This is a genomic window from Bacillus cereus group sp. MG16 (assembly GCF_040459875.1).
Taxonomy (GTDB): Bacteria; Bacillota; Bacilli; order Bacillales; family Bacillaceae_G; genus Bacillus_A; species Bacillus_A paranthracis.
The window spans coordinates 1,358,893-1,415,381 of the sequence record NZ_JARVHE010000001.1; the positions used below are offsets into that span (position 1 = coordinate 1,358,893).

The window sequence follows — 56,489 nt, forward strand, 5'->3', positions numbered from 1 at the left end:
AATAAAGAAAAGGATACTATGTTCATTGTAAGAACGAGTATCCTTTTTAGGTTTCACATATATGACGGATAAAAGGTTTATGTGTATCTTTTACGATGAAAAATTAAGATTGTTTTATTATGAGTGTACTTAATTTGTTTTTTGAATTCTACCATCGATAGTTGGCTGAATAGGTTCTTTTAATTGTTTTACGTAATCGACTAGCGCTTCAAAGTCGTTTGGACCAGTTTCTGCATTTTTACCATTTTTAAATGATACAAATCCATCACCGCCAGAAGCTAAAAAGGCATTTGCCACTACGCTATACGTTTTAGATGGAGATAATTCTTCACCGTTTGTTAAACGTATATTTGTAACTTTTTCACCGTTTGGTTTATTTGCATCCCACGTATATTGAATACCTGAAATTTGAAGCATTCTCGTCGTTCCTTTTTGCCATTGTTGATTTAAAATGTCGCGAATATCTTGACCTGTTAAATCTACTTTAATTAATTGGTTTCCAAAAGGCTGAATGCCGTATAATTCGCCCCATGTAATATCGCCAGCATCTAAGTCATTACGAATGCCGCCCGGATTCATAAGTGCGATTTGAGTTTGCATCGTTTGGCGCTGGGCATCGGCAACTAAATTTCCAAGAGTGGACTCACCAGCATCATTTTGTTTACGGTCGATAGGTGCTGTAGATTTTCCGACAACTTCATTTACAAGCGGTGCAATTTTTTCTTTATATTGATCTAGTTTTTTCTTTACTTGTTTATCAGGTTCTACACCTTCATGGTATGTTGTAACAACTTCAGCTTTTTTCTTTACAATATCTTTTGTTTTACGATCAATTGTTACATCTACATCTGAGAAAGCCATTCCGTAAGAGTTCGCTTGGACGATTAGTTTATTATTTACAGTACCATTTACATACGTGTGACTATGCCCACCAAAAATAACATCAACTTCCGGATCTGTTTCATTTGCAATTCGAGTAAGGTCTCCATTTGTCACACCAGACTCATCTGTTGTTCCACCGACATGAGCAAGGACGACAATGGATTTAACGCCAAGACGCTTTAATTGCTGCGTTGATTTATTAATTGCTTCTACTTCGTCAGTGATTTCTACATTTTTAAGCATAGTAGGCATCACGACATTTGGTGTATCAGTTGTAACTACACCAATGAATCCTACAGGCACACCATTTACCATTTTTACAGTAAATGGCGGTAAAAATAAGCGGCCAGTGGATTTATTATAGAAGTTTGCAGCGACATAAGGGAAATTTGCACCTTTGAAATTCCCTGTTTTTTCGTGATAGCCACCGTAAATGAGACGTTTCATTTCATCAATACCTTCATCAAATTCGTGGTTTCCGATTGTACCAACATCAAATTTTAAGTCATTTAAAAATTCAATCGTTGGTTCGTCTTGTAACAATGCTGAAACTGGTGGACTAGCTCCGACAATATCGCCAGCGTGTACGAGAAGTGTATTCGGGTTTTGCTTTTTACGTTCTTTTAAATAAGTAGCTAAGTAATCAGCGCCACCAGCTTTTTTGTTATTAATTTTTTTAACCGTATCTAGTTGTCCATGGAAATCATTAATACCAAGCATTTGTACGTCTATGTAGCGGTTTTGTTCAGCTGGAGTCTGGGATGGGGGAGCAGCAAATACGGTTGAAAAAGTAATGGTGCTTAAAACGGCAACAGCAGGAATGATTTTTTTCCACATAATCTAATTCTCCTTTTTTTATAATCTGACATCATACGACATAATTTTAATAGATTCATAGGATTATATCTATACAAAAAATAGTTTTTTCGAAAAATTAACATATTTACAAAAAGTGAATAATAGAGTAAAGGACCTTTTTTATTGTCGAGTTCATTGTGTATCTACTATAATGGAGAAAAAAGTAAAAGGTGAGTAGTATGAAGAAAAAGAAACAAAGACAAATGCAAAGACAAGCGCAAGTGAATCAACAAAAGAAAGAGTCGCTTACATTAGGTGATCAATTAAATGATTCACTCATGCAGCAATTAAAGAATAAGAAGAAAGAGTTGCAAGTGAGAGAAGAGGAAAAAGTGACAGCTGAACAGGAAAGAAAGCGCCAAGAACAAAAAGAACGTGAAAAGAATAAATCATTTGAAGAACTGTTAAGTGAAAGTAACCTTACTTGGAAAGACTTTAAATAATAACGAAAATGATCAGTGAATAACGCTGATCATTTTTTTGACGAGCTTGTAAGAAAAGGGGAGTTAGAATGAGAAAAATTGTAGTTGTTCCGCATGAAAATCATTGGGGTAAAAAATTTCAAATGGAGGCTGAAAGATTAAAAGCGGCGATGCCAGAAAAGGTGAAGGTCCATCATATTGGAAGTACGTCGGTGCCAGGACTGGCAGCGAAACCAATTATAGATATGATCATGGAAGTAGAGAGTATCGACAGAGTAGATAGGTGGAATGAACGTTTTGAAGAGCTTGGCTATATCGTAAAAGGGGAGAATGGTATTTCAAGACGTCGTTATTTTATTCATGGAACGGAGGAAAAACGCTCGTATCACTTACACGTGTTTGAAAAAGGAAACCCTGAGATAGTAAGGCATTTAGCATTTCGTGATTATATGATGGCTCATTGTGAAGAAGCTGAGGCATATGCAACTTTAAAGAAAGAATTAGCTGAAAAGTATACATATGAAGGTGCGTTATATTCGGAAGGGAAAACTGAGTTTGTACGTAATGTTGATGAAAAAGCAAAGAAATGGATGGGAAATAATGTGAATGAATGAGTTCGCATTATTTTAGAAAGTATATAAGTTTATTATGTAAACTGTACATATGTTTTGACTTTTTGGTTGAATCTTGTTCAAATAAAGTGGTGGCTTATAAAAAAATGTAATGATGAAAGGGAGACGACTGTGCACATTCCAACAACTACACTTCATAATGGCGTAAAAATGCCGATGATTGGTTTAGGCGTTTATAAAGCGAAAGAAGGCGACGAAGTAAAACAAGCAGTAAAAACAGCGCTAGAAGTTGGATACCGTTCGATTGATACAGCAGCTGTATATGAAAATGAAAGCGGTGTCGGAGAAGCAGTTCGTGAATCAGGGATTCCGAGAGAAGACATCTTTATTACAACAAAAGTTTGGAACGATGATCAAGGATACGAGGAAACATTTGAGGCGTTTGAGAAAAGCTTAAAAAAATTACAAATGGACTATGTAGATTTATATTTAATACATTGGCCAATAAGAGGGAAGTATGTTGATACGTACCGAGCATTAGAAAAATTGTATGAAGAAGGTAAAGTGCGCGCGATTGGTGTTTCTAACTTCCATAAACATCATTTAGAACTGCTATTACCAAATTGCAAAATAAAGCCGATGGTAAACCAAGTGGAACTTCATCCAATGTTAACACAATTTGAATTGCGTGATTTCTGTCAAGGTGAGCAAATTCAAATGGAAGCATGGAGTCCATTAATGAGGGGCGGAGAAGTATTTCAGCACCCGATTATTCAGGCCATTGCTACTAAATATGAAAAAACACCTGCGCAAGTTATATTAAGGTGGGATATTCAAAGCGGGATTGTGACGATTCCTAAGTCTGTTACACCATCTCGCATTCAGGAGAATTTTTCTATCTTTGACTTTTCATTAACAGAAGAAGAGATGACTCAAATTAATACGTTAAATCGTAATTTACATGTAGGAACGAATCCTGATAAATATGATACGTTATAAAAAGACGCTACCAGTATGGTAGCGTCTTTTTATCGGTGTAATGCGTACGTATCACATTTCACAATTTGCTGAAGCTGGATATATTCTGCTGTTGTTAACTGTGTTTGTTTACTAGCTTGTACATTTTCTTGCAATTGCCCAATAGAGCTTGCACCAGGTATAACAGCTGCAACAGTTTCGTTATGTAAGCAATATTGAATAGCTGTTCCAGTTAAGGAGTTTTCTCCAATTATTTCTTTTACATTCGCAAGCGTCGCATATAATTCATCGTAAGAATAAGAAAGGTAATCTTTTTCTTTTACTCTTTCTATCTTTCTTGTATTGTTATCAGTTAATATTCCTTTCGCAAGTGGTCCGCGAGCAATAACGCTAATTTGATGTTCATTAAGAAGCTGGAACCATTCTTCAGGGCGACGATTCAAAAGGCTATATTCCATTAGAACACTAACGATATTTGAACGCTGTGCATATTCACGGATGACATTTGGACGTATAGAAGAAATACCGTAATGGCGAATGATACCTTCTTTTTTCAATTCTTCAAAGGCTTCAATTACTTCATCTATAGGATCTTCAATCGTCCCGCCGTGAAGTTGATAAAGATCAATATAATCAGTTTGAAGTCTACGTAAACTTTCTTTCACTTCAGCCTTTATGTAATTTTTAGAAGGATCCCAAGACCAGCCGTTTTTTTCTTCTGTCCATCGATTCCCAACCTTCGTTGTAAGGATAATTTGGTCTCGTTTTCCTTTTAAGGCTTTTCCAACAAATTCTTCGTTTAATCCATAATCATATAAATCCGCTGTATCAAAAAAATTGATTCCTAAATCGATTGCTTCATGAATAATACGCAGGGCTTCTTTTTCAGATGTACCGAGGGACATACAGCCAAGTCCCATTTCTGTCACAAATAAATCTGAGTTTCCTAATTGACGTTTTTTCATAGTTCAACCTCCTTCTCCTTATTCTTATTGTACGCAAGGGAAAAGAGGTTGACAAACGTTTACTTTTTAGTTGCTGTAATCCACTCTTGTACAGTTGTATACTCTTTGCCATATTGTTTTAGCTTATGGCGAATTTGCCATGCTTTTCCGACTAAAGTGACGCGATTTGGTAAAATATAAACTTTCATTTCTATCACGCTCCTTTCAATGTGGTAAAATGTATGAGGAAAGAATAGGAAATAGAACAGGGAGATGAAGTAGTATGAGTAATCTTGCAGAGAGAACAGTAAAAACTGAGCCGATTTTTGATGGTAGAGTTATAAAAGTTCGTGTTGATGATGTAGTATTACCAAATGGGGCAATGAGTAAACGTGAAATTGTAAATCACCCTGGTGCAGTTGCTATTATTGCTATTACTGATGAGGGGAAAATTGTGCTTGTTGAGCAGTATCGTAAAGCGCTTGAAAAGGCGATTATAGAAATTCCGGCTGGCAAGTTAGAACCAGGTGAAAAACCTGAGGTGACAGCAGTTCGTGAATTAGAAGAGGAAACAGGTTATGTATGTGAAAATATGGAGCTTATTACTTCTTTCTATACATCTCCAGGATTTGCAGATGAAATTTTATATGTATATAAAGCGACAGGTTTGACGAAAAAAGAAAATAAAGCTGCGTTAGATGAAGATGAGTTTGTGGAATTAATGGAAGTATCATTAGAAGAAGCAACTACTCTTATGAAAGATCTTCGTATTCACGATGCGAAGACGATGTTTGCAGTACAATATTTACAACTACAAAAATAAACACTCGCCAAAGGCGAGTGTTTTTAATTAATTTTTGCATATACGCGTGCATCACGTAAGCTACCATCTGGTGCTATGAAATCATTTTCCATTGTACCTTCTAGAATAAATTCTAAACGTTCTGCTAAGTTACATGCATTTGTATTTGTTGCATCAATACGAATTTCAATTCTTCGAGCGCTTAGCTTATCAAAGGCAAATTGAATGGCACCTTTCACAGCTTCGGTCATATAGCCTTGTTTTGTATAAGCGCTATGTAGCCAGAAGTGAAGTGAAAACTTTGGAATATCCCAGTTTTCAGGCTTGAGCGTTATAGCTCCGATGAATGTACCAGATACTTTATCGTATAAGTGAAAATCAAGTGTTTCACGAAGTAAAAACTGTCCGTGAGCGTTACGAACGATTTCTTCAGCACTTTCTTCTGTTTCAGCGTTAATTGGCATCCACGGTACTAAGTCTTCTAGAGAAGCTTGTATTGCTTCATACACTTCTGCACCATCACCTGGAAATGGCTTACGAACCTGTAAGCGTTCAGTTTGAAATAATGTTGGAAAATCTAATAATAATGGTTTCAAGAGAAATCCCTCCTATTCTCTACTTTTTAGTTTAGCAAAGTAGAGCGGAATTTCAATGTTAATTCGTCATACTTTTTTCTTTCTTTCATACATTTTTAGTAAGAGTGTGAACGGAGGGAAGAAAAATGTGGAGAAAAACTTGGCAAGACCGTGTAATGTCTCACATACAGGAAAACTCTTCATTATATATATTTAACGCTGTTTTGTTATTGATGGGAGTAATATTTGGAGCGATTCTTGTAAATAGTTTACAATTAAATCAAAAACAAGATTTATCATTTTATTTGCAACGTTTTTTTGGACAAGTTTCTAAAGGAGAATTTGCTATTGCAGGCGAAATGTTTCGAGAAAGTTACTTTTCACAATTAAAATACATTGGATTTATTTGGATTTTAGGGATTTCAATTATTGGATTGCCACTCATTTTTATTTTATTATTTGCAAAAGGAGTAGTTGTCGGATTTACAGTAGGTTTCTTAGTAAGTCAGCATGGATGGAATGGATTATTATTAGCATTCGTTTCTGTATTGCCACAAAATCTCATTATCATCCCAGTATTTCTCGTTATGACAACAATTGCCGCAAGTTTTTCCTTACGCATGATTAGGCATCAATTTATCCGAAAAATAACTGAGCCGCTATTACCATTATTGATCCGTTATACATGCTTCTTTCTTGTAATTGGAGCGGTGTTAGCTCTTGCTTCTAGTGTAGAGGCTTATGCATCACCAGTTTTAATGAAAGAAGTCGTTGAGGCTATTAATAAACAATAAATACTTTATGAGAATAATTATCAATTTGTTTTTATTGTTTTTCTTTTGACAGAAGCCCTTCTTCTGATATAATGGTGTAAGAGTGGCGAGGAGGGAGTAGTACCGAATGGAAGAAAGAATTGAACGAATTAAGAAGCAATTACATGCAGCGAGCTACAAATTAACACCGCAACGTGAAGCAACAGTTCGTGTGCTGCTAGAAAATGAAGAAGATCATTTAAGCGCAGAAGATGTTTACCTCCTTGTAAAAGAAAAGTCGCCAGAGATCGGATTAGCAACCGTCTATCGAACTTTAGAACTATTATCTGAGTTAAAAGTTGTCGATAAGATTAACTTCGGAGACGGTGTTTCACGCTATGACTTACGCCAAGAAGGTGCGCAGCGTTTCCACCATCATTTGATTTGTACACAATGTGGTGCTGTACAAGAAATACAAGAAGATTTACTTGGTGAAGTGGAAAGGAAAGTAGAACATGACTGGAGCTTTAAGGTGAAGGATCATCGTTTAACATTCCATGGGATTTGTAAAAATTGTCAAGAAAATGAAACGGATGAAAAATAACCTTTTCCTATTTAACTAGGAAGAGGTTTTTTATTTGAATAAGGTATAAATTGGTGAAAGCTTGGCATATGTTGTAATAACTTATATTTTGGAGGAATTTACAATGCGCCGAGCTTTAAAATTAACTTTTGATGGGATAAAAGTATTTTTATTATTTACAAGTTGTACGATTTTGTTTTATTTCGCTATACTATGGATAAATGAAGAATATGAAAGCTATCATCGTTATGAAAAGCCAAAAGAAGAGACTGTAGAAAAAGTATCAGGGAATGAAGAGCCGGCAAAGGATGCTTTCGTAAATAGAATGATGTTTTTCTATGAAAATGGGGAGTAGTGTAGATTGGAAGATCAATTAAAAGATTTTATTCATTATATGGTTGTTGAAAAAGGACTAGCGAAAAATACAGTAGTATCTTATGAACGTGATTTAAAAAGTTATGTAAAGTATTTGCAAAATGTAGAACAAGCGAAAAGCTTTCACGAAGTGACACGCTTGCACATTGTTAACTTTCTGCAGCACTTAAAAGAAAACGGAAAATCTTCGAAAACATTAGCACGTCATATTGCATCGATTCGTTCGTTTCACCAATTTTTACTTCGTGAACGAGCGGTAGAGCACGATCCATCCGTACATATTGAAACGCCGCAAGGAGAACGGAAATTACCGAAAGTATTGTCAGTTGATGAAGTAGAGGCGTTACTGCAGACACCAAAAATGACGAGCGCTTTTGGGGTTCGTGATAAAGCGATGCTAGAGTTATTGTATGCAACAGGACTTCGTGTTTCAGAATTAATTGCATTAAATTTAGAAGATGTACATTTAACGATGGGATTTGTTCGATGCATAGGGAAAGGGAATAAAGAAAGAATTATTCCACTAGGAAGTTTAGCGACGGAAGCGATTCAAAAGTATATTGAAAAGGGAAGAAGAGAATTGATGGGGAAAAAAGTAGTAGATGCACTCTTTTTAAACCATCATGGCAATCGATTATCAAGACAAGGATTTTGGAAAATTTTAAAACGATTAGCGAAAGAAGCAAATATTGAAAAAGAGCTTACACCTCATACATTGCGTCATTCTTTTGCTACGCATTTATTAGAAAATGGAGCAGACTTACGTGCTGTGCAAGAAATGCTTGGACATGCAGATATTTCAACGACACAAATTTATACGCATGTTTCAAAAACTAGATTAAAAGATGTATATAAACAGTTTCATCCGAGAGCATAGGTACTATGCTCTTTTTTCATAGATTCAAAAGGCTATAGCACTTCACAGAAACTTCACAAACATTTCGTACATTGTTTTCAGCAGAAGACTAGAATATTACAATGTATTTCCTCTATACTAAATAAAGTATGAAGGAGGAAATGATGATGAAAAAACTTATTATGACTTTATTTATCGCGATGCTAGCATTGGCTGGCTGTAATACAAACAAAGAAGAACCGAAAAAAGAACAGAAACTAGAAGCTGTAAAAGTAGCAGTTCAAACAAATCCGAAAGAAATTAAACCTGGTGAAAAAACAGAAGTACAAGCACTTGTTACACAAGGAAAAGAAAAGGTAACAGATGCTGATGATGTAAAGTTTGAAATTTGGAAAGCTGGCGACGAAAAGCACGAGATGCTAGAAGGTAAGCATAAAGGAAAAGGTGTTTATGCTGTAGAGAAAACGTTCGAGACGGATGGCGTATACCATATTATCGCTCACACAAATGCGCGTGAAATGCATGTTATGCCAGAAGTAAAAGTGGCTGTAGGAAATGCGAAAGTAGAAGATGCGAAAAAAGAAAATAGTGATCATGGTGCAGGACATGGCGATCATAAAAGCGATACAATGATTCACCTTATGGCTGGTGACATAAAAGCAAATGCTGAATCAACAATGAAAGTTCATTTAAAACAAAAAGAAGAAGCTTTAACTGGTGCTGAAGTACAACTTGAGATTTGGAAAGATGGTGTGGAAAAACACGAATTCATTCCAGCAAAAGAAGGAAATAAAGGGGAGTATGAAACGAAACATACTTTCAAAGAAAAGGGTTCTTACAAAGTGAAAGTTCATGTTAAAAAAGGCGAATTGCATGAACATAAAGAAGAAACAGTAGAAGTAAAATAAAAAGGTAGCTCTTTAGAGCTGCTTTTTTTATTTTTATTCTGAAAATGATAAGTGGGAAAGAACAAAACCGCCACTGATTAAAATTTCACTTTATATGAAGAAATAAATCATAAAATGATTAGCACTTCTGTGCATAATGGATTACAATAGAAGTGTGAAGAAAATGAGAAATTCTACGAAAATGTATTAAAAAGAAAGCGTAAACATGTTATGATATCAGTATCAGATGTCTGACATCTGACTTAGAAAAAACTAGAAATGTTTTTGAGTCGTTTCAAGGTAAACGAAATAGGTTAGAGAATGATTTAAAGAAGTACTGTTTGATAATGAGAACGAAAGATAATTCTTATGGAGAACAGTTTCACTTTATAGCGTTTTGAACATACTACAAGAAGTAGAACTGAACTTATAGGAGGTCGCAGTTATGAATAAATATAAACGTATATTCCTAGTCGTAATGGACTCTGTTGGAATCGGTGAAGCACCAGATGCTGAACAATTTGGTGATTTAGGATCTGACACAATTGGTCACATTGCTGAACATATGAATGGGTTACAAATGCCTAACATGGTGAAATTAGGTCTTGGTAACATTCGTGAAATGAAAGGCATCTCTAAAGTAGAAAAACCACTTGGATATTATACAAAAATGCAAGAAAAATCTACTGGTAAAGATACAATGACAGGCCACTGGGAAATCATGGGTCTTTACATTGATACACCATTCCAAGTGTTCCCAGAAGGATTCCCAAAAGAATTACTTGATGAATTAGAAGAAAAAACAGGCCGTAAAATCATCGGTAATAAACCAGCTTCTGGAACTGAAATTCTTGATGAACTTGGTCAAGAACAAATGGAAACAGGCTCTTTAATTGTTTATACTTCTGCTGATAGCGTACTACAAATCGCAGCACACGAAGAAGTAGTGCCGCTTGATGAGTTATATAAAATTTGTAAAATTGCACGTGAATTAACGTTAGATGAGAAGTACATGGTAGGCCGTGTTATTGCTCGTCCATTCGTTGGTGAGCCTGGAAACTTTACACGTACACCGAACCGTCATGACTATGCATTAAAACCATTCGGCCGTACAGTAATGAATGAATTAAAAGATAGTGATTATGATGTGATTGCTATCGGTAAAATCTCTGACATCTATGATGGTGAAGGGGTAACTGAATCACTTCGTACGAAGTCTAACATGGATGGGATGGATAAGCTTGTAGATACATTAAATATGGAATTTACAGGTCTTAGCTTCTTAAACTTAGTTGATTTTGATGCATTATTCGGTCACCGTCGTGATCCACAAGGATACGGAGAAGCTCTGCAAGAATATGATGCACGTCTTCCAGAAGTATTCGAAAAACTAAAAGAAGATGATCTATTATTAATTACAGCAGACCACGGTAATGACCCAGTGCATAATGGTACTGATCATACACGTGAATATGTACCGTTATTAGCATATAGCCCAAGCATGAAAGAAGGCGGAAAAGAGTTACCACTTCGTCAAACATTTGCTGATATTGGTGCAACTGTAGCAGAAAACTTCGGTGTGAAAATGCCAGAATACGGAACAAGCTTCTTAAACGAGCTAAAGAAATAGGGGGATAAACAAATGAATCGTGAACTTATTACAAAATCAGCTTCATACTTAAAAGAGAAATTTCAAGAGACACCACAAGTAGGACTAATCCTTGGATCTGGACTAGGTGTATTAGCAGATGAAATCGAGAACGCAGTAACAGTACCTTACAGTGAAATCCCTGAATTCCCAGTTTCAACTGTAGAAGGCCATGCAGGTCAACTAGTATTCGGTACACTTCAAGGTGTAACGGTAGTAGCAATGCAAGGACGTTTCCACTTCTATGAAGGATATGATATGCAAAAAGTAACATTCCCAGTTCGTGTTATGAAAGAACTAGGGGTAGAAACAGTTGTTGTAACAAATGCAGCTGGTGGTGTAAATACATCATTCGAACCAGGCGATCTTATGTTAATTTCAGATCACATTAACTTCATGGGTACAAATCCATTAATCGGACCAAATGATTCTGAAATGGGTGTACGTTTCCCTGATATGTCTACATCATATACAGTAGAGCTTCGCGAAATGGCGAAACAAGTTGCAGCAGACTTAAATATTAAAGTACAAGAAGGGGTATACGTTGGAATGACAGGTCCTGTATATGAAACACCTGCTGAAATTCGTATGCTTCGTACACTTGGTGGAGATGCAGTTGGTATGTCAACAGTACCTGAAGTAATTGTAGCGCGTCACGCTGGTATGAAAGTACTTGGTATTTCTTGTATTTCAAATATGGCAGCTGGTATTTTAGATCAGCCACTTCACCACGATGAAGTAATCGAAACGACAGAACGTGTTAAAGCTAACTTCTTAGCATTAGTAAAAGCAATCGTAAAACAAATGAAGGGGTGACCTCACAATGAGAATGGTGGACCTAATTGCAAAAAAACGTGATGGACATGCATTAACGACAGAAGAAATTAACTTTATTGTTGAAGGATATACAAATGGTGATATTCCTGATTATCAAGTAAGTTCACTTGCAATGGCAATTTTCTTCCAAGATATGAACGATCAAGAACGTGCAGATTTAACGATGGCAATGGTAAATAGCGGTGATACAATCGACTTATCAGCTATTGAAGGAGTAAAAGTAGATAAGCACTCGACAGGTGGCGTTGGTGATACAACAACACTTGTATTAGGTCCATTAGTAGCCGCTTTAGGTGTACCGGTTGCAAAAATGTCTGGACGTGGTCTAGGACATACTGGTGGTACAATTGATAAGTTAGAAGCAGTTCCAGGATTCCATGTTGAAATCGAAAATGATGAATTCATGCGTCTTGTAAATGAAAATAAAATCGCAGTTATTGGTCAAAGTGGAAACTTAACACCTGCGGATAAAAAATTGTATGCACTTCGTGATGTAACTGCAACAGTAAACTCAATTCCGCTTATTGCAAGCTCAATTATGAGTAAAAAAATTGCTGCTGGTGCAGATGCAATTGTTCTTGATGTAAAAACTGGAGCAGGTGCATTTATGAAAACAGATGAAGATGCAAAACGTTTAGCAGAAGCAATGGTGCGCATTGGTAATAACGTTGGTCGTAATACGATGGCTGTTATTTCTGATATGAGTCAACCACTTGGTGAGGCTATTGGTAACGCACTTGAAGTACAAGAAGCAATTGATACATTACAAGGTAAAGGACCGAAAGATTTAGAAGAGTTATGTTTAACGCTTGGAAGTCAAATGGTATACCTTGCTGGACAAGCTTCATCTCTAGAAGATGCACGTGAGAAATTAATTGAAGTAATGAACAACGGTAAGGCGCTAGAATCATTTAAAACGTTCTTATCAGCGCAAGGCGGCGATGCATCTGTTGTTGATGATCCTTCTAAATTACCACAAGCACAATTTAAAATTGAAGTGGAAGCGAAGGAAGACGGTTATGTATCAGAAATCGTTGCAGATGAAATCGGAACAGCAGCAATGCTTTTAGGAGCAGGACGTGCGACGAAGGAATCTGAAATTGATTTAGCAGTTGGCTTAATGCTTCGTAAAAAAGTAGGGGACAGCATGAAAAAAGGTGAATCCCTTGTTACCATTTACGCAAACCGTGAAAATGTAGAAGACGTAAAAGCAAAAATTTATGAGAACATGAAGATCTCTAAAGAGCATGTAGATGCACCAACATTAGTGCACGGCATCGTTACTGAATAATAAAGAAGGGCCAGGGAGTATTTCTCCTTGGCTTTTTTTACTATTTTTTGTTTATAATAATAATGGGTGAAAATATGATTAGAATTTGTGCAATAACAAAAACAGATGAAGTATTATATGATGTTTCGTTAGAGGAAACAAAGAAAGACCATATTGTATGGTATTGGCTAGATTTATATAAGCCAACGAAAGAAGAGTATACATACATTTTGCAAGATCATTTTAAGTTCCATCCCCTTGCAATTGAAGACTGCATAGAATATGTACAGAGGCCAAAAGTTGATTTTTATGATGGATATAACTTTTTAGTTCTTCATGCATTTGGTGAGGATGGATTAGAACCGCACGAGATTGATTTATTTATTAGTGACCGTTATATTGTTTCTTTCCACTTTTCTCATAACAATGCAATTGAAAGAGTATGGAAAACGCTTGGAGAAAAGAAGCGTATTAAAAATAGTCCCCTGCACGTAGCGCATACAATTATCGATCAAATTGTAGATGACTATTTTGCGCCTGTATATTACATTGAGGATCATTTAAATGCAATTGATGATAATTTAACGGGTGAAACGGCAGGAAGTGTACTAGAAGAAGTATTTGATATACGTGCAGATTTATCGAAGTTAAGACGTACAATTATTCCGATGCGTGATTTATTGTACCGTATTTTAAATTCGACTCGTTTTTACGGTATAAGTGATCATGAAATTTATTTTAAAGATATACATGATCATTTGCTTAAATTGACCGAAATGATTGAAGCAAGCCGGGAGTTAACAGCAGATATTCGAGATAGCTATTTTTCATTAAACTCGCATCATATGAATAACATTATGAAAACATTAACTGTATTCTCGACTATTTTCATGCCATTAACATTTATTGCGGGAGTATATGGAATGAACTTTACGCATATGCCAGAGCTCGGTGGACAATATAGTTATTTTATTTGTTTACTTATTATGGCACTAATTGGCGGCGGCATGATGGCTTGGTTTTATAAAAAAGGATGGTTTAAGTAAAAAACACCGAGGGAAAATTCCTCGGTGTTTTTACTTAACCAATAGCATGTAATACGAACATGGCTAAGAATAAGCATGTAATGATATACATAGACGGTGCGACTTCTTTACGCTTTCCAAGAGCAACTTTTAAGATAGGATAAGCAATAAATCCGAACGCAATGCCATCAGCGATACTATATGTGAGCGGGATCATGACGATAATTAAGAACGCTGGAAATCCTTCTGAAAAATCGTTCAGAGGAATTTGTTGAATGCTTGTAATCATCAGGCCGCCAATAATAATTAAGATTGGTGCAATGGCACTATCAGGAATTAGTTTGACAAACGGAAGTGCAAACAGTGATGCAAAGAATAACAACCCTGTAACGATAGACGTCAGACCTGTCTTTCCGCCTGCAGTAATACCTGCGGCACTCTCTACTGTTGATACGGTAGGGCTTGTGCCAAATAGACCACATGTCATTGCTGAAATTGCATTGGCTTGGTAAGCACGTGGGAATTTACGGTCATCTTCTAATAAACCGTGCAGAAGTCCCATGTTCTCAAAAATAAGCACCATGCTTAAGGAGAATGTTGCAATCCAAAATGGTAAGGAAGAAAGTTTGCCAAATGACATAGCCCCAAACACATCGCCGTAATTAGCGAATGAGAATGAACTATTTCCGATTTGACTTGTATCAACAAGGCCAAACAGCCATGCAATACCAGTTCCTATTGCAATCGTCCATAAAAAGTTTCCACGTACGTTACGAATAAATAATACGAGTGCAACGATAAGAGTAAGCACGGTCGCAAGAACGACAGGGCTACTTAATTTACCCATTGCAACAGCAGTATTTGGATTCGAAACGACTAAACCACCTTTTTGCAATCCGATAAATGCTAAAAATAATCCGATGCCGACAGTGATAGCTTCCTTTAGTGACTTTGGAATCGATACTGAAAGCACGCGAGCGATTGGTGTAAACGCAGCAATTGCAAAAATAATACCAGAGATGAAGACAGCTGCTAATGCTTCCTGCCAAGTTAATCCGAGCGTATGCACAGCAGTGTACGTGAAGAATGCATTTACACCCATACCAGGGACAAGAATAGCAGGTGCATTTGCCCAAAATGCCATGAGCAAACATCCGACAAATGAACTGAAAACAGTTGCTAAAATTCCAGCTTCAAGAGGAATGCCAGCATCGGATAAAATGGATGCATTTACAATCATAATATATACGATCGTAAAAAATGACGTAACTCCAGCTAAAACTTCTTGTTTTGGTGATGTTTCGTGTAAACCTAATTTAAATGTTCTTTCAAGTATTCCTTTCATGTTAAACCTTCTTTTTCATATCCCTCTCCCACCCGTGATATCTCTTTTGTAAGAGCTCACCGTCCTTTATTATATCAGAACATCATGTTTTTACAACAAGGAAAATGATAACGTTTACTTATAAATGAAATTATTTATAAATACGTAAAAATCGCCCGTATTGTAGAAATGATCTCTAATTCTCCCGATTGAATGGGAGGAGACGCTTGTGCATGTAAAGTAGCATAGGACGCGACTTCCATTGGTAATTGAGCAGATTCTTCAACGAATGAGAGTGGAACAGGATTAATGTTTAAATTGTATGTACTCGCAATAGCACGAGCTTTTTCTACAGCTTGTTGCAGAGCTTGAATGAGAGCTTGCTCATAATATTTATTTGGGTGAGATATTCGAAACCGTAAACCTTTTGCTACGTTTGCTCCATTTGAAACGGCTATATCATATACTTCCCCTGCTTTTTGTACATTTAAAACGGTAATTTCATACAAATGTTCCACCCGATATCCTTCTAGTAATGCTTTATCATTTACATACTCGTATTGAGGAGTGATCGTATAAGAAATCGTTTCTATATCTTTATCAGCGATACCAAGCTGTTTAAGTGCATCCAGCAATTGTTTTGATTGTACTGCATTTTCTTCTTGCGCTTGTTTCACATTTTTACTATCAGTTCGAATGCCAAGTGTTAGTATAACGACATTTGGTTTCGCTTTGACAACACCCTCACCTTGTACAGTAATAGTCGCTTCTTTACCAGTATTCGCTGTGCGTACATTGTATAAATAAGGATTCATTCCACCTTGCATCTTCCATCACCATCCTTTTTATATGTATATGTGTGAACAAAAAAGAAATTTGTATGAAAAAGTTACATAAATGGGAATGTTAAAGAAAGAAAGCATATACAACGAGGGTATTTATAGATTATAATATGTGTAAATATGATAAAAAAGGGACGAGGCTAGTGAACGAAAAAAGAGAAACACTGATTTTAGAGTTATCCGGATCATTTCGAAAGATGATACGTTTATTACAAAATGATATTAATACACGTTTTGCAGAACATATGCCATATAATGAATTTTCTGTATTACGCGCGTTATTTTTAAACAGTCCACAGATGGCTTCGCAAATTGCGAGTGAAGTAAACGTAACCTCCAGTCATATTACAGCTGTTACAGATCGTCTTGTACGAAAAGGATTAGTAGAAAGAAAACGTTCTAATTCAGATCGTCGTATCGTGTACTTAGAAATTACAGAACACGGAAGAGAAGTAACTGAAAAACTAGAAGCTGTACGAAAAGAATATTATAAAGAGAGATTTAAAGGTTGGAGCGACCAAGAAATAGAAATGGTGTTAGAGCTATTTGGCCGCGTATTATAATAAATGAGGATAGGGAGCGACAGCTTTCCTATCCTTTTTCTTTTGAATAAAAACATTTTGAAACTCCAATACTTTAATTAAAAAGAATCGGAGTGAAAAATAATGAAACGTATTTGTACGCTTTTCATTATGATTGGAAGTTTTTTCTGCTTTCATCAATTCGCGGATGCCGCAACGCCTCTTCAAGTCGTTCAAAAAGAATTACAACATATTTCAAATAAGCAACCTGTTTTATATTCAAAACTATGGATTCGCTCTATGCAGAATGCTATTTTATTTCATCACAGTGATAACATTCGGCATGAAGATACGATAAGCAATGTAACGAAGTCTTCTCTTGTAAAAGTAAAACAACTTCCACTTCAAAAAGCATCACAGTACATCCCGAGATTATCACAATATATTTCTAAGTTTGAGACTGAGAATGTGCAAGTGTATTATGTTGCAGCGCGTTATGAAGTAAAAAAAGAAAATCCGTATCAATTAAATGGAATGAATTATTTTATGCAAGTGTTTATTCAACAAGGTGGAGAATGGAGAATTGCTGAAAGTATAGTTGCTCCAACAGATCAAATTGTCGCAAATGGTGACGGGTTTGGAACGAAACAAGAAAAAGAGTATGGGAAAAGAAGAGAAAATGTGAAATAACCTCCTCATTGAGAGGAGGCTATTTTATTTAAAATTCCAAGAGACTTTCCATTTTAATATTTTAGGTAGGAAGAAATACGTAATGAAACTAGTTACTAAAAATCCGATGTAAAAGCTGGACAATGAGTGCGCTCGACTTAGTATTAAACCTCCAACGATCCCACCAAAGAAAATAGCGCATGCCATTACTAACTTTTGTAACTTTGGATATAATAGATAGTTACCATTTCGCTCATTGATTGAACGGGCATATAAATATATACCGAGTGGTAATAAAAGAATAATATGTGCAATAGGTCCAATCAATGTTTTTGCCGGTGGAATCTTTGTAAAGTTTGGTTCGTTATGACGTACTCCATTTTGATCAGTATAAGCGCTCTGTGGATCATAATTAAAGTAAATACGAAAATCTTCTGCTGGGCTAGAGATACGTATGTTTTCCATCACATCATGTATAAGGCTGTTGTCTTCATGAAATTCAGTGTTTGAGTGAACAGCAATGACTCCGGAGATAAGTGATGGAAGTAAAGCTGGAAAGATTAATATAGTTGTAGTGAGAAATCCTTGCGATATAATATTCCCTGTAATTGTACCTACACATAAGGTAATTGTATAAATAGCGATTAATACAATTAACATGTATATAAAATAACTATGAAAGGGAGAGAATACTTGATATTTATTATGAAAAGTTAACTTTTTCATAATAGCAAATAGCCCCCAGTTTAAAATGACAACTGCGACGATATTACAGATTCCAAATAACCACTTTGTTATATAAAGGTGCGAACGTTTAAAGGGCATAGACCATAACAAGTCGCTAGCGTTATTTTGTCTTTCCCATCCAATTAACGTACAAGCTAGAACGATAAGTACACTACCTAACAGCAGAACAGAATCTAGAAGTGTTAAATCAAAATGGTAATGATATACATAGTTCCACTTTTTATTGTCATTTAGAAATTGTTGCTCTTGAATAGAAGTCATATAGTATTGATATGACAAAGTATAGAAGCTGACGAGCCAAAATAACCATACAACATATTTACTTTGTTGATACGTTCTTAGCCACAGTGCTTTTTGAAACATAGGATCTCTCCTTTAAAAAACTTTATAATTTGTTAGGCGTGATAATATAACATAAGTAATGATTCCGGTTAGAAACAAACCGATATAGTAACTAGGTAAGAAATTAAAATGGTTTATTTTATAGCCGCCTAGTAATGCAAAGTAAATGGTTGAGCCCCATATCCATATCGGTAAACTCTTTTGGAACATAAATATCTTCTGAGTGTTTTCATTTGGTGATCTTGTATATAAATATGTTCCAAGTAGTAAGTAAACTAATGTATAAAAAATCGGGACCAACATTGATTTTGCTGAATAATATATATGAGATGCTGGATCTCTTAAAGCAGTTGGATTGTTCTCGATCTTACGGGATTCCGGATCATAGTAATAATTGATAGAAAAATGACTAATTGGTGCAGCTGTATTTGTTTTTTGATTGATTTCAAAAAGTTGTCGATATAAGTTTTCATTTTTAATATTTGCAGCGTATAAATGGTTAGTTGTAAAAGTGTATAGTAATGTAATAAATGTAACCCCTGCTAGTAACCATGGAACACAAAAAATAATCTGCGAAACGATGCTTCCAGTAAAAGTACCGATGCATAATGCAGCTGTGTATACTGCTACATAAGAAACAATCGCATAAAGAAAGTATCGATGAAATGGACTAAAAGATTGATAATCAAAATGAATCGTTGTTCTATAAATAACATACATAAGGATCCAATTGATAAGTAACGAGACTAAAATACAAAATGAACCAAAAGCCCATTTAGATAAGAAAACATCTTTTCTTTTAAACGGCATCGTCATAAGTAGTGTATTAGATTGGTTGCTACGTTCCCATCCTATCAATAAGCAGGCTAAAGCAATGATAAGAACAGTTAACCAAAAACTATTACCTTCTCCTGAAGAAAAGATATAAAAATAATAATACTGTTTACCTTTTTCTTGTAATTCGTAATATTTATCGAGTTCCATCTGAGCACTTCTATAGTATCCTAAAGATAAAAGATAAAGCGAACTAAAGAAGAATAGTAACACAGCGTATTTCCCGCGCTTCCAATTCCACATCCATAACGCCTTATGAAACATACCCATCCTCCTCCAGTGTCGTAACGAAGACATCTTCAAGCGACATTGTTAATTCTTCAATGAGTATAGGTTGTTCTTTATAAAACTTCTCCAGTGTTGTAGCCACATTTCCTTCAATTAAGATTGTATATACTTTTCCTGTTTGATTTAATATTTTAATATTGCTTAAGTTTTCTAGTTTTTGAGGTAATGAACGTTCGTAAGCAACTTGTATTTTGGCAAATCGTGATTTTGCATCGTCTAGTGATGTAATAGAAGCTATAGTATGGCCTTTTAATATAATAATTGTATCTGCAATTTGTTCCACTTCATCTAAATGGTGAGTTGAGATGAAAATGGTAATCTCTTTTTCTGCAACTTCTCCAACGAGAAACTGTAAAATTTTCCTTTTCACGATAGGATCAAGTCCATTTGTCGGTTCATCTAAAATGATATATTCTGCTTTTGTAGAAACAGCTAAAATGATGGCGAGCAGTGCTTTCATTCCTTTTGAGTAACTACGAATTCTTTTGTTTGGTAAGTTAAAACGTTCTAACAGTTCATAGAAATATGCTTCATCAAATGCGGTATAAACCTCTTTGTAAAACTTTACAATTTCTTTTACCGTATATCCGTTCAATATGTTAGTAGAATCCGGAACATATACGATTTTTTGCTTTATTTCAGGACACTGATGAACGTTTGTATCTTCATATGTAACAGTCCCTTCATCAGGGTCTAAAATGCCGACCATCGTTCGTAATAAAGTTGTTTTCCCCGCACCGTTTCTTCCGAGTAATCCGATGATACTCCCTCTTTGCAATGTGAAAGAAACATCGTCTAAAATCGTTTGATTATCAATTGTTTTCTTCAGGCTTGTCACTTTCAGCATCCGCATTTCCTCCAATCTCTTTATAGTATGAATCTATCCAATCATGAATTTTATCTTTCGTAACACCAAGATAAGAGGCTTCTAATAGTAATTGATGAAATTGCTTTTCAACCATAGCGATTTTCCTTTCGTCTAATGTTGGGGTAATCGATTGGGATACAAATGTTCCTTTTCCTCGTAATGTTTCAATAATCCCTTGTCGCTCTAACTCTTGATACGCTTTACTCACTGTATTTGGATTTATAACGAGTAAAGAAGCGAGTTCCCGTACAGAAGGTAGTTTGTCACTTGGAGCTAACATGTTCTTTAATACGAGTTCTTTTATATTTTGAACAATTTGTTCCCATATCGGAGTGTTGCTTCTTGGATCAAGTTGAATATGCAAGAGCAATGTCTCCTTTCTAACTTGTATTGAGTGTACTATTGTGAGTAATACACTTAATACAATAAAGGTGATGAATGTGTTTGTCAACTGAAAATGTTAGAAAAATATGGTATTAAAAAACAGTGAATTGGAAAAAATAGGTTTGATATAGAATGGAGGGTTAGTCATGAAGCGAGTTTTTGGAATACTTGTTTGTTTCATGTTATTGCTTTCTGGTACTTCAGTTAGTTTCGCACAATCTGAGAAGACGAAGCAGGATAAAACAGAAGAAACAACGCCGAAGTTAGCAGAACAAGCGTCGTCAGCAATCGTAATTGAACAAGATACAGGTAAAGTTTTGTTTGATAAAAATCCAAATGAGAAATTACCGCCTGCTAGTATGACGAAGATTATGACAATGCTATTAATTATGGAACAAGTTGAAAAAGGAAAACTAAAACTGACCGATAAAGTGAGAGCAAGTGAGCATGCAGCTTCAATGGGTGGATCACAAATCTTTTTAGAGCCTGGAGAAGAGATGACCGTAAATGAAATGCTAAAGGGTATTGCAATTGCATCTGGAAATGATGCGTCTGTTGCAGTAGCAGAGCATATCGCTGGTTCAGAAGAAGGTTTTGTAAATATGATGAACAAAAAAGCGAAAGATTTAGGACTGAAAAATACTCATTTTCAAAATCCGACAGGTCTTCCGGCTAAAGATCATTATTCCACAGCAAATGATATGGCTATAATGGCGAAAGAATTGATGAAGTACCCACTTATTCGCAAATACACAGGAAAATACGAAGACTATTTACGTGAAGATACGGATAAGAAGTTTTGGCTCGTTAATACGAATAAGTTAGTGCGTTTTTATCCTGGAGTAGATGGTGTAAAAACGGGCTTTACGACAGAAGCAAAATATTGTTTAACAGCATCGGCTGAGAAGAATGGGATGCGTGTTATTTCAGTTGTTATGGGAGCACCTACATCGAAAGAACGGAACAATCAAGTAACGAAGCTTCTTGACTACGCATTTGGTCAATATATGACAAAGAAATTGTATACACGAGGCGAAAAAATTAAGACTGTCCAAGTAGGAAAAGGGAAAAAAGAAAAAGTAGATTTAGTTGCGTCAGATAATGTATCTCTTCTTATGAAGAAGGGCGAAAATATGGACAAGGTAAAGCAAGAAGTAATTGCTGAAAAGAAAGTGAAAGCGCCGATTAAAAAGGGCGATGCGCTTGGTACACTTGTTATAAAAAAAGATCAAGATGTTTTATTAAAACAAACAATTGTAGCAAAAGAAGATGTTGCTGCAGCGAGCTGGTGGGAGTTATTTAAAAGAAGTTTTGGGATGTTTTCAACATCAAAATAGCGGCAAACATTTTGCCGCTTTTCTATTCGTATGTAAGTAAATAATTGCTGAATGGTTTCACTTTATGGCGAAATAGTTCTTCTTTTGTCAGTAGGAAGGATTCTTATGTTGTATCACGAAAATCTTTATGTATGTAAATGAGTAAAGTTTGAGCATAAGGAGGAAATCGTGTGAGTCTTTCCATGCAATTAGAAGTAAAACGTGACGTCCTATGTGTGAGGCTAGCGGGTGAATTAGATCATCATACTGCTGAAGAGTTGCGAACGAAAGTAACAGATATGATTGAGACACATGGTGTTCATCATATTGTTTTGAGCCTAGAGAACTTATCGTTTATGGATAGTTCTGGTTTAGGTGTTATATTAGGCCGATATAAGCATGTAAAGGGATTAGGTGGAGAAATGGTTGTTTGTGCAATTTCACCGCCTGTTAAACGTTTATTTGAAATGTCGGGCTTATTTAAAATTGTTCGCTTAGAAGAAAGTGAAGCGCATGCGCTCGCGACGTTGGGGGTGGCATAAATGAGAAATGAAATGAACCTTCAATTTTCAGCATTAAGTCAAAATGAATCGTTCGCTCGCGTTACAGTAGCTGCTTTCATTGCACAACTAGATCCTACGATGGAAGAACTTACAGAGATTAAAACAGTTGTGTCAGAAGCGGTTACGAATGCAATTATTCATGGGTACGAAGGAAATGCAGAAGGTGTTGTTTATATTTCTGTAATTTTGGAAGAAGCAATGGTGAAACTCACGATTCGAGATGAAGGGATTGGCATCTTTAATTTAGATGAAGCGAGACAACCCCTTTTTACAACTAAACCTGAATTAGAGCGTTCCGGAATGGGATTTACTATCATGGAAAATTTTATGGATGAAGTAGAAGTTATTTCAAACGAATCTTTCGGGACAACAATCCATTTGACAAAATACTTATCAAATAGTAACGCTCTATGCAATTAAGGAGAATAGCCTATGGACATAGAGGTCAAAAATGAGAAGAAGAAACCTCAGTTAAAGGACCACGAGCTAAAAGCGTTAATTCAAAAAAGTCAAGATGGAGATCAACAAGCAAGAGATACAATTGTTCAAAGTAATATGCGTCTCGTATGGTCGGTTGTGCAGCGTTTTCTTAATCGCGGATACGAACCAGACGATTTGTTTCAAATTGGATGTATTGGACTCTTAAAATCGGTAGATAAATTTGATTTATCTTTCGACGTGAAATTTTCAACATATGCAGTTCCCATGATTATTGGCGAAATACAACGATTTTTACGTGATGATGGATCAGTGAAAGTAAGTAGGTCTTTAAAAGAAACAGGAAACAAAATTCGAAAGATGAGAGATGAGCTTTCGAAAGAATTCGGAAGGGCTCCAACGATTAATGAAGTAGCTGAAGCGTTAGAACTAACGCCAGAGGAAGTGGTTCTGGCGCAAGAAGCGAGTCGTGCCCCTTCATCCATACATGAAACGGTGTATGAAAACGACGGAGATCCAATTACTATTTTAGATCAAATTGCAGATCAATCTGAAACGAAATGGTTTGATAAAATTGCTTTAAAAGAAGCGATTAGAGAATTAGATGAGAGAGAGCGTTTAATTGTATATTTACGCTATTATAAAGACCAAACTCAATCAGAAGTAGCAGAGCGAATAGGTATTTCTCAAGTGCAAGTTTCAAGACTTGAAAAGAAAATATTAAAACAGATGAAAGATCGAATAGATGAATAGTTATCTATTCGATCTTTTTTTATGACTTTAATAGGAGGAAATTGTAAACTTTCTTAAAAATTAACAGAATTTATTGATAATTTAGTAAATTTAAAATATAATCCAATTATGAACTTGTCACAAAGGGGGAAGGAAATATGGAAACGAGGCAACAATGGGGAACGAGGGCTGGATTCATTTTTGCAGCGGTCGGCTCTGCCGTTGGATTAGGAAACATATGGCGTTTTCCTTATACGGCGTATGAAAATGGAGGAGGCGCATTCTTTTTACCGTACTTATTCGCATTATTAACGACTGGGATTTCATTATTGGCGTTTGAATTTGCTCTTGGGCATCGTCACCGTGGTTCAGCGCCACTTACGTTCTTTCGTATTCATCCGCGTGCTGAATTCATCGGATGGTGGCAAATGTGTGTAACGTTTATCGTTTCAACATATTATGCAGTAATTATTGCTTGGTCTATTTCTTATACGTATTTTGCAATTACTGGCGCATGGGGGAAAGACACGGAATCATTTTTATTTAAAGAGTATTTACATGTTGCAGATAAACCGGGACAGTTTGGAGGGCTCGTACCGGAAGTATTAATTCCACTAGCTCTCGTTTGGATTATTGTGCTTGGTGTTGCTTTTAAAGGAGTTAAAAAAGGAATCGAAGTTGTGAACCGTATTTTCATCCCTTTACTAGTTGTTATGTTCCTTATTATCGTAGTTCGTGCAGTGACGATGGAAGGTGCAATGCAAGGATTAGATGCATTCTTTAAACCAGATTGGAGTCGTATTTTTGACGGAAAAGTATGGCTTGCTGCTTACGGTCAAATCTTCTTTAGCTTATCTTTAGCATTTGGAATTATGATTACGTATTCTAGTTATTTACCGAAAAACTCAGATACAACAAATAACGCTTTTATTACTGGGTTTGCAAACTCAGGATTTGAATTATTAGCAGGGATTGGGGTCTTTGCGGCTCTTGGATTTATGGCAAATAATATGGGAGTACCAGTTGATAAAGTAGCAAGTGCTGGTGTAGGGCTAGCTTTCGTAGTATTCCCGCAAATTATTAATGAATTACCGATGTCACCTTTATTTGGCGTATTATTTTTCTTATCATTAACGGTTGCCGGAATTACATCCCTCATCTCGCTTGCGGAAGTATGTTTTGCTGCCGTATCTGAAAAGTTTAGCTTAAGCCGCCAGAAAACAATTGGAATTATGGGGACGCTTCTCGTACTCGTTTCTCTCGTTTTTGCGACACGTGGCGGGCTTATGTTCCTAGATGTTGTCGATTACTTCGCTAATAACTTCGGATTAATTACAATTGCTCTAGCGGAAGTAGTTACGATAGGACTCATTTTACGTCGTTTACCAGTTTATCAAAACCACGCAAACTTCGTATCTGATATTAAGTTAGGGACGTTTTGGAGGGTGAGTTTACTCGTTATTACTCCGCTTATGTTAGGGTACATGTTAATTGATGGTACAATCCAAAATATTAAAAAGAACTATGGAGGTTACTCAACGGAGTTTGTCGTAACATATGGTTGGTCAATTGCAGCAGCGTTCCTTATCATTGCGCTAATCATTAGTTTAAAGAAATGGAATGCACAAATACATTCAGATTCTGCTAAGCTTGAAAAAGAATGGAAAGATCGAGGTGTTTCATAATGAGTGGATCAGCGATTATGATGATGGTTATTGGAATAGTAGTCATTTGGGGAGGGCTCGCATTAAGCATTGCAAATTTATTTAAGAAAAAAGCATAAAAAAACATCTGTACCGAAATGGTACAGATGTTTTTTTATGAAAAAATTGTATTAGAAAAAAATTGAATAACCATACTACAACTACGAGGAAGAGTGAAGAGGTGAATGGAAATTGGAACAAACAATTTATATTAAAATGCGTAATCGATTAAAAGTTTCTCCTACGTATGAAGTAAAGCTGGGAGATGTTGCTCAACTTGCCGGAGATGCTGCAGTAGTTCAGTCGTTACAGGATGAGGTAATTTATAAAATTACAGCGCGTGATAAAACGCATGTTGTAATTGATGTTATGAAAATAATTGAGATTATTAGGCGAAAAACCGCTCATATACAAATTAATTTACTCGGTTCTGGACAAACTCTTGTTGAAATTATATATGAAAAAAAGAAAGTACATCCGATTTTTTTCGGACTTGTATGGTTGTTACTTTTCATTGGAGCAGCCCTTGCCATCATATATTTTCATGAAGATGTAAGCATGCAACAAGTGCACCAACGGTTATATTACATGATTACGGGAGAATTTAAGGCGCAACCACTTTTATTTCAAATTCCTTATTCATTAGGTCTTGGGCTAGGCATGGTTTTATTTTTTAATCATGTATTTCAAAAGCGTATTAATGAAGAGCCGAGTCCGTTAGAAGTGGAGATGTTCCAATACCAGCAATCACTTGACCAATATGTAATTGTTCATGAAAACAAGGATAATATGAAACAACTTACCGATGATTGAGTCTGGATTCGTTATTTTAATTGCTTTAGCAGGAGGAATTGCTGTAGGTAGCGGATATGTTGCGTTTTTAGCTGTACTTGGTATAATCCCTCGTCTAGCTCAATTAACGAGAAGTGGAAAGCACATTCAATATTTTGAGTGGGCAGTTATTGCAGGTACATTAACAGGAGCTTGGTGTAGTTTGAAAAACATTACATTTCAAACATCGCAATATTGGCTTGTTATATTAGGGATATTTTGTGGCACATTCATTGGAATGCTCGCTGCCGCATTAACGGAAGTGTTAAATGTTCTACCTATTTTAGCGAAACGAGTAGGGGTAGAGGGGAAGATTGTTGTTTTACTCGTTGCTCTTGTACTTGGAAAAGTAATAGGCTCGTTGTTTCACTGGATTTATTTCGTAAAGTAGGAGGCAATATATAAATGACAGGGCGAAAACTAAAGGACGATTACGTAAATAAAGTGAAGGAATACCATCCGAAGCCAAATTATTTTATAAATTGTGTTAAGGCATTTTTTGTAGGTGGACTCATTTGTACAATCGGAGAAGTATTGATGAAATTTTATATACATTATTTTCATTTTAGTGAACAAGAGGCAGGAAATCCAACAGTCGCAACTCTTGTACTATTATCGGCGATTTTAACAGGTTGTGGTGTATATGATAAAATCGGTCAATTTGCTGGAGCAGGTTCGGCCGTACCTGTTACGGGATTTGCGAATTCTATGGCAAGTGCTGCGCTAGAGCATAAGAGTGAAGGAATTGTACTTGGGGTTGCTACAAACATGTTTAAGCTAGCGGGAAGTGTAATCGTTTTTGGTGTTGTCGGGGCGTACATTATTGGGTTAATAAGATATACTTTTAAAATTTTTATGTCTTAAAGGAGGGGCTAGTATGAGGTTGACAGGAAAACAAACGTGGGTATTTCAAAATGATATTTATGTGAATGCAACCGGTACTGCCGTCGGTCCAAAAGAAGCTGAAGGCCCTCTTGGAAAGGAATTTGATATTTCATATGATGATTTACATTGCGGAGAGGAAAACTGGGAGCTTGCGGAACGAAGATTAATGTCAGATTCTATTCAACAAGTCATGCAAAAAGCAAATGTAGAAACATCACAAATTGATTTCTTTTTAGCGGGTGACTTATTAAATCAAACAGTAACAGCAAATTACGTTGCGCGTAAGTGGGGAATTCCCTTTTTAGGCATGTTTAGTGCTTGTGCGACCTCGATGGAGACTTTAGCGGTCGGATCAGCCTTTATAGATGGTGGATTCGCAAATCGTGTTTTAGCGACGGTAAGTAGTCATAATGCAACAGCTGAAAGACAGTTTCGTTATCCAACAGAGTATGGGGGACAAAAACCAGGAACAGCAAATTCCACTGTTACAGGTGCGGGATCCATATTAATTAGTAAAGAAAAAAGTGCCATTAAAATTACGTCGGCTACGATTGGAAAAGTACAAGATTTAGGAATTGCGAACCCTTTAGATATGGGATCGGCGATGGCGCCGGCTGCGGCTCATACAATTCAGCAGCATTTTGAAGATTTGAAGAGAAGTGCTAATGATTATGATGTGATTGTTACCGGTGATTTATCTGCTATTGGGACACCAATCGCGAAACAACTGTTACTGGAAGAAGGTTATGATATTGGGCATATATATAATGATTGCGGATTAATGATTTATGATTCGGGTCAAGAAGAAGTATTTGCAGGTGGTAGTGGTTGTGCTTGTTCAGCTGTTGTCACATATGGTCATTTATTAAGCGAGATGCAAAAAGGGAATTTACAACGAATTTTTGTCGTTGCTACTGGCGCGTTATTAAGCCCGATGATGATGCAGCAGAAAGAAACAATTCCAACAATTGCACATGGTGTCGTATTTGAGAGAGTGAAGGGAGAGTGAATTGTGGATTTTATATATGCATTTCTTGTAGGAGGCGCTATTTGTCTAGTTGGACAAGTATTGTTAGATTTTGCAAAGTTAACACCAGCTCATTTAATGGCTACCTTTGTAGTGATAGGAGCAGTTTTAGATGGATTTGGATTGTACGATAAGCTTATAAAGTTTGCTGGTGCTGGGGCGACAGTTCCTATTACAAGTTTTGGACATTCCCTATTACACGGGGCAATGCATGCGGCAGAAAAACATGGATATATAGGGATTGGTATGGGTATGTTTAGTTTAACATCTGCAGGTATTTCTGCAGCAATATTATTTTCATTTTTTATAGCACTTATATGTAAACCGAAAGGATAAATCAAATGAGACGAAGGGTTGTTTTGGTCACAGATGGAGATGAATATGCAAAGCGAACAATTGAGCTTTTAACGAAGGAATTTGGGGGAAGGTGTATTTCAGCATCACAAAGCAATCCAACCAAATTGACAGGGAAGAAAGTTGTTGAGCTTATTATGCAAACGCCATATGACCCTGTATTTGTCATGTTTGATGACAGTGGATTTATTGGAGAAGGATCTGGTGAAAAAGCTTTAAAATATGTAGCCACGCATAAACAAATTGATGTACTTGGGATTTTAGCGGTAGCGTCTAATACACATCATTGGGAATGGGCACGTGTAGATGTAAGCGTGGATCGAAACGGGAATTTAACGGAATATGGCGTTGATAAGTTTGGACTCCCAGATGGTGAAATTGGCAGAATTAGTGGAGATACAATTTATTGTCTAGATGATTTGAATGTTCCTGTCATTGTTGGAATTGGTGATATTGGTAAGATGTGTGGAAATGATGAATGGGAGAGAGGCTCACCAATTACGAAAAAAGCAATTCAGTTAATTTTGGAAAGGAGTGGGTTTTATGACGAAGCCTAAAAAAATAGATATCCCTATTTCAACTTTCATAAGTGACAATGAAAATTATTTAAAACAAACGGTTGGATTAGGCGTTACATTTGATGTTGGTATTCGTAAATTTCAAATTTTGAATAAAGAAATTGCTGTGTTATTCGTAAATGGACTTTGTGATACGAATTATATTATTCCTATTTTAGAAGAAGCTGTGGATACGAATGAAATAAGGGATGTTGAAGAAGATACAGTAAAGCTTTTAGAGAATCGTTTAATTCATCAGCAAGTAAGTAAAGTGAAAACGATGGATGAAGTAATGGTTCAAGCGTTATCAGGGCTTATTATTATATTTGTGGAAGGCGAAACAGAAGCGTTTGCGATAGATGTTCGTAGCTACCCAGGACGAACACCGACAGAGCCAGATACTGAAAAAGTAGTACGCGGTGCGAGAGATGGTTTTGTTGAAAATATCGTTGTAAATACAGCGTTAATTCGTAGAAGAATTCGAGATCCACGTCTTCGAAATGAAATTATTCGAGTAGGGGATCGATCGCAAACGGATATTTGTATTACATATGTACAAGATGTGGCAAATCCAGATTTAGTAAAGATTATAAAACAAGAATTAAATAATATCGATGTCGATGGCATTACGATGGCGGATAAAACAGTGGAAGAATTTGTTGTAAAGCAAAGCTATAATCCATTCCCGCTTATTCGATATACAGAAAGACCGGATGTAGCAGCAAATCATTTATTAGAAGGACATGTTCTAGTACTAGTTGATACATCACCGAGTGCTATGATTACGCCAACAACATATTTTCATCATTTACAGCATGCAGAAGAGTTTAGACAAAATCCAGCTATCGGAACATTTTTACGTTGGGTACGCTTTTTAGGTGTTTTATTCTCCTTGTTTTTACTACCGTTTTGGTTAGTGTTTGTATTTGATCCAACTCTTTTACCAGAAAATCTTGCTTTTATTGGACCGACTAAGATGACACATTTACCAATTTTATTACAGGTGATAATGGCAGAAGTAGGACTTGAATTTTTAAGGATGGCAGCCATTCATACTCCAACGCCGCTATCGTCAGCAGCAGGATTAATTTCTGCCATATTAATTGGTCAAATAGCAATCGATGTAGGTTTGTTTGTACCAGAAGTTATTTTGTATGTAGCAGTTTCTATGATCGGTGCTTATGCAACACCGAGCTATGAATTAGGGCTAGGGAATAAGGTTGGAAAATTATTTGTTATTATTTTAACAGGTCTCTTCCATGAGATGGGCTTTGTAATTGGTATGACGATATTGATTTTATTTTTAACGTCTATAAAAAGTTTGCAAACCCCTTATTTATGGCCGTTTTTACCATTTGATTGGGGCGCATTAACAAAAATTCTACTCCGTCCGACGATGTCTAGTTTAAAAGTACGACCAAGTATTGTAAGACCTCAAAATGTAAAAAGACAAAAATAAACGGGATTATACACCCGTTTATTTTTTTAGCAAAAATTTATTGTTTTTTAACAAAAATCAAACATTTTTTGTGTACACTTAGAGTAGATATTGTGTATGGAAGGGGAAGAGGACATGATTAAATTATTTGTAAGTGATTTAGACGACACGCTCGTTTACAATGTAAATCATATGCAAAAAGAAGATGAACGTGCAATTTGTTGGTTAGCTGAAAAAGGGACAAATATTTGTTTTGCCTCAGGCCGCTTTACTCATCGAATTGATGAAGTCGTAAATAGGTTTGAATTCCCATATTACACAACTGGCTTAAATGGAGCGACAATGTTACTTCCGGATGGGAATTTATTTTATGAATCGAGTTTTGAAAATACGGTTGCCCAGGAAATATATCGATATATACATAAAAAAGGACTAGCGGATATTGTTTGTGCAAATGAGCAGCGATATACAAAAAGGAAGAATGAACATCACCATAATTTTGAAGCGTATATGGGCGTGCATATCGCTGAAATTGAAGCGTTAGAAGAGGAATTTGGTAAAACTGTACATCCTGCGAAATTGTTTGTTTTTGGGGAAGAAGAGACAATTGAAGCATTAGATCAAGAATTACGAGATACATTTCAGAACGAAGCGGAAGTTTTTATGTCTGGTAAACGCTATGTTGACATTATGCCAAGGGGAGTAAGTAAAGGGAGTGCTTTAAGACGACTAATGGAACATTTGCAAATTGAAGCAAATGAAGTTGCATGCATTGGAGATTCTTTCAATGATATTTCTATGTTTGAAGTAACCCCGCATTCATTTACTCTGCACCATGCTCATCCATATGTGAAGGAGAAAGCGAATCATATTGTTCGTTCGGTTGAAGAAGCTATTATGAAATTGCCGTTACTTGTATAAAAAAGAAGCTCGCTACTAGCGAGCTTCTTTTTACTTGAATAACGATTTAACAAAATCAATGATACTTGAGAAGAAATCTTTCACTTTATCTAGGAAACTTTGCCCTTCTTCAGATCCTAAAAAGGCAGAAACGTGTTCTTTTGCTTTATTTAACTGACTGCCAACTTGATTCCAATCAATGTTAAGATTTTTCATTTTATCAAATAGAGCAACTAAGTTATCTAACTGTTCATCCGTTAATGTAATACCAAGTTGATCCGCAATTTTTTTAATTAATGAACGTAAATCTTCAGTCGTTTTTGGCTGCTCTTTGGCAATTTCTTCTTTAATTTTCGCAACAAGTTGAACTGCTTTTTCTTCACCAATTTTATCGCCGAGCTGGGATGTTTGCACCATTTCTTCATTGGCTACTTTTTTTACTTCCTCAGGAATTGCTTTGTTTGATGTTGTTTCATAGGCTTTCATTAAACCAGTTAAAGCAGCAGTTCCAGAAACTTTAAATGGTGCAGTAATTTGAATTTCTGCATCTTTCACACCTGCTGTAATAAGTGCGTTTGTGTACATTGCATCTGTTATTGAATTAATGTTTTTTGAACGTACAATGAGACCAGAACCTGGCTTTGTGTATGTGATCATAGAAGAGGAAATTGCTCTCGTACCAATTTGCGCTTTTGGAACAATCCCTTCTAGAAATTTATGTTCTTCCGCATTAGACACAGTAATAATTGTAGCATCTTTTGGTGCTTTCATTTCTTTTAACAGATCTTGTTTTTGTTGTTCAGACAAGTTTTCTCCTAGTGTAACAATTGATTCTCCTTCGATGATGTCTGCAAACGAAGCTGTTGGCATAATAAATACTGCTACAGCTAATAGCAGAGCTAGTAATTTCGTTTTCACGAAAAATCGCTCCCTTTCTCTTTCTAAAATTTTCGGGCAACACAGTTATTATAGTATATATTTCTTATTTGTCACCTAGCTTTTTCCACATTTCAAAAAAGAAGTATGTAGATTGTCGGATTCTTTTTGTTTCTAGTCATGAATGTGGTAATATAGTGCTGAGATAGTTGAAAGGAGACATATACGTATGAAAACTTTAGGATACATAGTAATGGAAAATGGTGAAAAAATCGATTTGGAATTTTTCCCAGAAGAGGCACCAAAAACAGTAGAAAACTTTAAAAAACTAGCAGAGCAAGGATTTTATGATGGTGTGACATTCCACCGCGTTATTCCTGGCTTCGTAAGCCAAGGTGGAGACCCAACAGGAACAGGTGCGGGTGGCCCAGGTTACTCTATCCCATGTGAAACTGATGGAAATCCTCATAGACACCTTGTAGGATCACTTTCTATGGCTCATGCTGGCCGTAACACAGGCGGTAGCCAATTCTTTATCGTTCATGAGCCACAGCCACACTTAGATGGTGTACATACTGTATTCGGTAAAGTAACAAGCGGTATTGAAACAGTATTAAACATGCGTCAAGGTGATGTAATGAAAGAAGTTAAAGTTTGGGAAGAATAAGTGAATGAGAAAAGAGAGCTATTGCTCTCTTTTTTTAATAGGAATGGGTATTTCGTTTACGGTACATGATACAAGTAGTAATGTGATTGTAGTGAAAATAAGTCGCTTATGAGAACAAAATATTAACAAATTACATAGAATACATTAGATTACACATTTCAATAAAAGTTGTTTATTACATTCATTTTGCTAGAATTCATCTGCTCTAAGGTGATGAATAGTGAAGTGATAATGAGCGGTGGATGTTTCTTTTCACTTTCATATAACAGTGTTTCTTCTTTTATCTACTTAACAAAAATAGTAATGAAATGTATATTTGACTTTCTTCTTTTCGCTTTGTATGATTATCAAGTTGTTTTAAGCTCTTCTCACTCTGTTGAAAATATTGTAAAATGAATGTGATATGAAAAGAGTGATTGAGGGGATTTAATAGTTTGTAACTTTTGTAAGAAGGGATAAGGGTTATGTTAATTCGTTTTAAAAAAAGTTATGAAAAGATTGCAATGGGGCTTCTTTCATTTATGCCAACTGAAAAAGATGTGAAAACATTACAATTGACTATGAAAGATTATGAAGCAAAGGATGATTGGCAATTGTATTTGTGGAAACAAAACGAAGATTTTGTTGGGATAATGGGGATTGTAAAAAAAGAGAATCAAGTTTTGGAAATTCAGCATTTGAGTGTGAATCCATCTCACCGTCATATGGGTATTGGGACGAAGATGGTTCAAGAGTTAAAGAGTAAATTTCTTGAATTTACAATTTGCGGAAATGAGCAAACAGCAAGTTTTTGCAAAAAGTGTAAAGGGCTTGAACAAAATATACATTCGTGAAAGCAGAGATAAGTAGTTTATTATCTCTGCTTTCTTTTTTGTAATTGTTCGTTTCGTTCAGTGATGACTTCTGTTCGATCACGTAATGTGTGCTTATGTATTATAAATTCATTAGAAGTAACATTCACGTCTTTCCAAGGAAGGTTTTGTTTCTGACATAATTCTATGCAGTACTTTTCTAATGTTGTATCCGACAATGGTAAAAATAACGGTGTAAAACTTTCTTTTTTCTGGATAGATTGCAATTTATCTTTGAGTAAGAACAGAAGTTGTGCCTCATTTATTCCTAAACGAAGTAAATGTGCACTGTTTTTTTCTAAAATCGTTATGGCGCTTTTCATCATCTTCTCTGCGCCATTCCAGTTAGAGCGTCTGTGATGGTATAAAGAAACTGCAATTTGAATGAGGCCGACTAAATAATGATCCCGATTTCCTCTCGGTTTTGTTTTCCAATATTCTTCCAGTATTTCGTGGCATTCAAAATAATCATAATCTCCGTGAAAATGAATTAAAAACTGTATGTATTCCGTAGGATACATTTTCTTCGCCCCTATCTAACGGTTATAAGTATAAGTTTATCATAGAAATATGAACAATAAACGACTAGGGAATTTCTCCCTAGTCGTTATTGTTCATATTAGCAGAAGCAAGCTGCCCCTACAATAATGAGTAAAATAAACAATACAACAAGTAATGCGAACCCACCGCTAAAACCACAATCAACGTGACCCATAGTTTTTTGACCTCCTACATTGTTCTTACTACACTGTTATCATATGAAGTGGTGGGCATGATGCCATAGGCATAGGTCTATTTTTAATTAAATTTCTTAAAAAGGTTGGATAGAACATGAGTATGCTCTATACTTATGTTGTTATAGAAAAAATGTGGTGGGATGCTTTGTGCAGTATAATTTTAAAGTAGAGGCTTTTGAAGGGCCTTTAGATTTATTGTTACATTTAATACATCGTTATGAAATTGATATATATAATATTCCTGTAGCGGAAATTACAGAGCAATATTTATCTTATGTTCATACGATGAAAGAACTACAATTAGATGTTGCAAGTGAGTATTTAGTAATGGCTGCAACGTTATTACAAATTAAAAGTAAAATGTTGTTGCCGAAACATGAAGAAGATGTACTTGATAACGGTGATGACTTTATAGATGATCCTCGTCAAGAATTGATGGAGAGGTTAATTGAATATAAGAAATATAAGCAAGTTGCTACTGAACTAAAAGAAAGAGAACAAGAAAGAGCACAGCTATATACACGTCCGCCAATTGATTTTACATCGTTGCAACAAGAAGAGGAGACAAGCTTGCCTCTTGATGTTACGTTATATGATATGCTAGCGGCATTTCAAAAATTAATGCGCCGTAAAAAAGCAAAGAAACCTGTGACAACACGTATTACTCGTCAAGAAATACCAATTGAACAGCGTATGACGGATATTTTAAAGCTGTTAGAAATACAAGGTGGTCGTCAAAGTTTTTATGATTTGTTTGTTGATGATGAACGGGAAATAATGGTTGTAACATTTTTAGCGGTTCTTGAGCTTATGAAAAATCAACAAATCGTAATTGAACAAGAACATAATTTTGATGAAATTTTCGTATCAAGCTATACTAAATCTGCATAGAGTTAGTATGGAAAATGGGATAGAAATAGTATATCTCATGCTAGGTTTGAATGTATCGTTTGGAACAAGAGAAAAAATATTGAACCGAACGCATTGATTGTGATTCGGTTTTTTGATGTGTATTTTTATGGAGAAAATAGGAGGAAGGAGCTCGTAAGATGGATAGAACAGAACAGAAATCAATCATTGAAGGGCTTTTATTTGTTTCTGGTGATGAAGGGATTTCTCCTGAACAAATAGCAAAAGTCCTTGAAATTGAAGGAAACGAAGTAATCGATATTTTAGAAGAAATGCAAAAAGAATGTGAAGGTGCACACCGAGGTTTGCAAATTGTACAGTATGCAAAAGTATATCGTTTTGCTACAAAGAAAGAACATGCGTCGTACTATCAAAAACTAATAGATATCCCAACAGCTGCTTCACTCTCTCAGGCTGCGCTAGAAACGTTAGCAATTGTTGCATATCGTCAACCCATTACAAGAACAGAAATGGAAGAGATTAGAGGGGTAAAAACCGATAAGGCGTTACAAACGTTAGTATCACACTTACTTATAAAAGAAATGGGAAGAGCAGAAGGACCTGGGCGTCCGATTTTATATGGAACGACGAAAGAATTTTTAGACACATTTGGATTAAAAACATTAGATGATTTACCTCCGCTTTCTGAAGAAAACGAACAAATGAATGAAGCGGATTTATTCTTCGGTTCTTTACAAGAGATATCGAAATAAAAGCTTAGCATTTTGCTAAGCTTTTTTGTATATCAATTATATACCGTGCCATACTAATTGAAAAAAGGAGACGAGTTATGAGAGGTATACGAAGTGTTTTATTATTAGTTTCTGTTTTGTTATGCTTTTCTTTAAATAGTGCATCTGCCAAAAGGTATATGATGTCTATTCATACCGCGTCTCCTTTACGTATGCAGCGGCAACATTTTGGTAAAATGAAAGTGAGTTTCTTAAAAGTTGGACAAGGTGATGCAACACTTATTATATTGCCAAATGGACAAACGATGTTAATTGATGGAGGGCCTTATGAAGCTGGTGAGGTTGTTATCCAAAAACTAATTGAAAAAGGAATTAACCATTTAGATGCTATCGTCAGTACTCATCCGGATATGGATCACATTGGAGGACTCATTCCGATTGTAGAGCAGATGCCGGTATCACTTATATTAGATAGTGGAAAAACATATAGTTCTCTTACTTATCATACGTATCGAAATCATATAAAGAAAAGGGGAATCCCTTTCATTTCAGTAAAAGAGGGACAATACATACCGCTAGATCCGCATGTTTCCATACAAGTATTAAACAATGGGAAGTCCAAAGATGAAAATAATGAATCTTCAATTGTATTAAAGATTCGGTATGGTAAGGCAGATTTTTTACTAATGGGTGATGCTGATGTGCGAACGGAAACTGAAATATTAAAGCAATTTGATGTACATGCAGATGTGTTAAAGGTGGGACATCATGGCTCGTACACTTCAACAAGTGAAAGGTTTATAAAGAAGGTAGAATCACAGTTCGCGATTCTTTCTTATGGTAGCAGAAATCCGTATGGACATCCGCATCAAAGTGTAGTGAGACGATTAAAACAGCATGGTATAATGATGTATGGAACAAATAAGCGTACAGTAGAAATGGAAACAGACGGCGAACATATTACAATTGGGTCTAGCGGATTAATGCCATTACTTAAGTGATTCATACAATAGATGATATTGTTCCTTTTTGGAAAAAATGAATAACATATATTATAATTGCGAGAGACGTACTAAGTTTCCTTTTTGTTAAACAAAGAGGAAATTTCATTAGAATGTATAGACAACTACTCGTGCATATATTAAGATGGAATTAGGCGAATAAGGTAATAATAACAAGTAGGTATTTCATGGGAAAGGATCGATGAAAATGAAAACGCAAGTTGTCATCAATGCCAAAATTTATACAGGTCAAGAAGTAGTGGAAAACGGATTTATTCGTTACACAGAAACAATTAAAGAAATTGGTTTGATGGCTCAATATGTATCACAAGAAAATGAAGCGGTTTTAGATGCGGCAGGGAAAATTGTGATTCCAGGTATGATTGATGTTCATATTCATGGTGGATACGATATTGATGCGATGGATGCAAATAGCGATGGGTTAGTAACTCTAGGTAAAGAAATGTTAAAAGAAGGAGTTACAACTTACTTCCCAACAACAATGACACAAGCTCCAGAAGCAATCGAAGCAGCACTACATGCTGCGAAGGAAGCGAAAGAAAAAGGAGCACATTTCGAATATATTCACTTAGAAGGACCGTATGTTTCAAAGAAACGTGCAGGTGCACAACCACTTGAACATATTGTTCCTGCGAATATTGAACAATTTAAACAATGGCAGGAAGCAAGCGGAAATTTAATTAAATTAGTAACATATGCACCTGAAGAAGAAGGTGCGTTAGAGTTTGAGCAATATCTTGCTGAAACTGGTGTTGTTGGCACAATGGGACATACCGATGCAATTGATGCGCAACTAAAAAATAGAAACATTACACATGCAACGCATTTATACAATCAAATGCGTGGATTACATCACCGTGAACCAGGAGTTGTTGGTCATGTGTTATTAAATCCAGATGTAATGGTTGAAGTAATTACAGATGGTATTCACATTCACCCGGATATGGTGAAATTAGCATATAAATTAAAAGGACCGAAAAAAGTAAGTGTTATTACTGATGCAATGCGTGCAAAAGGTCTTGAAGATGGATTATATGAGCTTGGCGGACAGCCAGTACATGTAAAAGATGGTAGTGCTCGATTAGAAGATGGAACGTTAGCTGGTAGTATTCTAAAAATGGATCAAGCTTTCCGAAATGTAATTGAATTTACAGGTTGTTCAATCGAAGATGCAGTACTAATGACATCAGTGAACCAAGCAGAAGAGTTTGGATTAAATAATAAAGGTGCATTAGCGGTAGGAAAAGATGCAGACTTTGTTGTGGTGAATGAAGATTTACATGTATATGATACGGTTCGTTTAGGAATTCATATGAAGGAAGGGAAGTAATGAAATGAATATTCTTGTTGTAAAAACTCCAGAAGAACTAGCAGAAGCAGGTTATAAATTAATTGAAGAAGTTGTAAAAACAAAAGAAAATCCAACATTAGGAATGGCTACAGGAAGCTCTCCATTAGGTATTTATGCAGAAATGCGAAAAAATAAACTTGATACAAGCCGTGTAACCACTGTAAACTTAGATGAGTACGTAAATTTACCACATGAAGATAAAAACAGCTATCACTATTTCATGCAAGAACAGTTGTTTGATCATCTTCCATTTAAACAAACTTATGTACCAAACGGGATGGCAAGTGATTTAGAGGAAGAGTGCAAACGTTACGAGGGCATTCTAGCTGCTAACCCAGTTGACCTACAGATTCTTGGAATCGGTGAAAACGGTCACATCGGATTTAACGAACCAGGAACACCGTTTAATTCTCCAACAAACATTGTTGAATTAACAGAATCTACACGCCAAGCAAACCTTCGCTTCTTCGAAAAAGAAGAAGATGTGCCAACTAATGCAATTACAATGGGAATTGGAAGCATTATGAAAGCGAAACAAATTCTACTTGTTGCTATGGGTTCTAAAAAGGCAGAAGCAGTTAAAGAATTATTGCAAGGTGCATATAGTGAAGCGTGTCCTGCTACAGTTTTACAACGTCATCCGAATGTAACCGTAATCGCTGATCAAGAAGCTCTATCTTTATGCAGTGAGGCGATTGCTGATGAACATCGACAAGTATTCACCATTTCCGATCTATTATCAGATTCAAGAGTGGGTGAAACAGCTAATTGAGGACGGCGAATGGAAGCCGGGAGATAAAATCCCATCTGAGAATGAACTTTGCGATAAGTTCGAAGTGAGTCGTATGACAATCAGACAGGCGATTAATAATTTAGTGGAACAAGGTTATTTATATCGGAAACGTGGAATCGGTACGTTTGTCCAACTTCCGAAAGTGGAACAAAAATTGCAAGGAATGACAGGATTCACAGAAGATATGATCTCTCGTGGGATGAACCCAAGTAGTCAATTATTAAGTTTCCGCCTCGTTCCAGCTACTGCGAAAATAGCAGACCGGCTGAGAATACAGGAGGGAGAGTCGGTTTATGAAGTGAGGCGTATTCGCTTAGCTGATGATGAACCGATTGCTTTTGAGACGACATATTTGTCGCCAGCTCTTGTAAAAGATATTAACGAAGAAATATTGCAACAATCTTTATATGAACATTTAGAGAAAAAACTGGGCTTCAAACTTGTTAGCGCTACTCAATCAATTGAAGCTTCAATTGCAACGGACAATGAAGCGGAACATCTGCATATTCCTAAAAAGGCGCCAGTGCTTGTAATGCGTCAATGGTCATATTCAGAAGGTGAAGTACCGTTAGAGTATGTGAAATGTATTTATCGTGGAGATCGTTATAAGTTTATTACAAACATCGCACGTAACAAATAATATATTTCAGTTTGTGAAGTACAGTAAATGTCAAATTGTTTAACATGTAAAGAAAAAATACGACTCATCCTTACAAGGAGTGAGTCGTATTTTTATTATGAGCAATTACGTGGTTAACAGCATCTTTAACTGTATTTACCACATAGTGAGCGTGTTCTTTTACTGCGTCATCTGCTTGAGCCATAGCAAAACTGTGAGGAGTTAAAGCAAACATTGGAATATCATTATAAGAATCCCCTATGCAAGCAACTTCCTCTGGTTGTAATTGAAACTCTTTTAATAAAACAGAAATAGCAGAACCTTTACTAATATTAGGTGGCATTACATCTAAGCATTGTTCTGCTGAAATGAACGTACTAACTTTTCCATGAAATTTTTCATCAATTTTTTTCTGAAGGAGTTGTAAGCTCTCCTTTGTTCCACCGACAGAAATTTTATTCGGGAAAATTGTATCATCTATTTTCTGTAATAAATTTGGTTCTTCGACAGAAGTCATCGTTACTTGTTGCTCAAGTTCGTGAATAAACGGTGTTTTTTCTTCAATGTAGTAATTATGTTCATCACTAACATAACGGAAATAAGGATCTTCATTCGTCATGTGTAACAATTCAGGAAGAATGCTGGAATCAAAAGTTGCAGATAATAGCTGCTTATTTTCATTTGTATATACAAAAACACCATTAACACTAATGCGGTGGAAATTTGTATTTACAGCTTTCATTAAGTCTGCAATTTCATTATCAAGTCGGCCAGAAGCGAAACAAAGAATCACATTTTGTTCAGCAAGACTACGAAGTGCTACAATATCCTGTTCGTCAATTAAACCTCCGTGTTGCATCATTGTACCGTCGATATCACTTACAAACATTTTAATCATGTTGCTATCTCCTTTCTATGTACAGTTGCTCTTACATTATACGCATCATATATAAACATGTCTAAAAAATGAATTTTTATGAAATGGTAGATGTTTTACATTGACGACAAAGAAGAATGTTCTGTAACATAAAAGCAGGCTATTTAAGTACGAGGGTGGTGTTATATGAGTAATTATCTAGAAATTAAAAAAGTTTTAAATAATAATGTCATCATTGCTAGCCATCCTGAACATGAGGAAGTAGTAGTGATTGGTAAAGGAATTGGATTTGGGAAAAAAGCGAAAGATGTATTGGAGCAAGAACAAATTGAAAAAATGTTTGTTCTAAAAAATGAACGTGATCGTGAACAATACAAACTGCTAGTTCCACATGTGAGTGAAAAATTAATTGAATTAATGAATGATATTATGTTCTACATTCAAGAAAAAGCAAAATCTCCATTGAATGAACATATTCATATCGCTTTAACAGATCATATTTCTTTTGCAATTAAGCGTTTAAAACAAGGGTTTACAATTGATAATCCTTTTTTAGTTGAAACGAAAATGCTCTATCCAGAGGAATATAAAATTGCTGAAGGTGTTGTAAACCTTTTAAATTCTCGTTTGCAAATTACATTGCCAGAAGGAGAAATCGGGTTTATTGCACTCCATATTTACAGTTCACTTACAAATTCAGATTTATCTTCAGTTAATCAAAACTCCCGTCTCATTGCACAGCTTGTATCTTTAATTGAGACGAACTTACAAATTACATTAGACCAAGAAAGTATTCACTATTTACGCCTTATTCGTCATCTTCAATATGCTATTGAGAGGGTGAAAAAAGGAGAAAAAGTAGAGGAATCGCAAAGTTTTGCTGATTTATTAAAGGCGGAATATCCTGTCTGTTATAATTTAGCTTGGAAGCTAGTTAAGGTTATGCAAAAAGAATTGCAACTTCCTGTTTATGAAGCAGAGAGTATATATTTAACGATGCACCTGCAGCGCTTAGTGAAAGCAGAGCATGTGTAAAAAGACATATATTTTTGTCGAAAATGAAAACGTTAAAAAAAATCATTGAATCGCTTACAATAGTTATGTATAATAACTATTGCAAAGTTATACAAATTTCGACAAACACATTAAGGTATAAAACGAAAACGTTTGCCTTAATTATAGTGAACTTATACGTAAACCTATTTTTGACACGTGTTACTGATTCGATCAGGCATGAGTGGAGAAAAGTAAGGAATGTAAGCTAGAGAAAGGGATATACTACCCTTTGTATAGCTATCGTTCTATCTTTTTTTCCTCATGTCTTTTTGGCGTTTGTCGGAAGGTATCAATATAGATAAGAGAGGAAGGGTTTCCATGTTTAAGAAGATCTTTGGTGTTCTTCAAAAAGTCGGAAAAGCGTTAATGCTTCCAGTTGCGATTTTACCGGCAGCAGGTATTTTACTTGGATTTGGTAATGCATTTCAAAATCCACAGTTAACAAATGTTATTCCTGCATTAAAAGCAGATTGGTTCGTAATGGTAGCAAAAATTATGGAACAATCTGGTGATATTATTTTCGCTAACCTTGCATTATTATTCGCAGTTGGGGTAGCGATTGGTTTAGCTGGTGGAGATGGAGTAGCTGGTTTAGCAGCGTTCGTCGGCTACTTAATTATGAACAAAACGATGAGTGTGTTCTTAGAAGTAGATAAGCTAGTGAAAGTAACAAGTTCTGGAGCAGATCCAGTAAAAATTGGATTTACGGATCCAGCATATGCAAACGTATTAGGAATTCCAACGCTACAAACAGGAGTATTTGGTGGTATTATCGTCGGTATAGTAGCGGCATATTGCTATAATAAATACTTCAACATTGAATTACCATCATACTTAGGTTTCTTTGCAGGTAAGCGTTTCGTACCGATCGCAACTGCAACATTCTCTTTAATAGTAGGTATTATCATGTGCTTCGTTTGGCCATACATTCAAGGTGGCTTAAACACGTTCTCACATCAAATGATTGATGCAAATAGAACGTTAGCAGCATTTATTTTCGGTTTAATTGAACGTTCATTAATTCCATTTGGATTACATCACATTTTCTATTCACCGTTCTGGTTCGAATTCGGTCAGTATACAAATGCGGCTGGCGAATTAATTCGTGGTGACCAAAAAATCTTTATGGCACAGTTAAAAGATGGTGTAGAATTAACAGCAGGTACATTTACAACTGGTAAGTATCCGTTCATGATGTTCGGTCTTCCAGCAGCAGCTTTAGCAATGTACCATGAAGCACGTCCAGAAAATAAAAAATTAGCAGCTGGTATTTTAGGTTCTGCTGCATTAACATCTTTCTTAACAGGTATTACAGAGCCACTTGAATTTTCATTCTTATTCGTAGCACCAGTATTATTCGGAATTCACGCTGTATTCGCTGGTCTATCATTTATGACAATGCAAATTTTAGGTGTTAAAATTGGTATGACATTCTCTGGTGGTTTAATCGACTTCCTATTATTCGGTGTACTACCAGGCCGTACGGCATGGTGGTGGGTAATTATTGTTGGTCTTGTACTAGCGGTTATTTACTACTTCGGATTCCGATTTGCAATCCGTAAATGGAATTTAAAAACACCTGGCCGTGAAGTTGCAAATGCGAATGAAGGTGCAGGAAAAGCAGAAGCTGGTGAACTCCCTCGTGAAGTATTAGTAGCACTTGGTGGTAAAGAAAACATTGCTTCTTTAGACGCTTGTATTACTCGTTTACGTGTTCAAGTTAACGAACAAAAGAATGTAAATAAAGATCGCTTGAAAGAACTTGGAGCAGCTGGTGTACTTGAAGTTGGAAATAACATTCAAGCTATTTTTGGACCGAAATCTGACACATTAAAATCACAAATTCATGATATTATGTCAGGTCGTACACCTCATGTTGAAAAAGCAGAGCCTGTAAAAGTAGAAGAAGCTCCTCAAAAAGTTGATGAAAACGAAACAATCGTTTCACCAATTGAAGGGAAAATCCTACCAATTACAGAAGTGCCGGATCAAGTATTCTCAGGAAAAATGATGGGAGATGGATTTGCAATTGAGCCAACAGAAGGAACAGTAGTTTCTCCAGTTAATGGTGAAATTGTCAACGTATTCCCTACAAAACATGCAATTGGTATACAATCTGAAGGTGGAAAAGAAATTTTAATCCACTTCGGTATTGATACTGTAAAATTAAATGGTGAAGGTTTTGAAGCACTTGTAGCGCAAGGTGACAAAGTGAAACAAGGACAACCATTATTAAAAGTAGATCTTGCATTTGTAAAAGAAAATGCACCATCTATCATTACACCAATTGTATTTACGAATTTACAACAAGGGCAACAAGTCGAATTGAAAAAAGATGGAAATGTTAAGAAGGGCGAAAACGCTATTATTGACATTCAGTAGGAATTTGACGCAAAATGTTTATAATTATAATAGGCGATGTGGTTGACCGAACATCGCCTATTATATACAATAGATGATGTAGTACTCACGTCTATACAACTAAAAAATACTGTAATTTAAAGGAGATAAATTATCATGGAAAAAATCTTTAAAGTAACTAGCGACTCAGGAATTCATGCTCGTCCAGCAACTCTACTTGTAAACACTGCAAGCAAATTTGGTTCTGACATTAACTTAGAGTATAACGGAAAGAACGTTAACTTAAAATCAATCATGGGTGTTATGTCTTTAGGTATTCAACAAGGCGCGGAAATTAAAATCACTGCAAATGGTGATGATGCAGCTCAAGCACTAGCAGCTATCGAAGAAACTATGAAAAACGAAGGATTAGGAGAATAATGACTCTTAACATTCAAGGGATCGCTGCATCAAGTGGGATTGCTATTGCAAAGGCTTTCAGACTTGAAAATCCTGAATTTAACATCGAAAAGAAATCAATTACAAACGAAGCTGCAGAAATTGCACGCTTAGAAGCTGCGCTTGAGAAAGCAAAAACTGAATTAGAAGCTATTAAGGACCACGCTTTTGCTGAGCTAGGTGCTGACAAAGCTGCGATCTTTGAAGCACATTTATTAGTGTTAAATGATCCAGAACTAGTAAACCCAGTAAAAGATAAAGTAAATAGTGAAAAAGTAAATGCTGAATTTGCAATGGATGAAGTTGCATCAATGTTTATTTCTATGTTTGAAAACATGGATAACGAATATATGAAAGAACGTGCTGCGGACATTCGTGACGTAACAAAACGTGTTCTTGCACATTTACTAGGCATTAACTTCTCAAATCCAGGTACAATTTCTGAAGAAGTAATCATTATTGCTGAAGATTTAACACCATCTGATACAGCTCAGTTAAACCGTAAGTATGCAAAAGGTTTTACAACTGATATCGGTGGACGTACATCTCACTCTGCAATTATGGCTCGTTCTATGGAAATTCCAGCTGTTGTTGGTACAAAAGTTGTTATGGAGAAAATCCAAAACGGCGATATCGTAATCATCGATGGTTTAGATGGAGAAGTAATTGTTAATCCATCAGAAGAAACTCTTCGCTCGTTTGAAGAAAAGAAAGCGAAATTTGAAGAGCAAAAAGCTGAATGGGCAAAATTAAAAGACCAAGCTACTGTAACAAGTGATGGACATCACGTTGAGCTTGTTGCAAATATCGGAACACCAAATGATGTACAAGGTATTATCGATAATGGCGGAGAAGGCGTTGGTTTATACCGTACAGAATTCTTATACATGGGCCGTGACAATCTTCCAACAGAAGAAGAGCAGTTCGAAGCGTATAAAGCAGTTCTTGAAGGTGTAAAAGAAGGTCAACCTGTTGTTGTTCGTACACTTGACATCGGTGGAGATAAAGAGCTTCCATACTTACATTTACCAAAAGAAATGAACCCATTCTTAGGATACCGTGCAATTCGCTTATGTCTTGATGAGCAAGATGTGTTCCGTACACAACTTCGTGCATTACTTCGTGCTAGCGTATACGGTAACTTAAAAATTATGTTCCCAATGATTGCAACTCTTGATGAGTTCCGTCAAGCGAAAGCGATCTTATTAGAAGAGAAAGCAAAACTTGTAGAAGCGGGTACAACTGTTTCTGATTCTATTGAAGTTGGTATGATGGTTGAAATCCCAGCTTCAGCAGTATTAGCAGATCAATTCGCAAAAGAAGTTGATTTCTTCTCTATCGGAACAAACGACTTAATTCAATACACAATGGCTGCAGACCGTATGAACGAACAAGTATCTTACTTATACCAACCATATAACCCATCTATTTTACGTCTTGTAAAAATGGTTATCGATGCTGCTCATAAAGAAGGCAAATGGGCTGGTATGTGTGGTGAGATGGCGGGCGATTCACTTGCTATCCCATTATTATTAGGATTAGGTTTAGATGAGTTCAGTATGAGTGCAACATCTATTCTTCCTGCAAGAACACAACTAAGCAAGTTGTCAAAAGCAGAAATGGAAACATTAGCAGAAAAAGCATTAATGATGTCAACTGCTGAAGAAGTTGTTGAACTAGTTAAAAGCATATAATCAATAAAAAAACCTGAGTCGATTTGAAATCGGTCTCAGGTTTTTTCTATGAGAAAAGTAAATCTTATTTTCTTACTATAGAGGATAAGGAACAGAATTAGATAGCGATAGCAACGATATCAGTTGGGCATACACGTAAAATACCAGTAAAAGTATTACGGTTTTGATTGTGCTTATCATCTTTGTTGTTATCTTTATTGTCTTTGTCATTGTTATTACGAGCTAAAGCAGAGAAAAGAGCAACACCGTTAGCGAAACCTTCAAAAATTACATTGTTGAAAGTGCCGTTACCTCTAATGCTTAAAAGAGAAAGCTCTGTTCCAACTGAAATGCTAGCAAGTACGTTACATACAGCTGGTTGTTGTGGTCTAACTACTTCTTTCTCTTTCTCTTTCTCATGATGTCTGCACTCTCTTTCATGATGATGACAGTCTCTAAAGTTATCACAGCATCCAAATGATCCAAACATAATCCTCATCACCCCCTTCACACTTATAATCTATGTAAGTTCGGTAGTGAGTGACTGGACAGAGAGTGGAATTTTTTCTAGGGGAATTTCTCATTTTAAAAGACTAGCTGGGTGTTTATTACGGAATGATGTTTAAAATAGGATAGATATCACAAAAAAGTGTAAAGACCACCGAAATGAATGAAATAGGTAGCCTTTACACTTTTTTGCTTTTATATAAAACGATGATATATACAGGAAGAGCTAACAGTAGCGGTACAATGGATCGTGCAGTATGTTTTTCTGATTCTAATTGGAATGCTTCTTCTTTTGGAAATTGTAAAACTGAAATATTTGCAGCATCGCCAATAAAATATAGAAGCAGTACAGTTACTATGTAACATAAAAGTGCAATAAAGCTTCCGTATGAACTCAATGAAAATCCCTCTCTTGTTATCTATTTGTTATCTATTTGTTATCATTGTATCATAATTGTAACAAAAACACACGGTTATATTTCGATACTTTAACAAAATTCGACACAAAACGTCATTTATATGTATGCGAATAGCATGAAATTTACTGTTTTTTATGTGTGGATGTCGAATCATACATTTTAGTATTACGGATGTGTGACAGAATAAAAAAAGAAACGAAGGTAATGAAATTACCTTCGTTTCTTTTTTATTCGTATGAAAGGGCAGTAAGACCCTCACACTGATTCAAGTTTCACTTTATTATTTTGCCCATTCACTCACTTGTTCTACGCTCATTCGTGGTGCAGGATGACCTTTTAAAGTTGATTCCCCAATTGTAATAAGCATAATTGGTACGTAGCGAGATGAAACATTGAATTCTTCTGTAAGTGCTTGTGGGTTGAAACCACCAATCGCACAAGTATCCCAGCCAGTTGCTTTAGCTGCAAGCATAAGTTGCATTGCTGCTAAAGATGCATTTGAAAAGGCTGCATCTCTTGGGAATTGCTCACGGGCATATGCAGACTCAATATTTTTAGCTAAGCGTTCTTTTGCTTCTTCTTTCATAAATCCTTGTTCTACAATTGGACCATAAACGGGTTCAACGTTTTTATAAGCTTCTAAATCACCTAAAATAGCGACTACAGCAGAAGCATCAAGAATTTGTTGTTGGTTATAAGCAATTGGATGTAATCGTTTCTGTACATCTTCACCTTGGAATACAAGGAATTTCCAATGCTGTAAATTCCAAGCGGAAGGTGCTTGAGCAGCTCCCTTTAAAATCTCGTGTAACTCTGTAGATGAAATTTCTTTCTCTGGGTTGAATGCACGTGTAGATGTGCGTTCATATAAAACATTAAAAAAGTTTTCGTTTGTCATTATATATCCTCCAAATTACATATCAAATTATGAAAAAAATACATGTAATATATTCTACTTACATTTTGTAAGTTATCGAATTTAAGAATATAATATCTTTATTTTAATTGTCAAGTTTTCAAGCGGAAGCTAGGGCATTCATACAAACGATACAATTCCTATAATCATACACTAAAAAAGGAATTTATAGAGTGAAAAAGCAAAGATAACATTCTCAATTAGCTTGTTAACATGTATCCCTCACTCATTAAAGTTTTTAGAGAACAGTTTTTTATAAAATGTTTGTGAGGAATTCTGTAGAACAAGATATATGAAGTGAGTGAAGACTAGTGATGAACATACTACATTTTTTATTAGAGAATACGGTTTTCCAAAATGTATTACAAGATCTTCAGTTAAATGTCCTTTATATAGAAAATGGATGCACACATCAACAAACGATAGAAAATATCCATCCAAAATGTATGTTTATAGCAAATAGTTTTGAAGAAGGAGAAGTATTATTTCAGAGGACTAAACCACATATTGTAATTATGTATGTAACAGATTTTTCTCAAATAAAATATATAAAGAATATGTATAATCCACAGAGTACATTTATTGTCATTTGGGATCAACAAATAACAAGCGAGTTTGCAGAGGTGCTTACGTTAGGAATACGTAATATTGTGATAGCTCCTGTGACTCCGCAAATGGTGTTAGAGGAAGTGAATAAAAGTTTATATCAGCTTTCTTTAGTGCGGCAAGTAAGTTTGCAACAAGAACTACTTCAAACGATGTTTGATTTTCGAAATGATCTATTATTTATAGTAGAAGACGATGAGATTGTTGATTGTAATACAAATTTTTTAGAGTTTTTCGGATATGAAAATTTGTTTGCGTATCGTGAGCAACATTTAGTATTTGCTGAACATCTTATTAGAGAAAATGGATACTATTCAACAACTCATGATATAACATGGTTAGATGATACATTATCATATGATAGAAGAATTAAGATGTCCAACTATGAAGGGGAAGTGTCAACTTTTTTATTGCGTGCGACACCATTGCCAGAAGATTTATCAAGATTTATTGTGAAGTGTACAGAGATTACCGAATTAGATGAAATCTATCAAGAACAAGAAAGACTTGCTATGATAGATTCGTTAACAGAGATTTATAATCGTTTGAAATTCCAACAAATACTCGAGGCAGAATGGGATAATGCGATGCGTAATAATGAAAACATAGCACTTATTTTATTTGATATAGATAATTTTAAAGCAGTAAATGACACGTATGGCCATGATTTTGGTGACTTAGCATTAATTGAGCTTGCAGAGCTCATGAAATCTAAAGTGGAGCAGCAACATGTATTTGCTAGGTGGGGAGGAGAAGAATTTATTATTTTAGTAACGAATACAGTAGAAAAAGAAGCATTTCAAGTTGCGGAATCATTACGATTTTTCATTGAAACAAAGCAATTCTCAGGAATTTCGAAATTAACAGCGAGCTTTGGAGTTGCATTATATGAAAAAGGGATTACAAGAGAAGAATTAATGCAACGAGCGGATATTGCATTATATGAAGCGAAAAAAAATGGGAAAAATCAAGTGTGTGTATATAGAAAAGAAAAAAAGTGATTTTTCGCAACAAATTGTTGCGATTTTTTTTTATTACTTGATAATAGAGTGTAGGGGGGATTTTGAACGAAGGAATTATGGAGGAACAAAATGATAAAAAAAATAATGATGATAGTTTCAATATGTGCAGTAGTTTGTGGAGGAGTATACTATTTTCTCTATAATTCTAATATAAAGGAAAATAAAGAATTAACAACTAAGGTGAATCCTGCTGTTGAATCAGAAGTACAAGAGAATATAGAAGAAGAAAAACAAGAAAAGCAAATTGATTACGCTAGCATATCACAAAAATTAGATCAATATTTAGTCGGAAAGCAATTCAATGGAACAGTTTTGGTAACAGATAAAGAGCATGTTATATTGAATAAAGGATATGGGTATGCTGATGTTCAAAATAAAATAGAAAATATGCCTCACACAAAATATCGTATCGGTTCTATTACGAAAACAGTTGTGGCTACATCTATTTTACAACTGCAGGATCAAGGTAAGCTGAATATTCAAGATAATGTAAATAAATATATTCCTTCATTTCCGGAGAATAAAAATATTACGTTATATCATTTATTAACGCATACCTCTGGTTTACCTGAACACGCAAAAGGCAATGTTAATGCTGCTTCCCGTTTACAGTTAATGAATTGGATTGGACGTCAAAATTTAGAATTTCCTGCAGGAACAGGTTGGAGATATACAGATTATAATTATATGGTGCTTGCCTATATAATAGAACATATATCGAAAAAACCTTTAGGAGATTATATAAAAGAAAATATATTTACAAAAGCAGATATGCATGAATCTGGTATGGGAAATATGGTACCTGGAGATAAAAATTTTACAAAGGGTTATGTGAAAAAAAATCAAGAGCTTGTACCAGCGCAGAAGGTAGGCATGGATTGGCTATATGGTTGTGGTGAGATGTATACGACAGTTGGAGATATGAAGAAATTAGACGAAGCAATTATAAATGGAAAACTTCTTTCTGAACAAAGTATACAAGCGATGTTTTCACCTTCAACAGAACGAAAATATGCATTTAGTTTTTACATATATCCGGATTATTTTCATAATCATGGTGTACTATCTGGTTGGAACACTTTCAATAATTTTAATAAAGAAAAAGGGACTTTTGTTATTTTATTTTCAAATGTGAAAAATAGTATGGATGACGACTTCAATAAAGATTTCCGAAAGATGGTAAGTGATTTATTAGAACAAAGGGGATGAGAAAATGAAACATAAAAATGTATCAATTGGTTTCATTGGTATTGGTGTAATGGGAAAAAGTATGGTGCGTCATTTCATGCAAGACGGTCATACAGTATATATATATAATAGAACAAAATCGAAAACAGACTCTTTAGTGCAAGATGGTGCAAATTGGTGTGATACACCGAAAGAGTTAGTAAAGCAAGTTGATGTTGTAATGACTATGGTTGGGTATCCACATGATGTAGAAGAAGTGTACTTTGGGATAGATGGAATTTTGGAGAATGCAAATGAAGGCACGATCGCAATTGATTTCACGACATCTACACCAACATTGGCAAAACGTATTAATGAAACTGGTAAAAGTAAGAATGTATATACGTTAGATGCACCTGTATCTGGAGGAGACGTTGGTGCGAAAGAAGCAAGACTCGCAATTATGGTCGGTGGAGAGAAAGAAATATATGATAGATGTTTACCGTTATTTGAAAAACTAGGAACAAATATTCAGTTGCAAGGGCCTGCTGGAAGTGGACAACATACAAAAATGTGCAATCAAATTGCGATTGCTTCTAATATGATTGGAGTATGTGAAGCTGTTGCTTATGCAAAAAAGGCTGGATTAGATCCTGATAAAGTATTGGAGAGTATTTCAACGGGAGCAGCAGGTAGCTGGTCATTAAGTAATTTAGCTCCTCGAATGTTAAAGGGAGATTTTGAACCAGGTTTTTATGTAAAGCATTTTATGAAAGATATGAAGATCGCGTTAGATGAGGCTGAAAGATTACAATTACCAGTACCAGGTTTAAGTTTGGCGAAGGAATTGTATGAAGAGCTAATAAAAGATGGAGAAGAAAATAGCGGAACACAAGTGTTATACAAAAAATACGTAAGGGGGTAAATGAGATGGATCTTCAAAAATTTGATGAGATGATTGATACTGTACAAAGAGCAACATGTATACAAATTAATGAAAAACAAAAAGAAGCTTTTAAACAAAAATATGATTTTGAACCGAATTTCGAATATGGAAGAGATGAGAAAGGGCATTACGTTATTCGAACTTCAAAAAAGATGCTAGAAGAAATGGAATTTTATTTGGCATTGAAATATGATCGAGATGGAGTTGACCTTTACATGGAAGCGGAGATTGATGGTATATATCATGTATCTGTTAGCTATAGTGAAGACGCTTTGCACTTACAAGAATTGTTTCAATTTCTAGAAGAAAAAAAATAAAAGTCCTCATTTGAGGACTTTTATTTTTAATTTTGTAATTATAAGCTAGAAGCCCGGCGGCATCGTTCAATTGGGAATGGAATAACTTGCGCGATGTGATTAGGACCGAATTGTTTTGTACGAGCATGGCGTACTATATAAAATGCACAGAGAATTGAAACAGGAATAGCACCGAATAAACCAAAAAGTAAAGCGCTTACACAAGATGCGACAAAACCTAAAACACCAACTTCTAACTCTTCCATAATGGCTCCTAAAATAACAGGAAGTGCTCCACACATAACTCCTAGTATAAGTGCGATAAGTAAACTCATGATTCTCCCCCTCTGTTTGCGATTTTCTTTTCCTTCTTAGTTAATTGTAGTATATCATATATAAAACAGAATTTTCAGAAAAAATTCAAAAAAAGTTCAATAAATGTTCAAAAAGTATTAATAAATATACTTGAAAAATTGAAGGGAGAGATTGTACTGAAAAGAAGGAATAATGCGGTTAGAACCATAAAAAATCAGGCTTATTTCAAAATGAAATAAGCCTGTTCCATAGGAGGATGTATATATGTAGAGTGAATAAAAGGTTGGAAAAGGGGGTCCAAGACCTTTTATTCAACTAACTACCTTAATAGATTGGAACCCAGCCTTCAGTTGTAACAAAAATACGAATAGCTACAACTTGACGATCATCTTGCAAGGTAAAATAATGTCTTGCATTTTCAGGAACAGATATGAGATCGCCTGGCTCAAGTTCAACGTCAAAGAATGTCCCATCTTTTCCTTCAATGGCAAAGATGCCATGCCCACTAACAATAAAGCGAACTTCATCATCAGTATGATGATGTTCTTTTTGAAAATTAATTAATAATTCGTCAAGGTTAGGTGTGTTATTTGAAAGTGAAATTACATCATGTGCTTTATAACCTCGGCGTGCTGAAACATCAGCAATTTCTTTTGAAAACACAGCTAATATTTCAGCTTTGTTTTCATCTGTTAATGAGTAATTTTCTTTTAAATGAGTAGGAAGTTTGGAAATATTCCATTTCTCATATAAAACGCCTTCCTCTTGTAGAAATTTTGATACTTCCACTTCATTTTCAATGCGAGTATTTATTTCATGAATACGAATTTGCGCCATTAGAAACGCCTCCTTGAATTGATAATAGTTTTATATGAAATTGGAATAAAAATTCATAAGCTTCTAATCTTTTCTTTGCATCAAAGCTATCTCGGCCCCATACGGTAATACCATGGTTACGGATTAATACTGCCCCCGAATCTCCTTGTATATGCTTGCGGAAGTTTTCTCCAAGCGTTGGGATATGAGCATGGTTTTCGATAATAGGAATGTTTATTGTTGCATCTTCTTCCCAAATATCGAGAGCTTTAATAATTTCTTGATTTTGAAGTGTGACTGCATCGCTATATAAATTTGTGATGACATTATTATCGGTTGTATGAACATGAAGGACGCACCCGGCATTCGTATTGTTATAAATATGTGTGTGTAAAATTGTTTCTGCTGAAGGGCGTAATTCAGTCTCTAATACGGGAACCCCTAGATGATCTACTAATAGAAAATCATCTGGAGTCGTTTTTGTTTTATCTTTACCACTTGCTGTAATGAGAAAAGTGAGTGGTTCATGACTAACCTTTATAGAAATATTACCACTCGTTGCTGGAAACCAATTTCGTGTTGTTAATTCTTTTTTTATCTCGCTTAAGTCATACCATTGACGAAAAAGTTGTTTCATAATTTCACCTCCAACAAATGTTTTAATTCAGTTTGAATATCGTGAAACGATTCAAATGGTGTATAAGAAATATGATTTTCTTCACACTTTGTAATAAGGAAATCACGAGCGAACACTTTATCCGCTTGTTTCGCAGCTTGTAAATCAGTAATTGAATCCCCAATTACAATATGGAAGTCATTCGTATTACTTAATTTACGGATGAGTGATGATTTACATAATCCGCAATGATTTTGACAATGATGATCACAAGGGTGAGGCCAATTCACTGTAATGTATTCATTTGAAAAATCTGTTTCATTACAGTAAATTTGCTCTTTTGGAATGAGTCCTTGTAAGAGTGGATAGACGAAGAAATCCATTCCACCTGATATAACATAAAAGGAAATATTATTTTCATTTACAAATTGTATAAATTCATGAAAACCATTACGGATTTCAGCAGTCTCTATTAAAAATTGAATAATCTTATCGTGCAGATTAGTAGGTATGAATTGAAATAATTGAGAAACACCTTCTTGAATAGATAGCTCCTGGGATAAAATTTTATTCTTTACTTCTTCAGCTTCTGGAGGTGCGAATTTTTCCATAATAGACATAATGTTATCATTATTTGTAATCGTGCCATCGAAATCACAAAATATTTGAATACTCATAATTTCACCTCATGAGAGGGGTTTCCCCATATTTGTAGTGCACTATGCAAATTTATGTCATCTACTTCATGAAGTGGTTTATTTTGCAAAGTAGCATCAATTGCAGCACGGAAAGCTTTACCGCCGCCCTGCGCCCCATTTGGATGTCCATGTATCCCGCCACCAGCATTAATCACAACATCTTTACCGAAATCTCGTACAATAAAGGGAACGAAACCAGGGTGAATACCAGCAGACGGAACAGAAAAGCTGTTCTTGAAACATGCATCGTCTTCAGTTAAATATTTTGAGATAGCAAGAGCTTCCTCTTTTTCTAGCGCAACACTTCCGTATGGAGATGGGAATAATGAAAAGTCAGCCCCAGCATAACGGAGTAGCTTTCCGAGTAATAATGGAGATGAAACTCCATATAACTTAGATGCAGAATAAGCACCACTTACAGCAGGGTGTGCCATAATAGGAACTGGGATTTCATCATCTTCTGCAAGTGATTGTAGTACATCTAGTCCGTAAGAGAATACGTTAAATAATAGAATATCGGCTCCAGCTTGCACTGCACGTTTCGCATTTTCTTTTAAATCAAAAGTTCGTCCTGTTAAATTTACGGCATATAACGTTTTATGTCCGTACGTTTCATATACGGATTGTAAAACTTCTTTTCCAGATATGATGCGTTTCGTAAGTGGTGTTAATGCATTTTCAAATAATATTTCATCATCTTTTACGATATCTACACCACCAATTGCTTGATCGCGTAATTGCGTTTTTAAATACCCAATATTTCGTCCAATCATTCCTTTAAAAATACTCATTAAAAGGGGACGATCATGTACTTGTAAAAGATTTCGAATACCATCTATCCCGAATTTTGGACCAGGAAACTGTTTTTTTAACTCGTCTGAAAAAGTTAAGTCAATTAATTTTACCTCGCCATCAAGTGATAGCTTTCCAAATGTAGTTGTTAAAATTGCTGGTAAATCCGGACTAAAATTTAATAACGGATATTCAATTTTAATAATTCCGCGTTTTACTTTTTTACGTAAATACGAATTGGTATGTTCATGTTCAGCTAATTCCTCAACATGAATGACGTTGCCTTTATGTTGTTTTAATTGTTCTTGCAATAAATGTGGCAAATGTGTCCAAGAGCCAATTGTTAAACCGAGTGCAATTTGCTCAGCTTTTTTTTCTAAGTTATGTGAATCATCATGGATTAAATATGTCGCTATAATTCCGCTCATTGTTATAACCTCCTAGTTAAATAAAAAAACCTCTCAGCTAAGGAGAGGTTTTTTTACAACCAGCTCCTTATCTGTCAGCGTAATGCTGCGAGAATTAGCACCGTGTCTACAATTGTAGATCGGTTGCCGGGTTTCGTCGGGCTCGTCCCTCCACCTGCTCTTGATAAGAAGTATTTAGAAATGTTTAAATTTTT

The 56,489-nt window shown here is 35.5% G+C and carries 69 protein-coding genes and 1 riboswitch (1 of these 70 running past the window's edge); of the genes, 47 read left to right on the forward strand and 22 right to left on the reverse strand.

The genetic code is table 11. The features are described 5' to 3' along the window. Positions 1–5: the 3' end of a ribbon-helix-helix domain-containing protein gene (locus QCI73_RS07130; protein ID WP_000151910.1), read on the forward strand. 472 nt of this gene lie to the left of the window's left edge; only the last 5 of its 477 coding nucleotides appear in the window; its start codon lies off the left edge, out of view; its stop codon occupies positions 3–5. A gap of 124 nt (positions 6–129) precedes the next feature. Here QCI73_RS07130 and QCI73_RS07135 read toward each other — a convergent pair whose 3' ends face one another. Further along, positions 130–1,719: a bifunctional metallophosphatase/5'-nucleotidase gene (locus QCI73_RS07135; RefSeq protein WP_353822702.1), complete on the reverse strand. Its 1,590-nt coding sequence runs from the start codon at positions 1,717–1,719 to the stop codon at positions 130–132. 200 nt (positions 1,720–1,919) lie between these two features. Here QCI73_RS07135 and QCI73_RS07140 point away from each other — a divergent pair, with 200 nt between their 5' ends. From QCI73_RS07140 to QCI73_RS07150, 3 genes are all read left to right on the forward strand, one after another. Continuing rightward, positions 1,920–2,183: a YqkE family protein gene (locus QCI73_RS07140; protein ID WP_353822703.1), complete on the forward strand. Its 264-nt coding sequence runs from the start codon at positions 1,920–1,922 to the stop codon at positions 2,181–2,183. Positions 2,184–2,251: 68 nt separating this feature from the next. Beyond that, positions 2,252–2,776: a GrpB family protein gene (locus tag QCI73_RS07145; protein ID WP_353822704.1), complete on the forward strand. Its 525-nt coding sequence runs from the start codon at positions 2,252–2,254 to the stop codon at positions 2,774–2,776. A 129-nt stretch (positions 2,777–2,905) separates the two neighbouring features. Then, positions 2,906–3,733 (forward strand): aldo/keto reductase, encoded by an 828-nt coding sequence (locus QCI73_RS07150; protein ID WP_353822705.1) that lies wholly within the window; start codon positions 2,906–2,908, stop codon positions 3,731–3,733. A gap of 29 nt (positions 3,734–3,762) precedes the next feature. Here the strand turns inward: QCI73_RS07150 and lolS are convergent, their stop codons facing one another. Next, positions 3,763–4,677: an aldo/keto reductase gene (gene lolS, locus QCI73_RS07155; RefSeq protein ID WP_353822706.1), complete on the reverse strand. Its 915-nt coding sequence runs from the start codon at positions 4,675–4,677 to the stop codon at positions 3,763–3,765. Positions 4,678–4,736: 59 nt separating this feature from the next. After that, complete coding sequence (gene mciZ, locus QCI73_RS07160) at positions 4,737–4,865, reverse strand: Z-ring formation inhibitor MciZ (RefSeq protein WP_000870299.1); 129 nt, start codon at positions 4,863–4,865, stop codon at positions 4,737–4,739. A gap of 74 nt (positions 4,866–4,939) precedes the next feature. Here mciZ and QCI73_RS07165 point away from each other — a divergent pair, with 74 nt between their 5' ends. Further along, entirely contained in the window at positions 4,940–5,479 is a 540-nt protein-coding gene (locus QCI73_RS07165) for an NUDIX hydrolase (protein ID WP_000067038.1), read from the forward strand. Positions 5,480–5,502: 23 nt separating this feature from the next. On the opposite strand, the gene QCI73_RS07170 is transcribed toward QCI73_RS07165, so the two are convergent. After that, positions 5,503–6,054: a GNAT family N-acetyltransferase gene (locus QCI73_RS07170; RefSeq protein ID WP_000803491.1), complete on the reverse strand. Its 552-nt coding sequence runs from the start codon at positions 6,052–6,054 to the stop codon at positions 5,503–5,505. Between the two features lie 155 nt (positions 6,055–6,209). Between QCI73_RS07170 and spoIIM the strand changes: the two genes are divergently transcribed. The 9 genes from spoIIM (at position 6,210) to corA (ending at position 14,287) form a co-directional block, all read left to right on the forward strand. Continuing rightward, entirely contained in the window at positions 6,210–6,827 is a 618-nt protein-coding gene (spoIIM, locus tag QCI73_RS07175) for a stage II sporulation protein M (protein ID WP_223290733.1), read from the forward strand. Between the two features lie 106 nt (positions 6,828–6,933). Continuing rightward, positions 6,934–7,389, forward strand: coding sequence for a ferric iron uptake transcriptional regulator (gene fur / locus QCI73_RS07180; RefSeq protein WP_000392655.1), 456 nt, complete (start codon positions 6,934–6,936; stop codon positions 7,387–7,389). Positions 7,390–7,492: 103 nt separating this feature from the next. Then, positions 7,493–7,723: a YqzK family protein gene (locus tag QCI73_RS07185; protein WP_001250432.1), complete on the forward strand. Its 231-nt coding sequence runs from the start codon at positions 7,493–7,495 to the stop codon at positions 7,721–7,723. Between the two features lie 6 nt (positions 7,724–7,729). Continuing rightward, positions 7,730–8,620 carry a site-specific tyrosine recombinase XerD gene (xerD, locus tag QCI73_RS07190; protein WP_000390084.1) on the forward strand — a complete coding sequence of 297 codons (891 nt, stop codon included), beginning with the start codon at positions 7,730–7,732 and terminating at the stop codon, positions 8,618–8,620. A gap of 143 nt (positions 8,621–8,763) precedes the next feature. Further along, entirely contained in the window at positions 8,764–9,507 is a 744-nt protein-coding gene (locus tag QCI73_RS07195) for a FixH family protein (protein WP_001993299.1), read from the forward strand. A 424-nt stretch (positions 9,508–9,931) separates the two neighbouring features. Next, the gene (gene deoB, locus QCI73_RS07200) at positions 9,932–11,116 is read left to right on the forward strand and encodes a phosphopentomutase (RefSeq protein WP_353822707.1); all 1,185 of its coding nucleotides are present in this window, start codon (positions 9,932–9,934) and stop codon (positions 11,114–11,116) included. Positions 11,117–11,128: 12 nt separating this feature from the next. Further along, complete coding sequence (locus QCI73_RS07205) at positions 11,129–11,950, forward strand: purine-nucleoside phosphorylase (RefSeq protein ID WP_001078446.1); 822 nt, start codon at positions 11,129–11,131, stop codon at positions 11,948–11,950. A gap of 7 nt (positions 11,951–11,957) precedes the next feature. Then, positions 11,958–13,262, forward strand: coding sequence for a pyrimidine-nucleoside phosphorylase (locus QCI73_RS07210; RefSeq protein WP_353822708.1), 1,305 nt, complete (start codon positions 11,958–11,960; stop codon positions 13,260–13,262). 62 nt (positions 13,263–13,324) lie between these two features. Further along, entirely contained in the window at positions 13,325–14,287 is a 963-nt protein-coding gene (gene corA, locus QCI73_RS07215; protein WP_001998197.1) for a magnesium/cobalt transporter CorA, read from the forward strand. Between the two features lie 34 nt (positions 14,288–14,321). Here corA and QCI73_RS07220 read toward each other — a convergent pair whose 3' ends face one another. Beyond that, complete coding sequence (locus tag QCI73_RS07220; RefSeq protein ID WP_000676253.1) at positions 14,322–15,611, reverse strand: NCS2 family permease; 1,290 nt, start codon at positions 15,609–15,611, stop codon at positions 14,322–14,324. Between the two features lie 134 nt (positions 15,612–15,745). After that, on the reverse strand, positions 15,746–16,417 hold the full coding sequence (locus QCI73_RS07225) for an SIMPL domain-containing protein (RefSeq protein WP_353822709.1): 672 nt from the start codon (positions 16,415–16,417) through the stop codon (positions 15,746–15,748). A gap of 158 nt (positions 16,418–16,575) precedes the next feature. Here QCI73_RS07225 and QCI73_RS07230 point away from each other — a divergent pair, with 158 nt between their 5' ends. Together QCI73_RS07230 and QCI73_RS07235 are read left to right on the forward strand one after the other, a co-directional pair. Then, on the forward strand, positions 16,576–16,995 hold the full coding sequence (locus QCI73_RS07230; protein ID WP_001003315.1) for a MarR family winged helix-turn-helix transcriptional regulator: 420 nt from the start codon (positions 16,576–16,578) through the stop codon (positions 16,993–16,995). Positions 16,996–17,097: 102 nt separating this feature from the next. Beyond that, positions 17,098–17,643 carry a hypothetical protein gene (locus tag QCI73_RS07235; RefSeq protein WP_270722071.1) on the forward strand — a complete coding sequence of 182 codons (546 nt, stop codon included), beginning with the start codon at positions 17,098–17,100 and terminating at the stop codon, positions 17,641–17,643. 24 nt (positions 17,644–17,667) lie between these two features. Here the strand turns inward: QCI73_RS07235 and QCI73_RS07240 are convergent, their stop codons facing one another. The 4 genes from QCI73_RS07240 to QCI73_RS07255 are packed head-to-tail and all read right to left on the reverse strand — an operon-like array spanning position 17,668 to position 21,065. Further along, the gene (locus QCI73_RS07240; protein WP_000486552.1) at positions 17,668–18,732 is read right to left on the reverse strand and encodes an ABC transporter permease subunit; all 1,065 of its coding nucleotides are present in this window, start codon (positions 18,730–18,732) and stop codon (positions 17,668–17,670) included. Between the two features lie 12 nt (positions 18,733–18,744). Beyond that, the gene (locus QCI73_RS07245; protein ID WP_353822710.1) at positions 18,745–19,809 is read right to left on the reverse strand and encodes an ABC transporter permease; all 1,065 of its coding nucleotides are present in this window, start codon (positions 19,807–19,809) and stop codon (positions 18,745–18,747) included. Then, positions 19,799–20,680, reverse strand: a complete 882-nt coding sequence (locus QCI73_RS07250; RefSeq protein ID WP_353822711.1) for an ABC transporter ATP-binding protein — start codon at positions 20,678–20,680, stop codon at positions 19,799–19,801. Before QCI73_RS07250 ends, QCI73_RS07245 begins: the two co-directional genes overlap by 11 nt. Beyond that, entirely contained in the window at positions 20,646–21,065 is a 420-nt protein-coding gene (locus tag QCI73_RS07255; RefSeq protein WP_000548034.1) for a GntR family transcriptional regulator, read from the reverse strand. Before QCI73_RS07255 ends, QCI73_RS07250 begins: the two co-directional genes overlap by 35 nt. A 166-nt stretch (positions 21,066–21,231) precedes the next feature. Between QCI73_RS07255 and dacF the strand changes: the two genes are divergently transcribed. The 14 genes from dacF to QCI73_RS07325 all read left to right on the forward strand — a co-directional run bounded on the left by dacF (position 21,232) and on the right by QCI73_RS07325 (position 31,850). Beyond that, positions 21,232–22,422: a serine-type D-Ala-D-Ala carboxypeptidase DacF gene (gene dacF, locus QCI73_RS07260; protein ID WP_000831986.1), complete on the forward strand. Its 1,191-nt coding sequence runs from the start codon at positions 21,232–21,234 to the stop codon at positions 22,420–22,422. Positions 22,423–22,592: 170 nt separating this feature from the next. After that, positions 22,593–22,943, forward strand: a complete 351-nt coding sequence (spoIIAA, locus tag QCI73_RS07265; RefSeq protein ID WP_000059133.1) for an anti-sigma F factor antagonist — start codon at positions 22,593–22,595, stop codon at positions 22,941–22,943. Continuing rightward, positions 22,944–23,384 carry an anti-sigma F factor gene (spoIIAB, locus tag QCI73_RS07270; protein WP_001243400.1) on the forward strand — a complete coding sequence of 147 codons (441 nt, stop codon included), beginning with the start codon at positions 22,944–22,946 and terminating at the stop codon, positions 23,382–23,384. It abuts the gene before it with no gap. Between the two features lie 12 nt (positions 23,385–23,396). Then, complete coding sequence (gene sigF, locus QCI73_RS07275) at positions 23,397–24,155, forward strand: RNA polymerase sporulation sigma factor SigF (RefSeq protein ID WP_000350729.1); 759 nt, start codon at positions 23,397–23,399, stop codon at positions 24,153–24,155. A gap of 137 nt (positions 24,156–24,292) precedes the next feature. Beyond that, a complete protein-coding gene (locus QCI73_RS07280; protein ID WP_000450065.1) occupies positions 24,293–25,819 on the forward strand; it encodes a sodium-dependent transporter in 1,527 nt (508 codons plus the stop codon). Further along, complete coding sequence (locus QCI73_RS07285) at positions 25,819–25,917, forward strand: methionine/alanine import family NSS transporter small subunit (RefSeq protein ID WP_000016826.1); 99 nt, start codon at positions 25,819–25,821, stop codon at positions 25,915–25,917. Before QCI73_RS07280 ends, QCI73_RS07285 begins: the two co-directional genes overlap by 1 nt. Positions 25,918–26,029: 112 nt before the next feature. Further along, the gene (gene spoVAA, locus QCI73_RS07290) at positions 26,030–26,650 is read left to right on the forward strand and encodes a stage V sporulation protein SpoVAA (protein ID WP_000438355.1); all 621 of its coding nucleotides are present in this window, start codon (positions 26,030–26,032) and stop codon (positions 26,648–26,650) included. Continuing rightward, positions 26,643–27,059, forward strand: coding sequence for a stage V sporulation protein SpoVAB (spoVAB, locus tag QCI73_RS07295; protein ID WP_000572932.1), 417 nt, complete (start codon positions 26,643–26,645; stop codon positions 27,057–27,059). The genes spoVAA and spoVAB overlap by 8 nt, the downstream gene beginning before the upstream one ends. A gap of 14 nt (positions 27,060–27,073) precedes the next feature. Continuing rightward, entirely contained in the window at positions 27,074–27,532 is a 459-nt protein-coding gene (spoVAC, locus tag QCI73_RS07300) for a stage V sporulation protein AC (RefSeq protein WP_000147736.1), read from the forward strand. A gap of 13 nt (positions 27,533–27,545) precedes the next feature. Beyond that, positions 27,546–28,562 carry a stage V sporulation protein AD gene (gene spoVAD / locus QCI73_RS07305; RefSeq protein ID WP_001241152.1) on the forward strand — a complete coding sequence of 339 codons (1,017 nt, stop codon included), beginning with the start codon at positions 27,546–27,548 and terminating at the stop codon, positions 28,560–28,562. A 3-nt stretch (positions 28,563–28,565) separates the two neighbouring features. After that, complete coding sequence (spoVAE, locus tag QCI73_RS07310) at positions 28,566–28,916, forward strand: stage V sporulation protein AE (RefSeq protein WP_000345905.1); 351 nt, start codon at positions 28,566–28,568, stop codon at positions 28,914–28,916. 5 nt (positions 28,917–28,921) lie between these two features. Beyond that, positions 28,922–29,491, forward strand: a complete 570-nt coding sequence (spoVAEA, locus tag QCI73_RS07315; protein ID WP_001254414.1) for a stage V sporulation protein SpoVABEA — start codon at positions 28,922–28,924, stop codon at positions 29,489–29,491. Beyond that, positions 29,478–30,950: a spore germination protein SpoVAF gene (gene spoVAF / locus QCI73_RS07320; protein WP_353822712.1), complete on the forward strand. Its 1,473-nt coding sequence runs from the start codon at positions 29,478–29,480 to the stop codon at positions 30,948–30,950. Before spoVAEA ends, spoVAF begins: the two co-directional genes overlap by 14 nt. Before the next feature lie 96 nt (positions 30,951–31,046). After that, the gene (locus tag QCI73_RS07325; RefSeq protein WP_002022291.1) at positions 31,047–31,850 is read left to right on the forward strand and encodes a Cof-type HAD-IIB family hydrolase; all 804 of its coding nucleotides are present in this window, start codon (positions 31,047–31,049) and stop codon (positions 31,848–31,850) included. A gap of 30 nt (positions 31,851–31,880) precedes the next feature. On the opposite strand, the gene QCI73_RS07330 is transcribed toward QCI73_RS07325, so the two are convergent. After that, positions 31,881–32,747 carry a DUF1002 domain-containing protein gene (locus tag QCI73_RS07330; protein WP_000850502.1) on the reverse strand — a complete coding sequence of 289 codons (867 nt, stop codon included), beginning with the start codon at positions 32,745–32,747 and terminating at the stop codon, positions 31,881–31,883. Positions 32,748–32,934: 187 nt separating this feature from the next. Between QCI73_RS07330 and QCI73_RS07335 the strand changes: the two genes are divergently transcribed. From QCI73_RS07335 to ribT, 3 genes are all read left to right on the forward strand, one after another. Then, positions 32,935–33,372 (forward strand): peptidylprolyl isomerase, encoded by a 438-nt coding sequence (locus tag QCI73_RS07335; RefSeq protein ID WP_000853792.1) that lies wholly within the window; start codon positions 32,935–32,937, stop codon positions 33,370–33,372. A 213-nt stretch (positions 33,373–33,585) separates the two neighbouring features. After that, positions 33,586–33,768 (forward strand): hypothetical protein, encoded by a 183-nt coding sequence (locus QCI73_RS07340; RefSeq protein ID WP_002028396.1) that lies wholly within the window; start codon positions 33,586–33,588, stop codon positions 33,766–33,768. 68 nt (positions 33,769–33,836) lie between these two features. Further along, a complete protein-coding gene (ribT, locus tag QCI73_RS07345) occupies positions 33,837–34,205 on the forward strand; it encodes a GNAT family N-acetyltransferase RibT (RefSeq protein ID WP_000908397.1) in 369 nt (122 codons plus the stop codon). Positions 34,206–34,225: 20 nt separating this feature from the next. On the opposite strand, the gene QCI73_RS07350 is transcribed toward ribT, so the two are convergent. Continuing rightward, positions 34,226–34,744 carry a DUF309 domain-containing protein gene (locus QCI73_RS07350; RefSeq protein WP_353822713.1) on the reverse strand — a complete coding sequence of 173 codons (519 nt, stop codon included), beginning with the start codon at positions 34,742–34,744 and terminating at the stop codon, positions 34,226–34,228. A 98-nt stretch (positions 34,745–34,842) separates the two neighbouring features. Further along, entirely contained in the window at positions 34,843–34,938 is a 96-nt protein-coding gene (locus tag QCI73_RS07355; RefSeq protein ID WP_000510194.1) for a YjcZ family sporulation protein, read from the reverse strand. A gap of 169 nt (positions 34,939–35,107) precedes the next feature. Between QCI73_RS07355 and scpA the strand changes: the two genes are divergently transcribed. From scpA to phnF, 6 genes are all read left to right on the forward strand, one after another. After that, on the forward strand, positions 35,108–35,851 hold the full coding sequence (gene scpA, locus QCI73_RS07360) for a segregation/condensation protein A (protein WP_001199760.1): 744 nt from the start codon (positions 35,108–35,110) through the stop codon (positions 35,849–35,851). Between the two features lie 158 nt (positions 35,852–36,009). Further along, on the forward strand, positions 36,010–36,582 hold the full coding sequence (gene scpB, locus QCI73_RS07365) for a segregation/condensation protein ScpB (RefSeq protein ID WP_000376222.1): 573 nt from the start codon (positions 36,010–36,012) through the stop codon (positions 36,580–36,582). A 77-nt stretch (positions 36,583–36,659) separates the two neighbouring features. Beyond that, positions 36,660–37,562: a ComEC/Rec2 family competence protein gene (locus QCI73_RS07370; protein WP_353822714.1), complete on the forward strand. Its 903-nt coding sequence runs from the start codon at positions 36,660–36,662 to the stop codon at positions 37,560–37,562. A gap of 208 nt (positions 37,563–37,770) precedes the next feature. After that, entirely contained in the window at positions 37,771–38,913 is a 1,143-nt protein-coding gene (nagA, locus tag QCI73_RS07375; protein ID WP_353824095.1) for an N-acetylglucosamine-6-phosphate deacetylase, read from the forward strand. Positions 38,914–38,917: 4 nt separating this feature from the next. Then, entirely contained in the window at positions 38,918–39,706 is a 789-nt protein-coding gene (nagB, locus tag QCI73_RS07380; RefSeq protein ID WP_353822715.1) for a glucosamine-6-phosphate deaminase, read from the forward strand. After that, positions 39,636–40,367 carry a phosphonate metabolism transcriptional regulator PhnF gene (gene phnF, locus QCI73_RS07385; protein WP_002194085.1) on the forward strand — a complete coding sequence of 244 codons (732 nt, stop codon included), beginning with the start codon at positions 39,636–39,638 and terminating at the stop codon, positions 40,365–40,367. Before nagB ends, phnF begins: the two co-directional genes overlap by 71 nt. Before the next feature lie 70 nt (positions 40,368–40,437). Here the strand turns inward: phnF and QCI73_RS07390 are convergent, their stop codons facing one another. Beyond that, a complete protein-coding gene (locus QCI73_RS07390) occupies positions 40,438–41,244 on the reverse strand; it encodes a Cof-type HAD-IIB family hydrolase (protein WP_000594235.1) in 807 nt (268 codons plus the stop codon). 165 nt (positions 41,245–41,409) lie between these two features. On the opposite strand from QCI73_RS07390, the gene glcT reads away from it, so the two are divergent. The 4 genes from glcT to ptsP all read left to right on the forward strand — a co-directional run bounded on the left by glcT (position 41,410) and on the right by ptsP (position 46,772). Beyond that, a complete protein-coding gene (gene glcT / locus QCI73_RS07395) occupies positions 41,410–42,258 on the forward strand; it encodes a glucose PTS transporter transcription antiterminator GlcT (protein ID WP_000073863.1) in 849 nt (282 codons plus the stop codon). Positions 42,259–42,597: 339 nt separating this feature from the next. Continuing rightward, positions 42,598–44,661, forward strand: a complete 2,064-nt coding sequence (ptsG, locus tag QCI73_RS07400; RefSeq protein WP_327922549.1) for a PTS glucose transporter subunit IIABC — start codon at positions 42,598–42,600, stop codon at positions 44,659–44,661. A gap of 135 nt (positions 44,662–44,796) precedes the next feature. Then, positions 44,797–45,060, forward strand: coding sequence for a phosphocarrier protein HPr (gene ptsH / locus QCI73_RS07405; protein WP_000411079.1), 264 nt, complete (start codon positions 44,797–44,799; stop codon positions 45,058–45,060). Then, the gene (ptsP, locus tag QCI73_RS07410; RefSeq protein ID WP_000174221.1) at positions 45,060–46,772 is read left to right on the forward strand and encodes a phosphoenolpyruvate--protein phosphotransferase; all 1,713 of its coding nucleotides are present in this window, start codon (positions 45,060–45,062) and stop codon (positions 46,770–46,772) included. The genes ptsH and ptsP overlap by 1 nt, the downstream gene beginning before the upstream one ends. Before the next feature lie 97 nt (positions 46,773–46,869). Here ptsP and QCI73_RS07415 read toward each other — a convergent pair whose 3' ends face one another. The 3 genes from QCI73_RS07415 to QCI73_RS07425 all read right to left on the reverse strand — a co-directional run bounded on the left by QCI73_RS07415 (position 46,870) and on the right by QCI73_RS07425 (position 48,575). Continuing rightward, positions 46,870–47,241: a DUF3915 domain-containing protein gene (locus QCI73_RS07415; RefSeq protein ID WP_000468012.1), complete on the reverse strand. Its 372-nt coding sequence runs from the start codon at positions 47,239–47,241 to the stop codon at positions 46,870–46,872. A gap of 196 nt (positions 47,242–47,437) precedes the next feature. Next, on the reverse strand, positions 47,438–47,656 hold the full coding sequence (locus QCI73_RS07420) for a hypothetical protein (RefSeq protein ID WP_000100487.1): 219 nt from the start codon (positions 47,654–47,656) through the stop codon (positions 47,438–47,440). Between the two features lie 301 nt (positions 47,657–47,957). Then, positions 47,958–48,575 (reverse strand): nitroreductase family protein, encoded by a 618-nt coding sequence (locus QCI73_RS07425; RefSeq protein WP_000180604.1) that lies wholly within the window; start codon positions 48,573–48,575, stop codon positions 47,958–47,960. Between the two features lie 332 nt (positions 48,576–48,907). On the opposite strand from QCI73_RS07425, the gene QCI73_RS07430 reads away from it, so the two are divergent. The 4 genes from QCI73_RS07430 (at position 48,908) to QCI73_RS07445 (ending at position 52,651) form a co-directional block, all read left to right on the forward strand. Then, complete coding sequence (locus QCI73_RS07430; protein ID WP_001023204.1) at positions 48,908–50,200, forward strand: GGDEF domain-containing protein; 1,293 nt, start codon at positions 48,908–48,910, stop codon at positions 50,198–50,200. 90 nt (positions 50,201–50,290) lie between these two features. Continuing rightward, a complete protein-coding gene (locus QCI73_RS07435) occupies positions 50,291–51,430 on the forward strand; it encodes a serine hydrolase (protein ID WP_353822716.1) in 1,140 nt (379 codons plus the stop codon). Positions 51,431–51,434: 4 nt separating this feature from the next. Continuing rightward, positions 51,435–52,313, forward strand: coding sequence for an NAD(P)-dependent oxidoreductase (locus QCI73_RS07440; RefSeq protein WP_000681093.1), 879 nt, complete (start codon positions 51,435–51,437; stop codon positions 52,311–52,313). A 5-nt stretch (positions 52,314–52,318) separates the two neighbouring features. Next, on the forward strand, positions 52,319–52,651 hold the full coding sequence (locus tag QCI73_RS07445) for a DUF3909 family protein (protein WP_000365613.1): 333 nt from the start codon (positions 52,319–52,321) through the stop codon (positions 52,649–52,651). Between the two features lie 38 nt (positions 52,652–52,689). On the opposite strand, the gene QCI73_RS07450 is transcribed toward QCI73_RS07445, so the two are convergent. From QCI73_RS07450 to mtnW, 5 genes are all read right to left on the reverse strand, one after another. Further along, positions 52,690–52,965 (reverse strand): hypothetical protein, encoded by a 276-nt coding sequence (locus QCI73_RS07450; RefSeq protein WP_098921516.1) that lies wholly within the window; start codon positions 52,963–52,965, stop codon positions 52,690–52,692. 304 nt (positions 52,966–53,269) lie between these two features. Then, positions 53,270–53,782, reverse strand: a complete 513-nt coding sequence (locus QCI73_RS07455; protein WP_327922552.1) for a 1,2-dihydroxy-3-keto-5-methylthiopentene dioxygenase — start codon at positions 53,780–53,782, stop codon at positions 53,270–53,272. Next, positions 53,760–54,398, reverse strand: a complete 639-nt coding sequence (locus QCI73_RS07460; RefSeq protein WP_327922553.1) for a methylthioribulose 1-phosphate dehydratase — start codon at positions 54,396–54,398, stop codon at positions 53,760–53,762. The genes QCI73_RS07455 and QCI73_RS07460 overlap by 23 nt, the downstream gene beginning before the upstream one ends. After that, positions 54,395–55,054, reverse strand: coding sequence for a 2-hydroxy-3-keto-5-methylthiopentenyl-1-phosphate phosphatase (mtnX, locus tag QCI73_RS07465; protein WP_353822717.1), 660 nt, complete (start codon positions 55,052–55,054; stop codon positions 54,395–54,397). Before mtnX ends, QCI73_RS07460 begins: the two co-directional genes overlap by 4 nt. Continuing rightward, positions 55,051–56,295, reverse strand: coding sequence for a 2,3-diketo-5-methylthiopentyl-1-phosphate enolase (gene mtnW / locus QCI73_RS07470; RefSeq protein ID WP_353822718.1), 1,245 nt, complete (start codon positions 56,293–56,295; stop codon positions 55,051–55,053). The genes mtnX and mtnW overlap by 4 nt, the downstream gene beginning before the upstream one ends. 64 nt (positions 56,296–56,359) lie before the next feature. Continuing rightward, positions 56,360–56,465: riboswitch (SAM riboswitch) on the reverse strand. Between the last annotated feature and the right edge of the window lie 24 nt (positions 56,466–56,489).

Coding starts and splice junctions, on each gene's coding strand:
- nagA (WP_353824095.1), top strand. CDS start 37,771: ATGAAAACGCAAGTTGTCATCAATGCCAAAATTTATACAGGTCAAGAA.
- QCI73_RS07205 (WP_001078446.1), top strand. CDS start 11,129: ATGAATCGTGAACTTATTACAAAATCAGCTTCATACTTAAAAGAGAAA.
- corA (WP_001998197.1), top strand. CDS start 13,325: ATGGGTGAAAATATGATTAGAATTTGTGCAATAACAAAAACAGATGAA.
- spoVAB (WP_000572932.1), top strand. CDS start 26,643: ATGATTGAGTCTGGATTCGTTATTTTAATTGCTTTAGCAGGAGGAATT.
- spoVAF (WP_353822712.1), top strand. CDS start 29,478: ATGACGAAGCCTAAAAAAATAGATATCCCTATTTCAACTTTCATAAGT.
- mtnX (WP_353822717.1), bottom strand. CDS start 55,054: ATGAGTATTCAAATATTTTGTGATTTCGATGGCACGATTACAAATAAT.
- lolS (WP_353822706.1), bottom strand. CDS start 4,677: ATGAAAAAACGTCAATTAGGAAACTCAGATTTATTTGTGACAGAAATG.
- QCI73_RS07350 (WP_353822713.1), bottom strand. CDS start 34,744: ATGTATCCTACGGAATACATACAGTTTTTAATTCATTTTCACGGAGAT.
- QCI73_RS07165 (WP_000067038.1), top strand. CDS start 4,940: ATGAGTAATCTTGCAGAGAGAACAGTAAAAACTGAGCCGATTTTTGAT.
- ptsH (WP_000411079.1), top strand. CDS start 44,797: ATGGAAAAAATCTTTAAAGTAACTAGCGACTCAGGAATTCATGCTCGT.
- QCI73_RS07340 (WP_002028396.1), top strand. CDS start 33,586: ATGAATAGTGAAGTGATAATGAGCGGTGGATGTTTCTTTTCACTTTCA.
- QCI73_RS07415 (WP_000468012.1), bottom strand. CDS start 47,241: ATGTTTGGATCATTTGGATGCTGTGATAACTTTAGAGACTGTCATCAT.
- QCI73_RS07425 (WP_000180604.1), bottom strand. CDS start 48,575: ATGACAAACGAAAACTTTTTTAATGTTTTATATGAACGCACATCTACA.
- QCI73_RS07445 (WP_000365613.1), top strand. CDS start 52,319: ATGGATCTTCAAAAATTTGATGAGATGATTGATACTGTACAAAGAGCA.
- spoIIAB (WP_001243400.1), top strand. CDS start 22,944: ATGAGAAATGAAATGAACCTTCAATTTTCAGCATTAAGTCAAAATGAA.
- QCI73_RS07225 (WP_353822709.1), bottom strand. CDS start 16,417: ATGCAAGGTGGAATGAATCCTTATTTATACAATGTACGCACAGCGAAT.
- QCI73_RS07455 (WP_327922552.1), bottom strand. CDS start 53,782: ATGGCGCAAATTCGTATTCATGAAATAAATACTCGCATTGAAAATGAA.
- fur (WP_000392655.1), top strand. CDS start 6,934: ATGGAAGAAAGAATTGAACGAATTAAGAAGCAATTACATGCAGCGAGC.
- mtnW (WP_353822718.1), bottom strand. CDS start 56,295: ATGAGCGGAATTATAGCGACATATTTAATCCATGATGATTCACATAAC.
- ptsP (WP_000174221.1), top strand. CDS start 45,060: ATGACTCTTAACATTCAAGGGATCGCTGCATCAAGTGGGATTGCTATT.
- spoIIM (WP_223290733.1), top strand. CDS start 6,210: ATGTCTCACATACAGGAAAACTCTTCATTATATATATTTAACGCTGTT.
- QCI73_RS07235 (WP_270722071.1), top strand. CDS start 17,098: ATGAAACGTATTTGTACGCTTTTCATTATGATTGGAAGTTTTTTCTGC.
- QCI73_RS07335 (WP_000853792.1), top strand. CDS start 32,935: ATGAAAACTTTAGGATACATAGTAATGGAAAATGGTGAAAAAATCGAT.
- QCI73_RS07210 (WP_353822708.1), top strand. CDS start 11,958: ATGAGAATGGTGGACCTAATTGCAAAAAAACGTGATGGACATGCATTA.
- QCI73_RS07250 (WP_353822711.1), bottom strand. CDS start 20,680: ATGCTGAAAGTGACAAGCCTGAAGAAAACAATTGATAATCAAACGATT.
- scpB (WP_000376222.1), top strand. CDS start 36,010: ATGGATAGAACAGAACAGAAATCAATCATTGAAGGGCTTTTATTTGTT.
- spoVAD (WP_001241152.1), top strand. CDS start 27,546: ATGAGGTTGACAGGAAAACAAACGTGGGTATTTCAAAATGATATTTAT.
- ptsG (WP_327922549.1), top strand. CDS start 42,598: ATGTTTAAGAAGATCTTTGGTGTTCTTCAAAAAGTCGGAAAAGCGTTA.
- QCI73_RS07430 (WP_001023204.1), top strand. CDS start 48,908: ATGAACATACTACATTTTTTATTAGAGAATACGGTTTTCCAAAATGTA.
- QCI73_RS07195 (WP_001993299.1), top strand. CDS start 8,764: ATGATGAAAAAACTTATTATGACTTTATTTATCGCGATGCTAGCATTG.
- QCI73_RS07245 (WP_353822710.1), bottom strand. CDS start 19,809: ATGTTTCATAAGGCGTTATGGATGTGGAATTGGAAGCGCGGGAAATAC.
- spoVAEA (WP_001254414.1), top strand. CDS start 28,922: ATGAGACGAAGGGTTGTTTTGGTCACAGATGGAGATGAATATGCAAAG.
- deoB (WP_353822707.1), top strand. CDS start 9,932: ATGAATAAATATAAACGTATATTCCTAGTCGTAATGGACTCTGTTGGA.
- QCI73_RS07450 (WP_098921516.1), bottom strand. CDS start 52,965: ATGAGTTTACTTATCGCACTTATACTAGGAGTTATGTGTGGAGCACTT.
- spoVAC (WP_000147736.1), top strand. CDS start 27,074: ATGACAGGGCGAAAACTAAAGGACGATTACGTAAATAAAGTGAAGGAA.
- QCI73_RS07435 (WP_353822716.1), top strand. CDS start 50,291: ATGATAAAAAAAATAATGATGATAGTTTCAATATGTGCAGTAGTTTGT.
- ribT (WP_000908397.1), top strand. CDS start 33,837: ATGTTAATTCGTTTTAAAAAAAGTTATGAAAAGATTGCAATGGGGCTT.
- QCI73_RS07145 (WP_353822704.1), top strand. CDS start 2,252: ATGAGAAAAATTGTAGTTGTTCCGCATGAAAATCATTGGGGTAAAAAA.
- QCI73_RS07285 (WP_000016826.1), top strand. CDS start 25,819: ATGAGTGGATCAGCGATTATGATGATGGTTATTGGAATAGTAGTCATT.
- QCI73_RS07370 (WP_353822714.1), top strand. CDS start 36,660: ATGAGAGGTATACGAAGTGTTTTATTATTAGTTTCTGTTTTGTTATGC.
- QCI73_RS07355 (WP_000510194.1), bottom strand. CDS start 34,938: ATGGGTCACGTTGATTGTGGTTTTAGCGGTGGGTTCGCATTACTTGTT.
- glcT (WP_000073863.1), top strand. CDS start 41,410: ATGAGTAATTATCTAGAAATTAAAAAAGTTTTAAATAATAATGTCATC.
- QCI73_RS07460 (WP_327922553.1), bottom strand. CDS start 54,398: ATGAAACAACTTTTTCGTCAATGGTATGACTTAAGCGAGATAAAAAAA.
- mciZ (WP_000870299.1), bottom strand. CDS start 4,865: ATGAAAGTTTATATTTTACCAAATCGCGTCACTTTAGTCGGAAAAGCA.
- QCI73_RS07140 (WP_353822703.1), top strand. CDS start 1,920: ATGAAGAAAAAGAAACAAAGACAAATGCAAAGACAAGCGCAAGTGAAT.
- QCI73_RS07220 (WP_000676253.1), bottom strand. CDS start 15,611: ATGAAAGGAATACTTGAAAGAACATTTAAATTAGGTTTACACGAAACA.
- QCI73_RS07185 (WP_001250432.1), top strand. CDS start 7,493: ATGCGCCGAGCTTTAAAATTAACTTTTGATGGGATAAAAGTATTTTTA.
- phnF (WP_002194085.1), top strand. CDS start 39,636: ATGAACATCGACAAGTATTCACCATTTCCGATCTATTATCAGATTCAA.
- QCI73_RS07280 (WP_000450065.1), top strand. CDS start 24,293: ATGGAAACGAGGCAACAATGGGGAACGAGGGCTGGATTCATTTTTGCA.
- nagB (WP_353822715.1), top strand. CDS start 38,918: ATGAATATTCTTGTTGTAAAAACTCCAGAAGAACTAGCAGAAGCAGGT.
- QCI73_RS07440 (WP_000681093.1), top strand. CDS start 51,435: ATGAAACATAAAAATGTATCAATTGGTTTCATTGGTATTGGTGTAATG.
- QCI73_RS07390 (WP_000594235.1), bottom strand. CDS start 41,244: ATGATTAAAATGTTTGTAAGTGATATCGACGGTACAATGATGCAACAC.
- dacF (WP_000831986.1), top strand. CDS start 21,232: ATGAAGCGAGTTTTTGGAATACTTGTTTGTTTCATGTTATTGCTTTCT.
- QCI73_RS07240 (WP_000486552.1), bottom strand. CDS start 18,732: ATGTTTCAAAAAGCACTGTGGCTAAGAACGTATCAACAAAGTAAATAT.
- QCI73_RS07135 (WP_353822702.1), bottom strand. CDS start 1,719: ATGTGGAAAAAAATCATTCCTGCTGTTGCCGTTTTAAGCACCATTACT.
- sigF (WP_000350729.1), top strand. CDS start 23,397: ATGGACATAGAGGTCAAAAATGAGAAGAAGAAACCTCAGTTAAAGGAC.
- QCI73_RS07325 (WP_002022291.1), top strand. CDS start 31,047: ATGGAAGGGGAAGAGGACATGATTAAATTATTTGTAAGTGATTTAGAC.